The organism is Streptococcus sp. SGI.013 (assembly GCF_050315295.1).
Taxonomy (GTDB): Bacteria; Bacillota; Bacilli; order Lactobacillales; family Streptococcaceae; genus Streptococcus; species Streptococcus porcorum.
Genome location: NZ_JBNPOS010000008.1, coordinates 1 through 57,671 on the forward strand (window position 1 = coordinate 1; position 57,671 = coordinate 57,671).

54 protein-coding genes and 3 pseudogenes (1 of these 57 running past the window's edge) are annotated in these 57,671 nt (G+C 39.3%); 41 read left to right on the plus strand and 16 right to left on the minus strand.

Annotated elements, in window-relative coordinates; all coding sequences use genetic code 11:
* Nucleotides 1-37: 37 nt before the first annotated feature.
* Nucleotides 38-250, plus strand: a pseudogene (locus ACQRDX_RS03320) (FanG protein).
* 39 nt (nucleotides 251-289) lie between these two features.
* Here the strand turns inward: ACQRDX_RS03320 and rpmG are convergent.
* Both rpmG and rpmF read right to left on the minus strand, forming a co-directional pair.
* Entirely contained in the window at nucleotides 290-439 is a 150-nt protein-coding gene (rpmG, locus tag ACQRDX_RS03325) for a 50S ribosomal protein L33 (RefSeq protein WP_001265622.1), read from the minus strand.
* 16 nt (nucleotides 440-455) lie between these two features.
* Complete coding sequence (rpmF, locus tag ACQRDX_RS03330) at nucleotides 456-635, minus strand: 50S ribosomal protein L32 (protein WP_018164771.1); 180 nt, start codon at nucleotides 633-635, stop codon at nucleotides 456-458.
* Nucleotides 636-893: 258 nt separating this feature from the next.
* Between rpmF and ACQRDX_RS03335 the strand changes: the two genes are divergently transcribed.
* Both ACQRDX_RS03335 and ACQRDX_RS03340 read left to right on the plus strand, forming a co-directional pair.
* Complete coding sequence (locus ACQRDX_RS03335; protein ID WP_427894349.1) at nucleotides 894-2,009, plus strand: vitamin B12 independent methionine synthase; 1,116 nt, start codon at nucleotides 894-896, stop codon at nucleotides 2,007-2,009.
* 76 nt (nucleotides 2,010-2,085) lie between these two features.
* Nucleotides 2,086-3,441 carry a PTS transporter subunit EIIC gene (locus ACQRDX_RS03340; RefSeq protein WP_427894351.1) on the plus strand — a complete coding sequence of 452 codons (1,356 nt, stop codon included), beginning with the start codon at nucleotides 2,086-2,088 and terminating at the stop codon, nucleotides 3,439-3,441.
* A 95-nt stretch (nucleotides 3,442-3,536) separates the two neighbouring features.
* On the opposite strand, the gene ACQRDX_RS03345 is transcribed toward ACQRDX_RS03340, so the two are convergent.
* From ACQRDX_RS03345 to ACQRDX_RS03360, 4 genes are all read right to left on the minus strand, one after another.
* The gene (locus ACQRDX_RS03345; RefSeq protein ID WP_427894353.1) at nucleotides 3,537-4,298 is read right to left on the minus strand and encodes an ABC transporter permease; all 762 of its coding nucleotides are present in this window, start codon (nucleotides 4,296-4,298) and stop codon (nucleotides 3,537-3,539) included.
* Nucleotides 4,295-4,933 (minus strand): ABC transporter ATP-binding protein, encoded by a 639-nt coding sequence (locus ACQRDX_RS03350; RefSeq protein WP_427894355.1) that lies wholly within the window; start codon nucleotides 4,931-4,933, stop codon nucleotides 4,295-4,297. Before ACQRDX_RS03350 ends, ACQRDX_RS03345 begins: the two co-directional genes overlap by 4 nt.
* 1 nt (nucleotide 4,934) lies before the next feature.
* A complete protein-coding gene (locus ACQRDX_RS03355; RefSeq protein ID WP_354367254.1) occupies nucleotides 4,935-5,363 on the minus strand; it encodes a cupin domain-containing protein in 429 nt (142 codons plus the stop codon).
* A gap of 265 nt (nucleotides 5,364-5,628) precedes the next feature.
* Nucleotides 5,629-7,647: a 4-alpha-glucanotransferase gene (locus ACQRDX_RS03360; RefSeq protein ID WP_427894357.1), complete on the minus strand. Its 2,019-nt coding sequence runs from the start codon at nucleotides 7,645-7,647 to the stop codon at nucleotides 5,629-5,631.
* A gap of 308 nt (nucleotides 7,648-7,955) precedes the next feature.
* Between ACQRDX_RS03360 and hisS the strand changes: the two genes are divergently transcribed.
* From hisS to ACQRDX_RS03385, 5 genes are all read left to right on the plus strand, one after another.
* Entirely contained in the window at nucleotides 7,956-9,233 is a 1,278-nt protein-coding gene (hisS, locus tag ACQRDX_RS03365; protein ID WP_427894359.1) for a histidine--tRNA ligase, read from the plus strand.
* A gap of 166 nt (nucleotides 9,234-9,399) precedes the next feature.
* Complete coding sequence (gene aspS / locus ACQRDX_RS03370; protein ID WP_427894361.1) at nucleotides 9,400-11,148, plus strand: aspartate--tRNA ligase; 1,749 nt, start codon at nucleotides 9,400-9,402, stop codon at nucleotides 11,146-11,148.
* Nucleotides 11,141-12,085, plus strand: a complete 945-nt coding sequence (locus ACQRDX_RS03375) for a YitT family protein (RefSeq protein WP_427894362.1) — start codon at nucleotides 11,141-11,143, stop codon at nucleotides 12,083-12,085. The genes aspS and ACQRDX_RS03375 overlap by 8 nt, the downstream gene beginning before the upstream one ends.
* Nucleotides 12,086-12,103: 18 nt before the next feature.
* A complete protein-coding gene (locus ACQRDX_RS03380; protein ID WP_427894363.1) occupies nucleotides 12,104-12,982 on the plus strand; it encodes a YitT family protein in 879 nt (292 codons plus the stop codon).
* Between the two features lie 64 nt (nucleotides 12,983-13,046).
* Nucleotides 13,047-13,916 (plus strand): YitT family protein, encoded by an 870-nt coding sequence (locus tag ACQRDX_RS03385; protein WP_427894365.1) that lies wholly within the window; start codon nucleotides 13,047-13,049, stop codon nucleotides 13,914-13,916.
* A gap of 37 nt (nucleotides 13,917-13,953) precedes the next feature.
* Here the strand turns inward: ACQRDX_RS03385 and argS are convergent, their stop codons facing one another.
* A complete protein-coding gene (argS, locus tag ACQRDX_RS03390; RefSeq protein ID WP_427894367.1) occupies nucleotides 13,954-15,645 on the minus strand; it encodes an arginine--tRNA ligase in 1,692 nt (563 codons plus the stop codon).
* A gap of 162 nt (nucleotides 15,646-15,807) precedes the next feature.
* Here argS and argR point away from each other — a divergent pair, with 162 nt between their 5' ends.
* The 17 genes from argR to ACQRDX_RS03475 all read left to right on the plus strand — a co-directional run bounded on the left by argR (nucleotide 15,808) and on the right by ACQRDX_RS03475 (nucleotide 33,258).
* On the plus strand, nucleotides 15,808-16,245 hold the full coding sequence (argR, locus tag ACQRDX_RS03395; RefSeq protein WP_354367270.1) for an arginine repressor: 438 nt from the start codon (nucleotides 15,808-15,810) through the stop codon (nucleotides 16,243-16,245).
* Complete coding sequence (locus tag ACQRDX_RS03400) at nucleotides 16,242-16,586, plus strand: YlbF family regulator (protein WP_427894369.1); 345 nt, start codon at nucleotides 16,242-16,244, stop codon at nucleotides 16,584-16,586. Before argR ends, ACQRDX_RS03400 begins: the two co-directional genes overlap by 4 nt.
* Nucleotides 16,583-19,126: a DNA mismatch repair protein MutS gene (mutS, locus tag ACQRDX_RS03405; protein WP_427894371.1), complete on the plus strand. Its 2,544-nt coding sequence runs from the start codon at nucleotides 16,583-16,585 to the stop codon at nucleotides 19,124-19,126. Before ACQRDX_RS03400 ends, mutS begins: the two co-directional genes overlap by 4 nt.
* 11 nt (nucleotides 19,127-19,137) lie before the next feature.
* Nucleotides 19,138-21,111, plus strand: a complete 1,974-nt coding sequence (gene mutL, locus ACQRDX_RS03410) for a DNA mismatch repair endonuclease MutL (RefSeq protein ID WP_427894373.1) — start codon at nucleotides 19,138-19,140, stop codon at nucleotides 21,109-21,111.
* A gap of 11 nt (nucleotides 21,112-21,122) precedes the next feature.
* A complete protein-coding gene (gene ruvA / locus ACQRDX_RS03415) occupies nucleotides 21,123-21,710 on the plus strand; it encodes a Holliday junction branch migration protein RuvA (protein ID WP_427894375.1) in 588 nt (195 codons plus the stop codon).
* Between the two features lie 119 nt (nucleotides 21,711-21,829).
* A complete protein-coding gene (locus ACQRDX_RS03420; RefSeq protein WP_427894377.1) occupies nucleotides 21,830-23,071 on the plus strand; it encodes a competence/damage-inducible protein A in 1,242 nt (413 codons plus the stop codon).
* Between the two features lie 52 nt (nucleotides 23,072-23,123).
* A complete protein-coding gene (recA, locus tag ACQRDX_RS03425) occupies nucleotides 23,124-24,281 on the plus strand; it encodes a recombinase RecA (RefSeq protein ID WP_427894379.1) in 1,158 nt (385 codons plus the stop codon).
* Between the two features lie 80 nt (nucleotides 24,282-24,361).
* On the plus strand, nucleotides 24,362-24,760 hold the full coding sequence (gene spx / locus ACQRDX_RS03430; RefSeq protein ID WP_354367284.1) for a transcriptional regulator Spx: 399 nt from the start codon (nucleotides 24,362-24,364) through the stop codon (nucleotides 24,758-24,760).
* Nucleotides 24,761-24,923: 163 nt separating this feature from the next.
* Nucleotides 24,924-25,190, plus strand: a complete 267-nt coding sequence (locus tag ACQRDX_RS03435; protein ID WP_354368372.1) for an IreB family regulatory phosphoprotein — start codon at nucleotides 24,924-24,926, stop codon at nucleotides 25,188-25,190.
* Entirely contained in the window at nucleotides 25,190-25,609 is a 420-nt protein-coding gene (gene ruvX / locus ACQRDX_RS03440) for a Holliday junction resolvase RuvX (RefSeq protein ID WP_354368374.1), read from the plus strand. The genes ACQRDX_RS03435 and ruvX overlap by 1 nt, the downstream gene beginning before the upstream one ends.
* Nucleotides 25,610-25,620: 11 nt before the next feature.
* Entirely contained in the window at nucleotides 25,621-25,920 is a 300-nt protein-coding gene (locus ACQRDX_RS03445; RefSeq protein ID WP_354368376.1) for a DUF1292 domain-containing protein, read from the plus strand.
* A gap of 216 nt (nucleotides 25,921-26,136) precedes the next feature.
* Nucleotides 26,137-27,747 (plus strand): DUF2079 domain-containing protein, encoded by a 1,611-nt coding sequence (locus ACQRDX_RS03450; RefSeq protein ID WP_427894382.1) that lies wholly within the window; start codon nucleotides 26,137-26,139, stop codon nucleotides 27,745-27,747.
* A 96-nt stretch (nucleotides 27,748-27,843) separates the two neighbouring features.
* On the plus strand, nucleotides 27,844-30,027 hold the full coding sequence (gene nrdD, locus ACQRDX_RS03455) for an anaerobic ribonucleoside-triphosphate reductase (protein WP_427894384.1): 2,184 nt from the start codon (nucleotides 27,844-27,846) through the stop codon (nucleotides 30,025-30,027).
* 188 nt (nucleotides 30,028-30,215) lie between these two features.
* Nucleotides 30,216-30,365, plus strand: coding sequence for a hypothetical protein (locus ACQRDX_RS03460; RefSeq protein ID WP_354368382.1), 150 nt, complete (start codon nucleotides 30,216-30,218; stop codon nucleotides 30,363-30,365).
* 38 nt (nucleotides 30,366-30,403) lie between these two features.
* Nucleotides 30,404-30,850, plus strand: coding sequence for a GNAT family N-acetyltransferase (locus tag ACQRDX_RS03465; RefSeq protein ID WP_427894448.1), 447 nt, complete (start codon nucleotides 30,404-30,406; stop codon nucleotides 30,848-30,850).
* Between the two features lie 125 nt (nucleotides 30,851-30,975).
* Nucleotides 30,976-31,569 carry an anaerobic ribonucleoside-triphosphate reductase activating protein gene (gene nrdG / locus ACQRDX_RS03470; protein ID WP_427894386.1) on the plus strand — a complete coding sequence of 198 codons (594 nt, stop codon included), beginning with the start codon at nucleotides 30,976-30,978 and terminating at the stop codon, nucleotides 31,567-31,569.
* 339 nt (nucleotides 31,570-31,908) lie between these two features.
* On the plus strand, nucleotides 31,909-33,258 hold the full coding sequence (locus tag ACQRDX_RS03475; RefSeq protein WP_427894388.1) for an MATE family efflux transporter: 1,350 nt from the start codon (nucleotides 31,909-31,911) through the stop codon (nucleotides 33,256-33,258).
* A 104-nt stretch (nucleotides 33,259-33,362) separates the two neighbouring features.
* On the opposite strand, the gene yaaA is transcribed toward ACQRDX_RS03475, so the two are convergent.
* From yaaA to tgt, 4 genes are all read right to left on the minus strand, one after another.
* Nucleotides 33,363-34,088, minus strand: a complete 726-nt coding sequence (gene yaaA / locus ACQRDX_RS03480) for a peroxide stress protein YaaA (RefSeq protein WP_427894390.1) — start codon at nucleotides 34,086-34,088, stop codon at nucleotides 33,363-33,365.
* An 18-nt stretch (nucleotides 34,089-34,106) separates the two neighbouring features.
* Complete coding sequence (gene zupT / locus ACQRDX_RS03485; RefSeq protein ID WP_427894392.1) at nucleotides 34,107-34,934, minus strand: zinc transporter ZupT; 828 nt, start codon at nucleotides 34,932-34,934, stop codon at nucleotides 34,107-34,109.
* Between the two features lie 156 nt (nucleotides 34,935-35,090).
* A complete protein-coding gene (locus tag ACQRDX_RS03490; protein ID WP_427894394.1) occupies nucleotides 35,091-35,432 on the minus strand; it encodes a hypothetical protein in 342 nt (113 codons plus the stop codon).
* Nucleotides 35,433-35,595: 163 nt separating this feature from the next.
* Entirely contained in the window at nucleotides 35,596-36,741 is a 1,146-nt protein-coding gene (tgt, locus tag ACQRDX_RS03495; protein WP_354368394.1) for a tRNA guanosine(34) transglycosylase Tgt, read from the minus strand.
* A 129-nt stretch (nucleotides 36,742-36,870) separates the two neighbouring features.
* On the opposite strand from tgt, the gene ACQRDX_RS03500 reads away from it, so the two are divergent.
* Complete coding sequence (locus ACQRDX_RS03500) at nucleotides 36,871-37,653, plus strand: DUF975 family protein (protein ID WP_427894396.1); 783 nt, start codon at nucleotides 36,871-36,873, stop codon at nucleotides 37,651-37,653.
* Nucleotides 37,654-37,795: 142 nt separating this feature from the next.
* Here the strand turns inward: ACQRDX_RS03500 and ACQRDX_RS03505 are convergent, their stop codons facing one another.
* The gene (locus ACQRDX_RS03505) at nucleotides 37,796-38,239 is read right to left on the minus strand and encodes a CoA-binding protein (protein WP_427894398.1); all 444 of its coding nucleotides are present in this window, start codon (nucleotides 38,237-38,239) and stop codon (nucleotides 37,796-37,798) included.
* 136 nt (nucleotides 38,240-38,375) lie between these two features.
* Between ACQRDX_RS03505 and ACQRDX_RS03510 the strand changes: the two genes are divergently transcribed.
* The gene (locus ACQRDX_RS03510) at nucleotides 38,376-39,434 is read left to right on the plus strand and encodes an LLM class flavin-dependent oxidoreductase (RefSeq protein ID WP_427894400.1); all 1,059 of its coding nucleotides are present in this window, start codon (nucleotides 38,376-38,378) and stop codon (nucleotides 39,432-39,434) included.
* Nucleotides 39,435-39,523: 89 nt separating this feature from the next.
* On the opposite strand, the gene polA is transcribed toward ACQRDX_RS03510, so the two are convergent.
* Nucleotides 39,524-42,160, minus strand: a complete 2,637-nt coding sequence (polA, locus tag ACQRDX_RS03515) for a DNA polymerase I (RefSeq protein WP_427894402.1) — start codon at nucleotides 42,158-42,160, stop codon at nucleotides 39,524-39,526.
* A gap of 388 nt (nucleotides 42,161-42,548) precedes the next feature.
* On the minus strand, nucleotides 42,549-43,814 hold the full coding sequence (locus ACQRDX_RS03520; protein WP_427894404.1) for a replication-associated recombination protein A: 1,266 nt from the start codon (nucleotides 43,812-43,814) through the stop codon (nucleotides 42,549-42,551).
* A 163-nt stretch (nucleotides 43,815-43,977) separates the two neighbouring features.
* Between ACQRDX_RS03520 and ACQRDX_RS03525 the strand changes: the two genes are divergently transcribed.
* From ACQRDX_RS03525 to tnpA, 10 genes and pseudogenes are all read left to right on the plus strand, one after another.
* Nucleotides 43,978-44,448, plus strand: a complete 471-nt coding sequence (locus ACQRDX_RS03525) for a DUF3013 family protein (protein ID WP_427894406.1) — start codon at nucleotides 43,978-43,980, stop codon at nucleotides 44,446-44,448.
* A gap of 64 nt (nucleotides 44,449-44,512) precedes the next feature.
* On the plus strand, nucleotides 44,513-45,589 hold the full coding sequence (locus tag ACQRDX_RS03530; RefSeq protein ID WP_427894408.1) for a hypothetical protein: 1,077 nt from the start codon (nucleotides 44,513-44,515) through the stop codon (nucleotides 45,587-45,589).
* Between the two features lie 13 nt (nucleotides 45,590-45,602).
* The gene (prmA, locus tag ACQRDX_RS03535) at nucleotides 45,603-46,556 is read left to right on the plus strand and encodes a 50S ribosomal protein L11 methyltransferase (protein WP_354368463.1); all 954 of its coding nucleotides are present in this window, start codon (nucleotides 45,603-45,605) and stop codon (nucleotides 46,554-46,556) included.
* Between the two features lies 1 nt (nucleotide 46,557).
* The gene (locus tag ACQRDX_RS03540; protein WP_427894450.1) at nucleotides 46,558-47,304 is read left to right on the plus strand and encodes a 16S rRNA (uracil(1498)-N(3))-methyltransferase; all 747 of its coding nucleotides are present in this window, start codon (nucleotides 46,558-46,560) and stop codon (nucleotides 47,302-47,304) included.
* Nucleotides 47,305-47,307: 3 nt separating this feature from the next.
* Nucleotides 47,308-48,024, plus strand: coding sequence for a DUF554 domain-containing protein (locus ACQRDX_RS03545; protein WP_427894410.1), 717 nt, complete (start codon nucleotides 47,308-47,310; stop codon nucleotides 48,022-48,024).
* Between the two features lie 108 nt (nucleotides 48,025-48,132).
* Nucleotides 48,133-48,975 carry an aldo/keto reductase gene (locus tag ACQRDX_RS03550; protein ID WP_427894452.1) on the plus strand — a complete coding sequence of 281 codons (843 nt, stop codon included), beginning with the start codon at nucleotides 48,133-48,135 and terminating at the stop codon, nucleotides 48,973-48,975.
* 335 nt (nucleotides 48,976-49,310) lie between these two features.
* Nucleotides 49,311-49,559, plus strand: a pseudogene (locus ACQRDX_RS03555) (helix-turn-helix transcriptional regulator); the annotation flags it as partial.
* Nucleotides 49,560-49,886, plus strand: a complete 327-nt coding sequence (locus ACQRDX_RS03560) for a hypothetical protein (protein WP_427894412.1) — start codon at nucleotides 49,560-49,562, stop codon at nucleotides 49,884-49,886.
* Between the two features lie 34 nt (nucleotides 49,887-49,920).
* Entirely contained in the window at nucleotides 49,921-50,322 is a 402-nt protein-coding gene (locus tag ACQRDX_RS03565; RefSeq protein WP_427894414.1) for a hypothetical protein, read from the plus strand.
* A 186-nt stretch (nucleotides 50,323-50,508) separates the two neighbouring features.
* Nucleotides 50,509-50,988, plus strand: a pseudogene (gene tnpA, locus ACQRDX_RS03570) (IS200/IS605 family transposase).
* Nucleotides 50,989-51,119: 131 nt separating this feature from the next.
* On the opposite strand, the gene ACQRDX_RS03575 reads toward tnpA, so the two are convergent.
* Nucleotides 51,120-52,160: a M42 family metallopeptidase gene (locus ACQRDX_RS03575; RefSeq protein ID WP_427894416.1), complete on the minus strand. Its 1,041-nt coding sequence runs from the start codon at nucleotides 52,158-52,160 to the stop codon at nucleotides 51,120-51,122.
* Between the two features lie 187 nt (nucleotides 52,161-52,347).
* Between ACQRDX_RS03575 and ACQRDX_RS03580 the strand changes: the two genes are divergently transcribed.
* From ACQRDX_RS03580 to ACQRDX_RS03590, 3 genes are all read left to right on the plus strand, one after another.
* On the plus strand, nucleotides 52,348-54,564 hold the full coding sequence (locus ACQRDX_RS03580; RefSeq protein WP_354368419.1) for a RelA/SpoT family protein: 2,217 nt from the start codon (nucleotides 52,348-52,350) through the stop codon (nucleotides 54,562-54,564).
* A 7-nt stretch (nucleotides 54,565-54,571) separates the two neighbouring features.
* The gene (dtd, locus tag ACQRDX_RS03585) at nucleotides 54,572-55,015 is read left to right on the plus strand and encodes a D-aminoacyl-tRNA deacylase (RefSeq protein ID WP_427894418.1); all 444 of its coding nucleotides are present in this window, start codon (nucleotides 54,572-54,574) and stop codon (nucleotides 55,013-55,015) included.
* Nucleotides 55,016-55,105: 90 nt separating this feature from the next.
* On the plus strand, nucleotides 55,106-55,303 hold the full coding sequence (locus ACQRDX_RS03590) for a hypothetical protein (protein ID WP_427894420.1): 198 nt from the start codon (nucleotides 55,106-55,108) through the stop codon (nucleotides 55,301-55,303).
* A 177-nt stretch (nucleotides 55,304-55,480) separates the two neighbouring features.
* On the opposite strand, the gene treR is transcribed toward ACQRDX_RS03590, so the two are convergent.
* Entirely contained in the window at nucleotides 55,481-56,194 is a 714-nt protein-coding gene (gene treR, locus ACQRDX_RS03595; protein ID WP_427894422.1) for a trehalose operon repressor, read from the minus strand.
* Nucleotides 56,195-56,385: 191 nt separating this feature from the next.
* Here treR and treP point away from each other — a divergent pair, with 191 nt between their 5' ends.
* Nucleotides 56,386-57,671 carry the 5' portion of a PTS system trehalose-specific EIIBC component gene (gene treP / locus ACQRDX_RS03600; RefSeq protein WP_427894424.1) on the plus strand. The gene runs 676 nt beyond the window's last position, so only the first 1,286 of its 1,962 coding nucleotides appear in the window; the start codon lies at nucleotides 56,386-56,388; its stop codon lies off the right edge, out of view.

Sequence of the window (57,671 nt, forward strand, 5' to 3'; positions counted from 1 at the left end):
CTGAATCATAAAACACCTCATTCAAATATATTTTTGAATGAATTTTAACATTAAACTTTGTAGATGTCAACTTCAGCTCCACCAAAATATAGATAAGAAGTTAGTGTACCAAATATAAAAAAGCCCTGCCATCCAAATGATAGCAGGGCTTAACTTCAATATCCAAATGATATATTCATCTAAAAAAGGTAGAGTTCTTATTGATTTATATTGCAATGTAATGAACTTCAAAAATTCAAAAATCGCTTAAAATCAATGTTTTGATGTCTAATGACGTGTAGTGAACCCCTTACTTAACCTCAGTAAACACAACGTGCTTACGCAATTTTGGTGAGTATTTTTTCAATTGAAGACGGTCTGGAGTGTTACGTTTGTTTTTTGAAGTAAGGTACAAGCGTTCACCAGATTCTTTGTGTTCAAGTGTAATATTTACGCGCATGGTATCTCCCTTCTAATTATTTAGCTTCAGCTTTAGCGATTTTACGTCCTTTGTAGTATCCTTTAAGTGATACACGGTGTGAACGTGAGTAATCTCCAGTAGTTTCGTCAAATTGTACTGATGGAGCAGTCAATTTGTAGTGTGTACGACGTTTGTTTTTCTTCGCTTTTGAAGTGTGACGTGCAGGTACTGCCATTTTCTTTATTTCCTTTCAAATGTATGTTTCGGCTTTTGCCAACTTTAACAGTATAACAAATCTTTTTTGTAAAGTAAAGTTACTTGACAAATTTTTTCTTTTTTTTAGGAAAAGGCAGAGCTCACTATTTGTTTTATCAAAACAAAGCGTTTTCATAGTCTAAAACTATAACAAACCATAGCAAATATATATTTTACAGCCATATCTTTTCGCGTTACAATAGGGGCAATTGATTTCGCAATATAAGGAGTAAGACAGATGACAAAAACGCAATTTCATTTTGACCATGTTGGTAGCTATCTTCGCCCACAAGCTTTAAAAGAGGCGCGTGAGCAGTTTGCTAAAGGAGATATCTCAAAAGAGGAACTTCTAGCCGTTCAAGACCAATTGGTAAAAGAGTTGGTGCATCATGAGGTTGAAAATGGCCTTGAGGTTGTTTCTGATGGCGAGTTTGGACGCTCATGGTGGCACCTAGACTTCTTATGGGAGTTAACAGGTTTTGAAGCTTACCTTCAAGAAGACTCTTATAAGTTCCACGGCGCTAAGACACGTACGACCAATGTCCGCCTCAATGGTAAGGTTGCAGAGAATCCAAACCACCCATTTTACCGTGACTTTGAGTACCTCAAGTCAATCACACCTGAAGAGGTAACTCCTAAGGTAACCATTCCAAGTCCATCTTTGGTCATTAACCGCGATCACCGTAGTGATTTGTATGCTGATTATTATGATAGTTGGACAGATTTTCTTGATGGTCTAGCACAAGCTTATCAAGACACCATCAAGCATTTTTATGACTTAGGAGCGCGTTATGTGCAACTAGATGATACAACTTGGGCTTATTTGATTCAACAACTAGAAGACCACAAAGATCAGCCAGAAGAGCGTCGTGTCTTTGAAAAAATTGCAGAAGATGACGTTTATGTGATCAACAAGGTGTTAGATGGGCTACCAGAAGATCTAACAGTCGCAACACATGTTTGTCGTGGGAACTTTAAGTCAACTTATCTTTTTGAGGGTGGCTATCATACCATTTCAAAATATCTTGGTCAACTCAACTATGACATTTTCTTCCTTGAGTATGACGATGAGCGTTCAGGAGACTTTGCTCCGCTAGTAGATATCTGGAATGGTCGTGAGAATGTTGAGCTGGTTCTTGGCGTTATCACCTCAAAAGATCCTCAACTAGAGGATGTTGATGCGATTGTGGCACGTATTCAAGAAGCAGCACAGCTTGTTCCTCTAAAAAATCTTGGTATCTCAACACAGTGTGGCTTTGCCTCAACTGAGGAAGGCAATATCTTGACAGAAGAAGATGAGTGGAAAAAATTACGTTTAATCAAGACTATTACAGATAAAGTCTGGACATCATAAGAAAGGGGCAGGACAGGCTCGGCTTGTTAAGGTTGAACCTGCTCTGCTTTTTGACTAGGAAGGAAAAAAGTAGGATATGGATTATAAAGGGTTAGCACAGGAGATTTTAAAGCAAGTAGGAGGAGAGGAAAATGTTTCTGATCTTACCCACTGTGCGACACGGTTACGTTTTCGTCTAGTTGACGACAAAAAAGCTAATGACACGGCAGTAGAAGCGTTAGAGGGTGTGCTTGGCTTAACAAAAAGCGGTGGGCAGTATCAAGTGGTGATTGGTAATGATGTTCCCCATGTTTATGCAGCCTTAGTTGACAATCTTTCTGACCAGTCTGTGCGTTCGACAGAGGTGAAACAGGGACCTCTACAAACGCTTCTGGCTGTGATTTCAGGCATTTTCACCCCAATCTTACCTGTCATTACAGCAGCTGGGATGATTAAGGCGGTCCTATCCCTGTTAACGGTCTTTGGTGTGATGACGGCAGATGATGTCAACTATCAGATTTTAAATTTTATCGGTGATGCTGGTTTTTATTTTCTGCCCATCTTTCTAGGGGCTTCGGCTGCTCGCCAATTTAAAACTAACCCTCAGTTAGGGATGTTGATGGGGGCTATCTTACTCCATCCGACCTTTACCCTGATGGTGACGACAGCTAAGGAAGCTGGAAAGAGCTTGAGTTTCTTCTCACTACCTTTGACTCTAGCTTCTTACTCTTCTACGGTCATTCCAGTAATTTTAGCCGTCTGGTTTATGAGCTATGTGGAGCGTTTTGCGGATAAGGTATCGCCTAAGGCAGTCAAGTTTTTCTTGGTACCGATGGTAACAACCTTAATCACTGCGCTTGTGACCCTCTTGGTTCTTGGTCCGATTGGGGCAATTGTCGGAAACTGGCTAGGTGATTTCTTTAAATGGTTAGAAAACTTTGGTCCTTGGGTAGTTCCAACGATTGTCGGTATCTTCTCTCCTTTCCTTGTCATGACAGGGACCCACTATGGTTTGGTGTCCATTGGTATCAATAACCGAATGACTATTGGTTATGACACCATTGCCCAGCCTGGGATGTTAGCTTCCAACGTGGCACAAGGAGGTGCTGCGCTAGCGATTGCTGTTAAAACAAAAGACACCAATAAAAAAGCCTTGGCTTCTTCGGCAGGTCTTACGGCTATCTTTGGAATCACAGAGCCTGCTTTATATGGTGTAACCTTGCAAAATAAAGCAGCGTTAATAGGCTCTATGGTAGCTGGAGGCGTAGGTGGATTTTTCCTAGGAATTTTAGGGGCTAGAAACTTCTCAGGTGGCTCGCCAGGGCTTCTAACTATTGCAGCTTACATCGGAGAGGACACGCTAAAATACTTTTACACAGCTATTGCAGGCTTGATTATTTCAGTCGTCGTTTCCTTTGTTGTGACCTTTATTCTCTATCGGGAAGAAGATTAGTGAGACCATTAAACATGAGCAGGACAACAACTAAAAACACAGATAACTTTAACTAAGGTTATCTGTGTTTTTCTTTTATCTCTAGTCATAAACGATTAGTCAAATTCCAACTGGGCTCTATCCGTAAAGTAGGTCTGATAGGCTGTATAGGAGGCGATAACGGAAGCTAAGCTAGTCGCAGACAGCAACATGAACATGACCATAATCTGATAGCGAATGGCATGGACTGGATCAACTCCTGCAAATATTAGCCCTGACATCATCCCAGGCAGGCTGACAAGACCGACTGTTTTGGCTGAGTCGATGGTCGGCTGCATACCTGTTTTGATAGCCTCTCGCAAAATCTCCTGTGAAGCCAATTTAACACTGGCACCTAGACTGAGTTTTTCCAAAACTTGTTGGCGGTTATCTGTGAAAGACTTGTACATAGCCCGATAGGACAGGCCGATTGCCGTCATGGCATTGCTAGCCAACATTCCTGATATAGGAATGACCTGTGAAGGAGTAAACTTGATTGCACCAGATAGTACCAAGATTGTCAAGGTCAGACTAGTTGAAGTTAAAAGGGCTAGAAAGGGATGGAGCAAGGATTTCTTGCTATTGGGATTGCGTTTGTTAGCTTGGACACTGGCATTAAAAAGAATAATCAAAATCATCATCAAGCTAAGAAAAACATTTGAAGCTTGGAAGATAAACTTAAGAACGTAGCCAACAAAGATTAGCTGGAGGACAGTTCTGACAACGGCCATGACAATATCCTTAGTCAAGCCCAGCTTTTCCTTCTGACTGATGCCCAAGGCTACTAAGACCAGCCCGAAAACAAGGGCTAGGGAGAGGTTGTCTACTGAAACGTTCATCCTTGGATACGACCTCCTTCTATTCTCAAAATCTTTTGGGCTGCCTCAATCTCTGACTGGTCATGAGTGACTTCAATCAGAGTATTTCTAGTAGCTTGGTAGTCTGCTAAGAGCTTGTTGACAATAGCCTTGGTTTCGGCATCTAAGCCTGCAGAGATTTCGTCCAAGAGTAAAACCTTTGGCTCAAAGAGTAGATTACGGATGAGGGCAACGCGTTGCTTTTCTCCTCCAGATAGTTCTGTGATTTTCTTGCTTAAAAATTCTGGCGCTAGATTCACAGTTTCTAAAGCCTTGAGGGCTTTGGTCTGGTCAAAGGCTAACTGACGAATGGTAAATGGAAACTGGAGATTATCTTGGACGGTCTGCCCAAAGAGAACTGGCTGTTGAAAACAATAAGAAACTTCTCTCCTGTAAGTCGGCATGTCCAGCTCTGCTAGGTCTTTTCCTTGAAAGAAAATAGTCCCACTGGTCGCAGATGTTAAGCCTGCCAAGAGTTTTAGGATAGAGCTTTTTCCACTGCCCGAAGGTCCAACCAAGGTTAGTCGCTCGCCTTCTGCAACGGTAAAACTAATGTCAGTTAAAATCGACTTATCATTATCTGATAAGCTGACAGATTGAAGTTGAAAAATGTTCATCTTAATGACCGTGCTCTTCTGCTTCTTCAGCAGCGATAGCAATGGCTTGGGTTTCATGAACTGTCCCATGAGCGTGGTGGGCTGGTCCATAGATAGAGTAGATTTTAAGGTCTTCTTGACCGATGTTGATGACATTATGGTAGGTTCCATTTGGAATGAAAATGGCATCTTCTGGTCCAACTTCAGTATCAAGCGTAATCTTATCAGCAGATTCACCCATAATAACACGGCCGTGGCCTTGCTCAATACGGAGGAACTGGTCGTTTTCATTGTGAACTTCTGCACCGATGTCACTACCAACTGGGATAGACATCAGGGTAACTTGTAAGAGTTCTCCTGTCCAGAGAGCTGTGCGGTAGTTAGTATTTTCAAGTGTAGCTGTCTCAATATTGGTTACAAATGGCGCTTTACCATAGTCTTTAGTTGTCATAATTGTTTACCTCTAATTTAGAATTATTATAAATATTATTTAGAACTATTCTAATTATACTATTTTTAGAATAGATGTCAAGCTTTTGAAACGATCATTATTTTCAGATGTTACTAGATAAATGAAAAAAGTCTCCTTTACGTCCTAGCCTACAAGTTAGGGAGTAAAGAAAACTCATTTGTATCAGTTACATAGCGGATCAATAGGACTTTCTAAGATTTTTCTTCAAACACTGGTTTAAGAAAGGGTGCTAGAACAGCATTTTTTAGCCTTTGCTGCTTCGACGAGAGTTGGTAACCATGTGATGAAGCTGTTGAATAAAGTCCGTTTTTTCAGACAACTGCTCAAGAGAGAGATGTATGCGATAATCCCAACTATTTTTGGGATTAGAAGGGTCATTAATGCGTTCTATTACTTGATTTGGATTGCTTACCTCGGTGTTAAGAGCAAATAGGTCTTGTAGTGGGAAAATGACAATCATGGCATTAGAATTTAGGTGGCGATAAATGATATTCTCAATCACCTCTGGACCAGCCTCTTGAGGAGCCTCTCCAAAGAAGTGCATCATTTGGTTATAATATTGTTGCGTAAATGCAAAATCTTCTTGCCACCACTGTCTTAGGGTTGAAGTATCATGACTAGAGGGAGTTGCCACACAGAGATAATCTAGGTGATCCAAGTGGTGAACAAATTGAGAAGGGTCATCAGGCATGCGTTCAACAGCTAATTTTAAAATCTGCGTTTCTGCCATTACTTCTGGAACAGTGGCAGGTACCATCCCTAAATCTTCTCCACAAGCAAGCATATCTGTTGCATTTTTGAGGACAGGTAACTTTTCTAGAGCTTTTTCCTTCCAAAAATGATTATTACGATAATAGAAGTAGTCATTATGAAGCCAATCAAATTTTTCTTGGAATTCATAGCCTAATTCTTGATAAGAGATAGTTTGTGTTAGAGAGACACGGGGATGATAGTACCCATCTGTTTCATGGTCCTTAATGAGTAGGACATTTTCTGTCAACTGGTAGAGTCCATCCTTGATGTATTCTTCAATATCGAGAGCTTCGATCGTCTTTTGGTCTTTAAAAGGCTCTTTTAATTCATAATTTTCATAGCCTACATAATTGAGGTAATTTTGAATAATTCTATCTCTTTGATCACGTCCAAAAATACGGTCGATAACCCAATCCTTGATAAAAGGTTCAACAAACCGTTTTTCCCCTCCCCAAGCTCGGAAAGGAATACCAATTTGTTCCAATTCTTCAACGGAATAACCGCGGGCAGGTGTGAAGTGTCCGAGTAAACCGCGAACAGAGTAGGTTGGAATTTCCCAGATACGGAAAAAACCAAGGATATGGTCTAGGCGGTAGGCATCAAAATAGGTTGCCATACTGTTAAGACGGGTCTTCCACCAAGCGTACCCATCTTCTGCCATACGTGTCCAATTGTAAGTCGGTAAAGCCCAGTTTTGTCCTGTTGTGGAAAAAGCATCTGGTGGAGCTCCCGCTTGCATATCCAGATTAAAGAGATCAGGATTTTGCCAAGCATCTGCTGAGAAAAGTCCGACTCCGATGGCAATATCTCCTTTAATGGCGACTCCGATGCTATGACAATATTGAGTAGCCTCAAGGAGCTGTTGGTGAAGGACGAATTGTAAGAAAGCTTGGAAGTCTAAGAAATCTTTAGCTTCAGCATTTTTTTGCAGTTCCTTATAGAAATGATCTTGATAGACGGCATGATCTTTCCAATCTGTAAAATCAGTACTGTCATACTGATTGAGATAATAGTTAAAGCAAGCATAAGCTTCTAGCCAGCTTTTTTTCTCTTCTTTAAAAGCTTTGAAGTTTTTGTCATGAGCTAGATTTTTTTTGAGTTTGTCAAAGACTTTTCGAGCATAAAAGAGTTTTCTTTTGATAACATTTGGATAATCCACTGCCTCTAGCTGATTGAATGCTGCCTTCTCTTTTTGATAAGCTGTGAGACTGTCTGAATCAAGCTCTTTTTCAAATGGTGTTAAGTCTAGATAAAGGGGATGGAGGGCAAAAACAGAAGTGGCGGTATAAGGAGAAGAATCCTTAAAGGTTTGAGTGGCATTGGTGTCGTTAATTGGTAAAATCTGAATAATATCAAGCCCACTTGCTTTGGTGATATCTGCCAAGGCCTTTAAATCGCTAAATTGCCCAACACCGAAATCGTTTTCGCTACGTAAAGAAAAAACAGGAATAGCTAAACCAGTGTGATAAGGGGTATCCCCGTAGGGGACTAATCGAAATTCTTTTTTCATAAGCAACCTTTCTATGCAAACGTTTTCTTAGAAAATTATATCGCAGATCCCTGATAAAGACAATGGTTTTCATGTATTTTCATAAAAAGTGAGACATTCTTTTGTGATGAAGGAGTAAGAAAAATTTCTTTCTTGACCAGTCTTTTCCTTTTCTAGTGATAGTTTTTGAGGGTAGAATGTGGTAAAATAGGTAGGAAATTAAGGGAAAGGTGAAGAGGCTGTAGCGGTGTCGCATCACTAATAGACGCTAGCTAGTTTTTGAAGGATGATGCTTTATTTTTCAAAGATAGGGCCTTGTATCAATACAGATGAAATTGCAAAAACCTAAGGGAACACAAGATATTCTGCCACAAGAGTCTGCTAAATGGCAGTATGTGGAGGAAGTTGCACGTGAAACATTTAAGAAATACCATTATGCTGAAATTCGAACGCCTATGTTTGAACATTATGAAGTGATTAGTCGCTCTGTTGGCGATACAACAGACATTGTCACTAAGGAGATGTATGATTTTTATGATAAGGGTGAGCGCCACATCACTCTACGCCCAGAAGGAACAGCTCCGGTGGTCCGTTCTTATGTTGAAAACAAACTTTTTGCTCCAGAGGTTCAAAAACCTGTTAAACTTTATTACATTGGTTCAATGTTTCGTTATGAGCGCCCACAAGCAGGTCGCTTGCGTGAGTTTCACCAAATTGGTGTTGAGTGCTTTGGCTCTCCCAACCCTGCCACAGATGTTGAAACAATCGCTATGGCTTATCAATTATTTACGACTTTAGGGATTAAAGATGTGACCCTTCACCTTAATACTCTGGGTAGCCCAGAGAGTCGTGCGGCCTACCGTCAAGCTTTGATTGACTATCTAACCCCTCTTCGAGAGACGCTTTCAAAAGATAGTCAGCGTCGTCTAGAAGAAAATCCTTTGCGTGTTCTAGATTCTAAGGAAAAAGAAGACAAGCTAGCAGTGGAAAATGCTCCGTCTATTTTAGATTATCTAGATGAAGAGAGTCAGGAACACTTTGATCAAGTGCGTAACATGCTTGAGAGTTTGGGGATTCCTTATGTGATTGATACCAATATGGTTCGTGGATTGGATTATTATAATCACACGATTTTTGAGTTCATCACAACTGTTGATCGTTCTGACTTGACCATCTGTGCAGGTGGTCGCTATGATGGTTTGGTTGAGTATTTCGGTGGTCCAGAAACCGCTGGTTTTGGTTTTGGACTAGGACTTGAGCGCTTGCTTTTAATTCTTGAAAAACAAGGGATCAGCCTACCAGTTGAAGAAAGTTTGGATGTTTATTTAGCGGTTTTAGGAGCTGGTGCTAATGGGAAGGCTTTAGAGTTGGTACAAGCTATTCGTCATCAAGGTTTTAAAGCAGAACGAGACTATCTTAACCGTAAAATTAAGGCGCAGTTCAAGTCAGCAGATACTTTTGGTGCGAAGTTAGTGATAACGCTTGGCGAAAGTGAAGTAGAAAGTGGCCAAGTCACTATTAAAAATAATCAGACGCGTGAAGAGTACACCGCAAGCTTTACTGAAATCACAGAAAACTTTGCGACTATTGTAGAAAAGTTAGCCTAACAAAAACCTCAGTAAGTTGAACTTACTGAGGTTTTTGTCTGATAAGATAATCTTATCTAGATTTTAGGATAAGCAACGAAAAACTCTTTTGAAATGGGTGGGGTTTTTAAGCGCTTTTTGTTATAATATGAAGGAATGAATATTTTAGATGGAGAAGAGAAATAATATGAAACGTTCAATGTATGCAGGACGTGTTCGCACAGAACATGTTGGACAAATCCTAACTCTTAAAGGTTGGGTTGCTAGACGTCGCGACTTAGGAGGTTTGATTTTTATTGATTTGCGTGATCGTGAAGGCATCATGCAATTGGTGATCAACCCAGAAAATGCTTCAGCAGAAGTTGTGGCTACAGCCGAAAAATTACGTAGTGAGTATGTTATTGAAGTGACAGGTCAAGTTGAAAAACGTGGTCAAGCTAATGATAAATTGCCTACAGGTGAGGTGGAATTACATGTTGAGCAGTTGCGTATTCTAAATGTAGCCAAAACGACTCCTTTTGAAATTAAAGATGGTGCAGAAATCAGTGATGAGACACGTTTGCGTTACCGTTACCTAGATCTTCGTCGCCCTGAGATGCTCGAAAACTTTAAACTGCGTGCAGCGGTGACACATTCTATTCGCAATTATTTGGATGCTCTTGAATTTATTGATGTCGAAACACCGATGTTAACAAAGTCCACTCCAGAAGGAGCGAGGGATTACCTTGTACCAAGTCGAGTGAGTCAAGGTCATTTTTATGCTCTTCCACAAAGCCCTCAAATTACAAAACAATTGTTGATGAATGCTGGATTTGATCGCTATTATCAAATTGTTAAGTGTTTCCGTGATGAAGATCTTCGTGGTGACCGTCAACCTGAGTTTACACAGGTTGATTTAGAAACATCATTTTTAACAGATCTTGAGATTCAAGACTTGACAGAAGGTTTACTCGCAAAAGTGATGAAGGATACAAAAGGGATTGAAGTCACTTTGCCATTCCCACGTATGTCTTATGACGAAGCTATGAACAAGTATGGTTCAGATAAGCCAGATACTCGTTTTGAAATGCTTCTAGAAGACTTGACAGAAACTGTAAAGGGAGTTGATTTCAAAGTCTTTTCAGAAGCTGAGACAGTAAAAGCAATCGTTGTCAAAGGTAAGGCGGATGCTTATTCTCGTAAAGATATTGACAAGTTGACAGAGTTTGCCAAACAATTTGGTGCTAAAGGTCTAGCTTGGGTGAAGTATAATGATGCTAACTTAGCAGGTCCAGTTGCTAAGTTTTTAACAGATATTGAGTCAGCTCTTGTTGAGCGCTTAGCGCTTTCTGAAAATGATTTGGTCCTTTTTGTAGCAGATAGCTTAGATGTTGCGAATAATACTTTAGGCGCTCTTCGTAATCGTATTGCTAAGGAGCAAGATTTGATTGATGAGTCACAATTTAATTTCTTGTGGATTGTTGATTGGCCAATGTTTGAATGGTCAGAAGAAGAAGGTCGCTACATGTCAGCTCACCATCCTTTCACCCTGCCGCAAGCAGATACAGCACATGAACTTGAGGGTGATCTTAGTAAGGTAAAAGCTATTGCTTATGATATTGTCTTAAATGGTTATGAGCTTGGTGGTGGTAGCTTGAGGATTAATCAAAAAGACTTACAAGAGCGGATGTTAAAAGCTCTAGGATTCTCTCTTGAGGAAGCTAATGAACAGTTTGGTTTCTTGTTAGAAGCTATGGACTATGGTTTCCCACCACACGGTGGTTTAGCCTTGGGTCTAGACCGATTGGTGATGTTATTGGCTGGTAAAGATAATATCCGTGAAGTAATTGCCTTTCCTAAAAATAATAAGGCTAGTGATCCTATGACACAAGCACCTAGCCTTGTTTCTCCAAAACAACTTGAAGAGCTTGCTTTGCAAGTAGAGGACAATGATTAAAAAAGCTAGTTTTAAAAAGAAAACAAAGTATGCAGTTGATCAGGCTGCTAAAAAAGTAGGATTGTTTCAAACCCTACAAAGTATTTCAAGGGAAAAATATGCAGAGAAGGTATCCGCTTCCCTGCTTTATGCCCTTTTATCCAGTATTGCAGTTAACTTTTTCTTTCAGCCAGGGCATGTCTATTCCAGTGGTGTCACTGGTTTAGCACAGGTTCTGTCAGCTCTAAGCCACCGCCTACTAGGTTTTGCAATTCCTGTAGCTCTTACCTTTTATGCTATTAATATTCCTTTGATTGTATTGGCTTGGTATAAGATTGGGCATAAATTTACAGTCTTTACTTTTATTACAGTTACTTTAAGTACCTTATTTATTCAGTTTATGCCTGAAATAACCTTAACCGAAGATCCCTTGATTAACGCCATTTTTGGTGGTTTGGTGATGGGAGTTGGCATAGGTTATGCTTTGAAGTCTAATATTTCAAGTGGTGGGACAGATATTGTTAGTTTAACGATCCGTAAGAAAACAGGTCGTGATGTTGGCAATATTTCCTTAGCAGTGAATGCTGTCATTATGTTGTTTGCGGGACTTTTGTTTGGTTGGCAGTATGCCCTATACTCCATGGTGACAATCTTTGTCTCTAGTCGTGTGACGGATGCTGTCTTTACCAAGCAAAAGAAAATGCAGGCTATGATTATCACCAGTAATCCTGATAAAGTCACCCGCATGATTCACAAAAAATTAAATCGTGGTGTGACCTGTATCAATGATGCAGAAGGAACTTATAATCACGAGAAAAAATGTGTCTTGATTACTATTATCACCCGTTCAGAGTATGCTGAGTTTAAGTATTTGATGAAAAAATATGATCCGACAGCCTTTGTTTCAGTAGCGGAGAATGTTCATATCATTGGAAGATTTGTGGAAGAGGATCAGTAGGAGTTAAGGAGATTTTGTATGATAGTGGATTATCAGTTTCGTCTGAAAAATATGATTCTGATTGCCTTTGGGGCAGCTATTTATGCTTTTGGATTTGTTTACTTTAATATGGCTAATCAAATTGCAGCCAATGGTTTATCTGGTCTAACACTAGTCTTACATGCCCTTTTTGGAATTAACCCTACCTATTCAGGCTATCTGATTAATCTACCTTTGATCCTTTTAGGAGCTTACTTATTTGGTCGTAAATCAATGATTTATACGATTGAGGGAATTTTCTGTCTCTATTTTTTTATTTGGATCTTCCAGAAAGTTCCTATTGTCATTGATTTAGAAAATGATGACTTGGTAGTATCCTTGCTCGCTGGCATCACTGCTGGTTTAGGTGGTGGATTGGTCTTTAGAAATAGGGGGACTATTGGAGGATCTGACATTGTAGCGCGTGTTATTGAGGACAAGTTTGGAATCCAATTAAATCAAGCTCTTCTTGCATTTGATATTTTTGTGATGATTTTATCGCTGACCTATATCACTATTCCCAAGATGATGTATGCTTTAATTGCTAGCTTTATGTACAGCCAGATGGTTAATCTAGTTCAAAATGGTGGATATGCTGTTCGGGGCATGATTATTATTTCTAATCACTCCCAAGAGATTTCAAAGGTTATTATGGAAGATTTGGGGAGAGGGGTAACTTTTTTAAAAGGAGAAGGAGCCTACTCTGGTCAAGAAAAAGATGTGATGTATGTTGCTTTGAGCCCTACTGATGTTCGTGATGTTAAGATATTAGTGAGAGAACTTGATTCGCAAGCTTTTGTTTCTGTCTTTAATGTTGATGAAGTCATGAGTCCAGAATTTGTGGCATCAAAAAGTAAATATCGAAAAATGAAAAAATAGAAAGGAGGAAATTGGGAGATGATGATTGATCCCGATTTCCTTTTTGTGGTAAGGGGGATACGTGATGAAAGAAGATAAACGATTAACCTTTAAGAATCTGCTAATGATTACTTTTGGGGTTGCAATATACACTTTTGGTTTTGTCAAGTTTAATATGGCTTATCATTTAGCTGAAGGGGGCATCGCAGGAGTTACTCTTATCATCAATTTTTTAACAGGTCTTAATCCTGCCTATTCTTCCTTACTCTTAAACTTACCGTTATTTGTCTTAGGGGCACGTGTCTTTGGAAAAAAATCATTAGTTTTAACCATTTACGGCACTCTCACCATGTCTATTTTTATCTGGCTATGGCAACGTGTTCCAATTGAAATTCCCTTAAAGAATGATATGATGTTGGTGGCTGTGGTCGCTGGGCTTTTTGCAGGTGTAGGAAGTGGTCTTGTTTTTCGATATGGTGCCACAACAGGCGGAACAGATATTATCGGGCGTGTCTTAGAGGAAAAATTCGGCTTCAAATTGGGACAGACACTTTTAACTATAGATCTGCTGGTTTTATTAGCTTCTCTAACTTATATTGATTTACAACATATGCTTTATACCTTAATTGCCAGTTTTGTCTTTAGTCAAGTAGTAACTGTTGTTCAAAATGGTGGTTATCGTGTTCGAGGAATGATTATTATTACGAAACAATCAGATTTGGTAGCAAAACGAATTTTAAATGAGATCAATAGAGGAGTAACCTTTTTACAGGGACAAGGTGCTTACTCAGGAACTTCTTATCAGGTACTCTATGTGGTGTTAAACCCTAGCGAAGTAAGAGATGTTAAGGCGATTTTATTAGATATGGATCCAGATGCCTTTATCTCTATTTTAGATGTAGATGAGGTCGTTAGTTCCGATTTTACGATTCGAAGGAAAAAGAATCTGAATTAAGAAAATCCCATTTGGTATTTACCAAATGGGATTTTGTTTACATTTCGTTTGGTGCTTCTACTCCAAGAAGAGCAAGGGCTTCTTTTAAGACTGTTGCTGTGGCATAAGAAAGTGCTAAGCGACTATCACGTTCTGGACTGTCATCTAGAATACGAGTGTGCGCATAGTACTTGTTAAAGCTTTGTGCAAGGTTAATCGCAAATTTAGCGATGATAGATGGCTCAAAGTTATCGGCACTGCGGACAATAATACGTGGGAAGTCTTGGATCAATTTGATAATTTCCCAGCTTTCTGTATCAGACAAGCTATAAGGTGTTGTTTCATCTGGTGTGAAGTCAGCCTTACGCAAGATGGATTGGATGCGTGCGTGAGCATATTGCACATAAGGTCCAGTTTCTCCTTCAAAGGAAACCATAGCTTCTAGGTCAAAGTCATAACCATTGGTGCGGTCTGTTTTTAGGTCGTAGAACTTGATGGCACCAACTCCCACAGCATGAGCTACGGCATCTTTGTTTGGCAAGTCAGGGTTTTTGCTCTCAATTTGAGCTTTAGCACGACTAACTGCTTCGGCAATAGTTGGTTCAAGTAGGATAACGTTCCCTTTACGTGTAGAAAGTTTTTTACCTTCTTTAGTGACTAGACCAAAGGCAACGTGAGTAATATCCTCACTCCAGTCATAGTCCATTTCCTTAAGGACAGCTTTAAGTTGTTTGAAATGGGCTGACTGTTCTTGCCCTACCACATAAATGGCCTTAGCAAAGTCATATTGGCGTTTGCGATAAAGGGCAGCAGCGAGATCGCGTGTGATATAAAGAGTGGCACCGTCAGATTTTTTGATAAGAGCGGGGTGTTCAATACCGTATTTTTCAAGGTTGACAACTTGAGCACCTTCTGATTCTTCAAGAAGACCTTTTTCTTCAAGCAGTTCAACGATTTCATCCATCTTGTCATTATAAAAGGCTTCACCGTTGTAGCTATCAAATTCAACATCAAGCTCTTTATAAAGGCGGTTAAACTCTACTAGACTTTCATCGCGGAACCATTGCCACAAGTTAAGTGCTTCTTCATCACCATTTTCTAACTTACGGAACCAGTCACGTGCTTCGTCATCTAATTCAGGATGTTCTTTAGCTTCCTCATTGATACGAACATAGAGTTTTAAGAGTTCACTGATAGGGTTTTCCTCAACAGATTTTTGATCTCCCCATTTTTTGTAAGCAACAATTAGCATACCAAACTGTTTACCCCAGTCACCAAGGTGGTTAATGCGGACCGTATGATAGCCTAATTTTTTAAAGATATTGGATAAGCTGTCTCCGATAACAGTTGAGCGAAGATGTCCAATAGAAAAAGGTTTGGCAATGTTTGGGCTGGACATGTCAATGGCAACATTTTTTCCTTGCCCGATACTTTGATCAGCGTAATGCTCTTTATTGCGGATGACTTCTTTCAACACTTTTGCAGAAATAGCCTTTTTATCGAGGAAAAAATTGATGTAAGGTCCAACTGCCTCTACTTTTTCAAAGGCTGAAGCATCGATTTTTTCTGCAATCTCTGATGCAATCATTTGAGGGGCTTTTCTAAGAATTTTAGCGAGGCTAAAGGCAGGAAAGGCCACATCTCCCATGTCAGAATTTTTAGGTGTTTCAAGTAAGTTGGAAATTGTTTCTTTGTCCAAGTCAGGGACAACTTTATTGATTTCTAAAGCAATCAATTCTTTGTTATTCATAAAGGTACTCCTTTGTTAATCAGTCATTCTATTTTAACATAAAATCACTCAATTGATGACTAAAAATAGAAGATTTCTAGGAAGTCTCCTGCTTTAAGTGTCGAAAAAATAAGGAATTTTTGATATAATCAGTTAGCATATTTATACAAGATTGAGGATATCATGAACAAACAAGAACGTCAAAATAGAATCAAACGGATTATCCAGAAAGGCCGTGTGGGAACACAAGAAGAGATTAAGGCTCTTTTAGAGGAAGAGGGCATTTCTGTAACACAAGCTACTTTGTCTCGTGACTTGAGAGAAATTGGGTTATTAAAATTACGGGACGGTGAAGGTCGATTGTATTATAGTCTATCAAATCTAACAGATAGCAGTTTTTTAGAGGCTATATCACCGTTTATCTTAAAGGTTGCGCGTGCAAGTTTTATGTTGGTCATCCATACTAATTTAGGAGAAGCTGACGTTTTAGCTAATATTATTGATGCTGAGAACGAGGAGGGGATCTTAGGGACAATTGCTGGCGCGGATACATTGATTGTGATCTGTCGAGATGAAGCGATGGCAAAAAATTTAGAAAGTGATATTGAGTTATCACTATGATGCCTTTTCAAAAACAGTTAGATCATCTAGCTAGTCTTCTAGCTCAGCATCCTAATGTGATTTCTTATCAAGCCCTAGAAAAAGAAGTCAAATCATTACCACAATTACAAGAACAAACTGTAAAGATGAAAGCTTATCAGCAAGAAGCAGTTTTATACCAAAAGTTAGAGAAATCTCAAGCTTATGAAAGCAGTAGTGAGGCTGCTATTCTTTTGGAGGCTGAGCTTAATCAAAATCCCCTTGTTCAAGCTTATCGTGTAAAGTTACAAGACACTAGTGATCTTTTACAGTATGTGACAAAATCTATTGAAGATAAAATAAATGAGGAGTTGACATCATGACAAAAGAAAAACTCTCCCCAGGCATGCAGCAGTATCTGGATATTAAAAAAGAATATCCAGATGCTTTTTTGCTATTTCGTATGGGGGACTTTTATGAGTTGTTTTATGAGGACGCGACAAAAGCTGCTCAAATTTTAGAGCTGACCTTGACGAGTCGTAATAAAAATGCAGATCATCCTATTCCAATGGCAGGCATGCCTTTTCATGCAGCGCAACAATATATTGACATCTTAGTCGAGTTGGGATATAAGGTGGCGATTGCCGAGCAGATGGAGGATCCCAAAAAAGCTATTGGTGTAGTCAAAAGAGAAGTTGTTCAGGTCATTACCCCAGGGACAGCTATTGATTCCAGTGGTCAGGATGCTAGTAATAATTTTTTAGTCTCTCTTGATACAGATGGTCTTTCTTATGGCCTTGCTTATATGGATGTATCAACAGGGGAGTTTCATACAACTACTTTATCAGATTTTGATACAGCCACATCAGAAATTTTAAACCTTAAGGCAAAAGAAGTTGTTTTGGGGTATCAGCCACCTGAACAAGAAAAGCACCTTTTAACCAAACAACTAAACTTGTTATTATCTGAGAGTTTGGAGGCTATAGAAGATTTACACCTTATTGACAACTCCTTGACACCTCTTGAAAAAAGTAGCGCAGGTAAGTTACTTGCTTATGTTAAAACCACGCAACTAAGAGAACTTAGCCATCTCCAAAAAGCTTTACATTACGAAATTAAGGACTTTTTGCAGATGACTTATGCCACGAAAAAAAGTTTAGACTTATTAGAAAATGCTCGGACAGGAAAGAAACATGGTAGTTTGTACTGGCTACTAGATGAGACCAAGACGGCTATGGGGACTCGTTTATTGCGTAGCTGGATTGATCGTCCCTTGGTGAATCAAACTAAAATTTTAAATCGTCAAGAGGTGATTCAAGCTTTCTTGGATCATTTCTTTGAGCGCCATGATTTAACAGAAAGCTTAAAAGGAATCTACGATATTGAGCGTTTGGCTAGTCGAGTTTCTTTTGGAAAAGCTAATCCTAAGGATCTCCTTCAACTTGGAAAAACCTTGTCCAATGTTCCTATGATTAAGTCTATCTTAGAAACGTTTGATAGTCCTGCTTTAGAACAGTTGGTTACACAACTAGATCCCTTACCAGAGTTGGAACACTTGATTAGCTCAGCTATTAATCCAGAAGCTCCTATGACGATTTTAGAAGGTGATATTATCAAAACAGGGTTTGATGAAAAACTAGATGGCTATCGCCGTGTGATGAAAGAAGGGACGGGATGGATAGCTGAGATAGAAGCTAAAGAGCGTGAAGCTAGTGGTATTTCTAATCTAAAAATTGACTACAATAAAAAAGATGGCTACTATTTCCATGTAACCAACTCTAATCTTGATTTGGTCCCAGAGCATTTCTTTCGAAAAGCAACCCTAAAAAACTCAGAGCGTTATGGTACAGTTGAATTGGCAAAGATTGAAGGGGATATGTTAGAAGCACGTGAAGAGTCGGCTAATCTTGAGTATGATATCTTTATGTCTATTCGGACTCAGGTTGAAAAATACATTCAGCGTCTTCAAAAATTAGCCCGCCTACTGGCAACTATTGATGTCTTGCAATCATTAGCAGTTGTGGCTGAAAATAATCACTATATTCGACCGCTATTTAATACTGACCAAATGATTTCGATTGAAAATGGTCGTCATGCTGTTGTCGAAAAAGTGATGGGAGTACAAGAGTATATTCCAAACACCATTACTTTTGATACTGATACTATGATTCAGTTAATTACAGGACCTAATATGAGTGGGAAATCGACTTATATGCGTCAACTTGCCTTGACAGTGATTATGGCTCAAATGGGAGCATTTGTTGCAGCAGATTATGTCAATTTTCCAATTTTTGATGCTATTTTCACACGTATTGGGGCAGCAGATGATTTGATTTCTGGACAATCGACTTTTATGGTTGAGATGATGGAGGCTAATCAAGCGATTCAATTAGCTAGTCCACACTCCTTGATTTTATTTGATGAGTTGGGTCGTGGAACGGCTACTTATGATGGTATGGCACTTGCTCAGTCCATTATTGAGTATATTCATGAGCATGTTGGGGCAAAGACCATGTTTGCTACCCATTACCATGAGTTGACAACCTTGTCAAAAACATTGACACAATTAGTCAATGTTCATGTCTCTATTTTAGAAAAAGATGGAGAAGTGACGTTCTTGCACAAAATTGCTGAAGGTCCTGCTGATAAATCTTACGGTATTCATGTGGCTAAGATTGCAGGTTTACCGAGAAATTTACTGAATCGTGCAGATACCATTTTAAAAGATTTAGAAGAACACTCGGCTCAGATAGTTGCTCAGGTGAATCCATCTATTGTTACTACGGAATCCGTTAGTACGCAGCTCAGCCTTTTTCAAGAAGCTTCACATCCTGTATTAGATCAATTACAGAAGGTTGATGTCTTAAACCTTACCCCTATGGAAGCTATGTCAACCTTATACGAATTGAAAAAACTGCTTTAGAAAGGGAAGCCATGTCAAAAATTATCGAATTGCCAGAGATTTTAGCCAACCAAATTGCAGCAGGTGAGGTGATTGAACGTCCTGCTAGTGTGGTCAAGGAACTGGTAGAAAATGCTATTGATGCAGGCAGCCGTCAAATCACAATAGAGATAGAGGAAGCAGGACTCAAGTCGATTCAAATCACAGACAATGGAGAAGGAATGCGTCAGTCTGACGTTGCTCTTAGTTTAAGAAGGCATGCAACGAGTAAGATTAAAAATCAAGCAGATCTGTTTCGGATTAGAACCTTAGGATTTCGTGGTGAAGCCCTACCATCTATTGCGTCTATTAGTAAATTAACGATTAAAACGGCTAGTCAGGCAGACCCAAGTGGTACCTTACTTGTGGCCAATGGAGGCAAAGTTGAAAAACAAGAGCCTGTCACAACACCCATTGGAACAAAAATAAAGGTCGAAAATCTCTTTTTTAACACGCCAGCACGCTTGAAGTACATGAAGAGTTTACAAGCAGAGCAAGCTCATATTATTGATGTGGTCAACCGCTTAAGTTTAGGACACCCAGAAATTGCTTTTACATTGATTAATGATGGTCGTGAATTGCTAAAGACAACCGGAACAGGTGATTTACGTCAAGCTATTTCAGGAATTTATGGCTTGAACACTGCTCGTAAGATGGTGGAAATTAGTACCAGTGATTTGGATTTTGAAATTTCAGGCTATATCAGTTTGCCAGAGCTGACTAGAGCAAACCGCAACTATATAACGTTGCTGATCAATGGGCGTTATATTAAAAATTTTTTGATCAACCGAGCGATTTTAGAAGGATATGGTTCCAAACTAATGGTTGGACGTTTTCCTATTGCTGTCATTGATATTCAGGTTGATCCTTATCTTGCTGATGTTAATGTTCATCCAACTAAACAAGAAGTTCGTATTTCAAAAGAAGCCGAGCTGATGCATTTAATTAAAACAGCTATCATGGAAAGTTTGCGTCAACAAGATTTGATTCCAGATGCTCTTGAAAACTTAGCAAAATCAAGTACACGTTCTCTCTCAAAACCGGTTCAAACGACTCTCAATTTAAAAAGTAGTCCATTGAGATATGATGCTGTTAAGCAAGATTTTTTCCTTGATGAAGCTCAAGTAGCAGAAAATACTGTCAAGGGATTTGACAATGTTGACAAGGATGTTGACAAAGAAGTTGACAGAACAGATGCTGTTAGTTCTTCTGTTAAGATGGCTAACAGAAGAGAATTTGGAGAAGATAGCACATTTTCAGAACATCCAGATTTTGATTGGTCAGTGAAATCGAGTAAAAATCAGATTGACAAGGCTGTAGAAAGACTTGAAAATGAGGTCAGCTCCACATTTCCTGAACTAGATTACTTTGGTCAAATGCACGGTACTTATTTGTTTGCGCAAGGTAAAGAAGGTCTATACATTATCGATCAACATGCTGCCCAGGAACGAGTGAAATATGAATATTATCGGGAAAAAATTGGTCAGGTTGACAATTCTTCGCAACAACTGTTAGTCCCTTATTTATTTGAGTTCCCTAAGGATGATTTTTTGCGTCTAAAGGATAAGATGTCTCTCTTAAATCAAGTAGGGGTTTACTTAGAAGATTATGGTCCAAATACTTTTATTTTGCGTGAGCATCCTATTTGGTTTAAAGAAGAAGAGATTGAGTCAGGGGTTTATGAGATGTGTGACATGTTGCTATTAACCAATCAGGTCTCCATTAAGGATTACAGGTCAGAGTTGGCCATTATGATGTCTTGTAAGCGTAGTATTAAAGCTAATCATAAGCTAGATGACTACTCTGCAAGAGATTTACTGACTCAATTATCTGAGTGCCAAAATCCTTATAATTGTCCTCATGGACGACCAGTTCTAGTTCATTTTACGACATCAGATATGGAAAAAATGTTTAGACGTATTCAAGAAAACCACCAAAGTTTACGTGAAATGGGAAAATATGAATAGAAGGAAAAGAGATGTACGATTATATTACAGGGGTAGTGACACGAATTACTGCTAAGTATATTGTGGTAGAAACAGCGGGTTTGGGCTATATCATACATGTTGCCAATCCTTATAGTTTTTCTGATTTAGTTAATCAAGAAGTTCGCATTTTTTTACATCATGTGGTGCGTGAGGATGCCCAGTTGTTATATGGTTTTCATGATGAGCATGAAAAATCAGTTTTTTTAAATTTAATTTCTGTTACAGGAATTGGTCCAACATCAGCTTTGGCCATTATTGCAGCTGATGATAACGAAGGCTTGGTTGCTGCGATTGATAGTGGCGATATTAAATACTTAACAAAGTTTCCAAAAATTGGAAAAAAAACAGCTCAACAGATGGTTTTAGATTTAGCAGGAAAATTTGTCGAAACAGCTCCTGAGCAGAAAAAATCTCATCAAAAGGCTACTGGTAATCCAGAATTAGAAGAAGCAATGGAAGCCCTTTTGGTTCTGGGATATAAAGCTAGTGAATTGAAAAAAATACGTGCCTTTTTTGAAGGGACAACTGACACCGCTGAAAACTATATTAAATCTGGCTTGAAAATGTTAGTCAAGTAGATGAAAAGATAAGACACCAGAGTACTCAGTTTTGACGCTACTCTGGTTTCTTTGTTAACAAATTAAAAAAAGTATGACAGTAAGACCATCATTATCGAATAAATAGTTAGGAGGCAAAGATGAAGGCAGAATTGATAGCGGTAGGGACAGAGATTTTAACAGGGCAGATTGTTAATACCAATGCTCAATTTTTATCTGAGCAGATGGCGCAGATTGGTATCGATGTTTATTTTCAAACAGTAGTTGGGGATAATGCGGAGCGTCTTTTATCGATTTTAGACATTGCAAAAAAACGGAGTGATTTGATCATTCTATGTGGTGGTTTAGGGCCAACAGAAGACGATTTGACCAAACAAACCCTAGCGCAATTTTTAGATCGTGAATTGGTTACTGATTTATCTGCTAAACAGCGCCTAGATGAGTTTTTCTCACATCGGCCATCTAGCAGTCGAACACCAAATAATGAACGTCAAGCTCAGATTATTGAAGGATCAACTGCTTTACAAAATCGCACAGGACTTGCAGTAGGTGGACTCATTACAGTTGATGGTACGACTTATGTTGTCCTCCCTGGGCCTCCAGGGGAGTTAAAACCGATGGTGAGAGAGGAGCTATTGCCACTTTTGGACAGTGGTAAAAAACTTTATTCGCGTGTTTTACGCTTTTTTGGGATGGGTGAGAGTCAGTTGGTCACTTTATTAGATGATTTGATTCAAACACAGACTGATCCTACTTTAGCGCCTTATGCAAAAACTGGTGAGGTGACTTTGCGCTTATCCACTAAGGCAAAAAGTCAAAGAGAGGCTACTCTTAAACTAGATCAGTTTGAATCAAAAATCTTAGAACGAGAACCACTTTCTCAACTATTTTATGCTTATGGTGATGATACAAGTCTATCAGAAGTGGTGGTTAATCTTTTGAAAGCTAACAATAAGACCATTACGGCAGCTGAAAGTCTAACCGCTGGCTTATTTCAAGCCAGTCTTGCCGATATTTCAGGGGCATCTCAGATTTTTTCGGGTGGTTTTGTTACCTACAGTATGGAGGAAAAATCAAAAATGTTAGGGATTAATATGGAAGACCTAGCAGAGCATGGAGTGGTGAGTTCCTTTACAGCACAAGCAATGGCTGAAGGAGCAAGAGAAAAGATAGGTGCAGATTTTGCGATTTCCTTAACAGGTGTTGCTGGTCCAGAGGAATTAGAAGGTCAAGCAGTAGGAACTGTCTTTATTGCTTTGGCGAGCGTAAATGGGACAGAGATTTTACAGCTATCTTTAGGAGGAAGAAGTCGTTCTACGATTCGAAGAGTAGCAGTGCTACATGCTTTAAATTTAGTCCGTCAGACTTTATTAAAAAGCTAAAGTTTAGTATAATAAAAAAGATGTGTCTCTAGATTTAAATAAAGGAGAAAAAATGGCTAAAAAATCTGGTAAAAAATTAGATGAAATTACAAAAAAATTTGGTGATGAGCGTAAAAAGGCCTTAGATGATGCCCTAAAAACCATTGAAAAGGATTTTGGTAAGGGGGCAGTGATGCGACTAGGCGAGCGTGCGGAGCAAAAAGTTCAAGTCATGAGCTCAGGTAGTCTAGCGTTAGATATTGCTCTTGGTGCAGGTGGTTATCCTAAAGGTCGTATTATTGAGATTTACGGTCCGGAGAGTTCAGGTAAAACAACGGTTGCTCTTCACGCTGTAGCTCAAGCTCAAAAAGAAGGTGGTATTGCAGCCTTTATTGATGCAGAACATGCTTTAGATCCTTTGTATGCTCAAGCTTTAGGAGTCAATATCGATGAATTACTCCTATCACAACCAGACTCTGGTGAGCAGGGGCTTGAAATTGCAGGGAAGTTAATTGATTCAGGTGCGGTTGATTTGGTAGTTATTGACTCGGTGGCAGCTCTTGTTCCTCGTGCGGAGATTGATGGGGATATCGGCGATAGTCATGTGGGACTTCAAGCGCGTATGATGAGCCAAGCGATGCGTAAGTTATCTGCTTCCATTAACAAAACCAAAACAATTGCCATCTTTATTAACCAGTTGCGTGAAAAAGTTGGTGTTATGTTTGGAAACCCTGAAACAACTCCTGGTGGGCGTGCTCTTAAGTTTTATGCTTCTGTGCGTTTAGATGTTCGTAGTACTTCAAATAAAGTTGAGGGGACAGGCGATCAAAAAGGTAGTGTCATTGGGCGTGAGACAAAAATTAAGGTAGTCAAAAACAAGGTAGCACCTCCTTTTAAGGAAGCTTTAGTTGAAATCATGTATGGTGAGGGTATCTCAGCAGCAGGAGAGTTGGTGAAGATTGCCAGTGACTTAGGAATTATTAAAAAAGCTGGTGCATGGTATTCTTATAACGATGCTAAGATTGGTCAAGGTTCTGAAAATGCTAAGAAGTACTTGTTGGATCATCCTGAAATTCTAGAAGAAATTGATCGTAAAGTGCGCGTGCATTTTGGCTTGATTGAGGCATCAGATGAGCCAGTAGTGTCTGTTAAAGAAGAAGTTACAGAAGAAGTTCTTGAGCAGGAAGATGTCGTTCTAGAGTTGGATGATGCTATTGAAATCGAGGAATAAAAATAGGTCCTAAGACGGATTTTATTCAAGGAGGGCCTGTGGTATGATAATAGTATCATGTAAGGAAAGAGAGAATTGACATGATTAAGATTTATACAATTTCAAGTTGTACGAGCTGCAAAAAAGCTAAAACATGGCTTAATGCTCACCAATTACCTTATAAAGAACAAAATTTAGCAAAAGACCCTCTAACAAAAGAAGAATTATTTAACATTTTATCAAAAACAGAAAATGGTGTAGAAAGTATCGTATCTTCAAAAAATCGCTATGCTAAAGCTTTAAAATTTGACATTGAGGAGCTTAGTGTGAGTGAGGTGATTGATGTGATCATTCAGAACCCTCGTATTTTAAAAACGCCGATCTTGATTGATGAAAAGCGCTTGCAAGTTGGCTATAAAGAGGATGATATTCGCGCCTTCTTACCACGCTCTGTGCGTAATGTTGAAAATTCAGAAGCACTATTGCGTGCCGCACTATAATGGAATCAAATAAAAGGGCTAGTGGCCCTTTTATTTTTGATGAGATTAGGTTTGTTTAAGTTTTTTGAGTTATTCTAATCTTACCTTCTGTATCTGGTTCTTGTTTATTCCTTAAAAATAAGATATAATGAATTGGACTATATATTGGAAAGAGGGTGTAGAGATGGGCTTTACAGATGAAACCGTCCGCTTCAATCTAGATGATGTGAATAAAAAAGAAATTAGTGAGACTTTGACGCACGTCTATCGTTCCTTGGATGAAAAAGGATATAACCCAATTAATCAAATTGTAGGCTATGTTTTGAGCGGAGATCCAGCTTATGTCCCTCGTTACAATGATGCCAGAAATCAAATCAGAAAACATGAACGCGATGAGATTGTTGAAGAGCTTGTTCGTTATTATTTAAAAGGAAATGGAATCGATTTATAATGCGAGTAATGGGATTAGATGTTGGTTCTAAAACAGTTGGGGTAGCGATTAGTGATCCCTTGGGATTTACAGCACAGGGTCTTGAAATCATCAAAATTAATGAAGAAACGGAAGAATTTGGTTTTGAACGGTTATCAGAGCTGGTAAAAGAGTATCGTGTTGATAAGTTTGTGATTGGCTTACCCAAAAATATGAATAACACCAGCGGTCCTCGTGTTGAAGCGAGCCAAGCCTATGGTGAGAAAATTAAGGAACTTTTTCAACTTCCTGTAGATTACCAAGATGAGCGCCTAACAACTGTGCAAGCAGAGCGTATGTTGGTAGAGCAGGCGGATGTTAGCCGTGGAAAGCGTAAAAAAGTTATTGATAAGCTTGCTGCCCAACTGATTCTACAAAATTATCTAGATCGTATGTTTTAAAGGAGAAAATAATGTCACATAATCATGATCATGAACATGAAGTTATTACGTTAGTGGATGAGCAAGGAAATGAAACCTTGTTTGAAATTTTATTGACAATTGATGGTCGAGAAGAATTTGGTAAAAACTATGTTCTTTTAGTACCAGCAGGTGCAGAAGAAGATGCTAATGGTGAAATTGAGATCCAAGCTTACTCTTATACAGAAAATGAAGATGGTACAGAAGGAGATCTTCAACCTATTCCTGAAGATTCAGATGCGGAGTGGGATATGATTGAGGAAGTCTTCAATAGTTTTGTAGACGAGGATTAGTAAAAAGACTGGGCAACCAGTCTTTTTTGTCAAATAACATATCTTTTTTCGAATAAATTAGTATGAAGAAAAAATTTTTAACATTAAACGAGAAAGAACGAATATTTTTAAAAAATTATTCACGACAGTATTTGCATCGTTTTAAAGATATTTTGTATTATCTTTATCTTTGTGAGAAATTGACTAAACACTAATTTCTGATATACTGGAAGAGATATGAAAGATAAGGAGAGGTCTGTTGTGGATCAAGAAAAACAGCAAATTCCAACAACAAGTTCAGAATATAGTCGTACGCAACGTAGTGGGAGACAGGAGAAAGTAGCTCTTTCTATGGAAGAGGCTCCCAAAACTAAAATCAAAGTCCCGTCTCAGCATAAGTTTTATATTGCTTTGATGAGCTTATTGGTAAGTGTTATTAGTATTGCTCTTCCCATTTTTAGCGGTTTGGCAAGTACTCAGCAATCAGAAAATCTTTATATTGGTTTTATGATGAGTCAGGGTACCTATCCCTACAGTGAGATTTATGCAAGCTCAGGGATTATTTATTATGCTTTATTGGCTCTATCTTACTTAGGAGGAACACTTCTTTTAACAATTCCTATATATTTTCTGGCACATTATATTTCGGGAATTTACATTTATAAGCTAATGTCTTATTTGACACTTAGAGATAGTGCAACGATAGCCTTAACCAGTTTTTTCTATGTGCTTTTAGCGACTTTTGGCTTCGGGGGGCTTTATGCCAGTCAGTTAGCTCTTCCTTTCATTTTGATTTCTACTTGGTTTTTGTTGCGTTATTTTAAACAAGAAATCCCAGATGAAACCTTTATTATTTATGGCTTGACGGGGGCTATTGCTATTTTAATTGAGCCAAGATCCTTAATTTTTTGGCTGTTGTCGGTTATCTTTATTGGTATTTATAATTTAAGAAACAAACATATGGCGAGAGGGTTTTATCAATTGTTATGTGTTTTATTTGGAAACTTATTTGTCTTTTATATTGCAGGCTACTTTGTATTGAATATGCAGTCTGTCTCAGCTTATTTAGCGCAAACAGGGTGGAATAATTTTATTCAACCAGCCTTATCTGATGGTAATTGGCTGATCACCATTGCTTTGCAAGTGTTGATTGTATTTTCTTCAGGCTTGATTTTTGGGGGACTTAAATCCTTAATTTCTTTAAAGTCTTTCAAGGAAGACAAGTGGTTCTGCTACATTATATTATGTAGTGCTGTATTTTATCTAATTTATGCTATTTTTTCTCGAACTTATGACTTATCTCAGTTAATTTTATTTTTACCTTTTGGTCTTGTTCTATCAGCCCCTTATCTTAATGAGGCTTATGAGGTGGTTAATAAGAAACAAAGACGTAGTCATCGTGTGACTAAAACGTCAAGAAGCTTTTTTACTTTTATTTTTAAATCTTTTTATTATTTGCCAGTTGTTATGGTGATTTATGCTATGGCTGCTCCTGTTGTGTCTTATGCTTCATCTTATCGGATGTCAACAGAGCGTGATCTTATCGCAACTTATCTAAAAAAAGAGGTCGGTAAAAATGATACAATATATGTATGGGACTCGCAAGCAACGGTTTATATAAAGAGTCAAACTAGCTCAAGTAGTCTTTACCCCCTACCTTTTTTGGCAGCACGTCAGTCATCCTATCAAAAGGAATTAGAAGACAATCTGTTATCTGACAAAGCCACTTATGTGATTCAAAATAAAAAAATGGCATTATCAGATGCTGTTAAACAAAATTTAGAAAAAAATTATGAAAAAATTTCTCTTGATCAGGTTGAGGGATTTGTTGTCTATAAACTCAAGTAAATCAATATCTTGTGGGTATTTATTCGAAAAACCACAAGATATTGATTTTTTTCTTTGTTATGATATAATAAAAACGTTGTTAAAGGAGGAGAAATAATGCCAGTACTTAGTGAACATGATGTTATAAATCGTTTTGATATGGTGGTCATCAAACGTGATGGGCGTAAGGTGGGACTGGATGGAGATAAAATCTATCAAGCCCTTCTTAAGGCAGCTCAAAAGCTTGCTCCCATAACGCCAATCATGGAAGCTAAGTTAGAGAGTATCACGAATGCTGTCTTGGCTGAGATTTTTGACCGCTTTACAGTAGATGTAAATATCTATGAGATTCAAAATATTGTGGAGCATGAACTACTACAAGCTAATGAATATGATCTTGCAGAGGAATATATTCGTTACCGTACACAACGTGACTTTGACCGAGCTCAAGCAACGGATATTAATTTTAGCATCGGTAAGTTAATCAATAAAGAGAGTGCGGTGGTTAATGAAAACGCGAATAAGGACAGTGATGTTTTTAATACACAGCGTGATTTGACCGCAGGTATTGTTGGTAAATCTATAGGTCTTAAGATGTTGCCTGCTCATGTGGCCAATGCACATCAAAAAGGTGAGATTCACTATCATGATTTGGACTATAGCCCTTATACTCCTATGACAAATTGTTGCTTAATTGATTTTAAGGGAATGCTAGCCAATGGGTTTAAAATTGGTAACGCAGAGGTAGAGAGTCCGAAATCTATTCAGACGGCAACCGCTCAAATCTCACAGATTATTGCGAATGTAGCCTCTAGCCAGTATGGTGGCTGTTCAGCAGATCGTATTGATGAAGTGTTGGCTCCTTATGCGGAGTTGAACTACCATAAGCACCTAAATGACGCTAAAGAATGGGTGATGCCAGAAAAGCATGAGACCTATGCGCGTGAAAAGACTAAAAAAGACATTTATGATGCCATGCAGAGTTTGGAGTATGAAATTAATACTCTGTTCACCTCAAATGGACAAACGCCATTTACCTCTTTAGGATTTGGCTTGGGGACATCTTGGTTTGAACGTGAAATTCAAAAGGCCATTTTAACCATTCGTATTAAGGGCTTAGGAAGTGAAAATCGGACGGCTATTTTTCCTAAGTTGATTTTTACCGTAAAGCGTGGCTTGAACTTAGAGGTTGGCTCTCCTAATTATGATATTAAGCAGTTAGCAGTAGAATGTGCCACTAAGCGTATGTATCCTGATATGCTGTCTTATGATAAGATTGTTGAATTAACAGGTTCTTTTAAGGTGCCTATGGGCTGTCGGTCTTTCTTACAAGGTTGGAAGGATGAAACAGGACAGGATGTCACATCTGGTCGGATGAATCTTGGTGTGGTAACGGTTAATCTGCCACGGATAGCACTTGAATCTGCAGGAAACAAGGAAAAATTTTGGGAGATTTTTTCAGAACGTATGGGTATAGCAAAAGATGCCCTAGTGTATCGTGTAGAGCGTGTCAAAGAAGCGACACCAAGCAATGCGCCTATCCTCTACCAATATGGTGCTTTTGGTAAGCGTTTGAGAAAAGAAGATCAAGTGGATCAGGTTTTTAAAAATCGTCGTGCTACGGTGTCATTAGGCTACATTGGTCTTTATGAAGTTGCGACCGTCTTTTATGGTGGGCAGTGGGAGGACAAGCCAGAAGCCAAGGCATTTACTCTTGACATTATTAAAAAAATGAAGGCATTGACAGAGGATTGGTCTGACCAATATGGCTATCATTTCTCTGTTTATTCAACCCCCTCAGAGAGCTTAACAGATCGTTTTTGCCGGATAGATACTGAGAAATTTGGAATGGTTGAAGATATTACAGACAAGGAATACTACACTAATAGTTTCCATTACGATGTGAGAAAAAATCCAACACCTTTTGAAAAGTTAGACTTTGAGAAGGATTATCCAGAAGCGGGAGCAAGCGGTGGTTTTATTCATTACTGTGAGTATCCTGTGCTACAACAAAATCCAAAAGCTCTAGAAGCGGTATGGGATTATGCTTATGATAGGGTAGGATACTTGGGAACAAATACGCCTATTGATCACTGTTATGCTTGTGATTTTGAAGGGGATTTTGAACCAACAGAGCGTGGATTTAAGTGTCCTAATTGTGGTAACAGCGATCCTAAGACAGTTGATGTGGTGAAGCGGACTTGTGGTTATCTAGGAAATCCGCAAGCGCGTCCAATGGTGAATGGCCGTCATAAAGAAATCACCGCGCGTGTGAAACATATGAACGGCTCTAGTTTGTAAGAATGAGGAGTGGACCCATTTTATCTCAAACCTTTTTACCTCATAGGCTTAGGGGAAAACAGTTCCCCAAACTGTTTCACTCCACGACCCAACTGCCGCAATAAGATGTTAATACGAACGTTGAGAAGTAGTGCTGGACTTTTTATCCAGCCTCCTTTTATAAATAAAAATAGAAAAGAGAAATCATAATGGGAAAATATCAATTAGATGATAAAGGAAAAGCACAGGTAGCTCGCTATCATGAAAAGTACTCGAAGGGAGGAAATAATAAAAAAGATCGCGTAGCTAGTTTACGTGAACAATTTTTGAAAAAAACTGTAAAAAAGTCATCAGTTTAAGACGGCCAGCTTTGGAGGATAAAAAGGCCATCCTTGAGATGATTGCAGAGTTCAACCAAGATGGCTCTGCTATGGATGGTGGCCATTATCCGAAGGATTTGGCCTATGAAGAATGGTTAGAACAGAATCTCTCAAATGAGATGGGATTAGATTTACCTGACGGTTATGTCCCTGCGATTCAGTACGTTTCTTTTGATCAGACGGGTAAGCCGCTTGGGTTTTTACATTTACGATTACGGTTAAATGATTTTTTATTGCAAAAAGGTGGACATATCGGATATTCTATTCGTCCGAGTGAGCGAAAAAAAGGATATGCCAAAAAGCAATTACAACTGGGTTTAATAGAGGCAACCAATAATAATATTAAGCGTGTGTTAGTGACCTGCCATGAGCAAAATGAGGCCAGTCGTCGTACGATTTTGGCTTGTGGGGGTGAGCTAGAGGATTGCCGTGAGCAAACAGAACGTTATTGGATTGAGCTCTAGCCTGATAACACTAACCATGAAAGGAAGCAAAGAGAGTTTAGGTTAAGGCTTAGAGATGGATAGAAATCTTCATAACTAGGCAAGTAATGGGACTTAATCTAGCTCTGATGACTCTAGGAGTTGATATGAATAATCCAAAACCACAAGAGTGGAAAAGTGAGGAGCTGAGCCAAGGGCGTATCATTGATTACAAGGCTTTTAATTTTGTTGATGGTGAAGGGGTGCGGAACTCTCTTTATGTGAGTGGTTGTTTATTTCACTGTGAGGGCTGTTATAATGTTGCAACGTGGTCCTTTAAAGCAGGGCAACCTTATACAATGGAGTTGGAGGAGAAGATTATGACCGATCTTGCTCAACCTTATGTTCAAGGCTTAACCCTTTTAGGAGGAGAACCTTTTTTAAATACAGGAATTTTATTGCCCTTGGTGAAGCGCATCAAGACAGAATTACCCAATAAGGATATTTGGTCTTGGACAGGCTATACTTGGGAAGAGATGTTGCTAGAAACAGACGATAAGCTAGAGTTATTATCTTATATTGATATTTTAGTAGATGGACGTTATGATCGTACGAAGCGCAATTTAATGCTCCAGTTTAGAGGCTCATCTAATCAGCGAATTATTGATGTTAAACGTTCTTTAGCGACAGGACAGGTTGTTATCTGGGACAAGCTTAATGATGGGAAAGAGAGCTTTGAGCTTGCTAGACGCGAGCAATAACACTTTTCTTTCTCTGATAAGATAATAATCGAAAAAAAAATATCATCTTATCAGAGTGAGAAGGAGAAAGCACTCAGCCCATCAAAAACAAGTTCATCAATCAGTTCTAGTTTTAAGTGGTTAGGTGAAAGCAGAACGATCTTGCTGATTTCAGCTGTCTGGGAGATAGTTGCAGAGATCAAGTTTGAAGTGAAAAATATAAATTGAGAAATCTTATCTCCAATCTTTAATAAGTCCACTGGACTATTAAACCCAATCCACCACTGCCACTGAGATGTTGACACAACGTCTGATCATGAGTATCAGTAGTTGTGTCCAATTTTATTTTTAGGGAGAATGATGTACACGACAGAAAGTATTAGGCAAAAACTTGTTTTATTTTTTAAGATTTTTTTACCGATTTTAGTCTATCAGTTGGCTAATTATTCAACAGCTTTTATTGATACGATGATGACAGGGCGTTATGCGACGTCGCACTTAGCAGGTGTTTCTATTGGTGGCTCTATTTGGACACCGATTTTAACGCTATTGACAGGTATTGCTTCAGCACTTGTTCCAATTGTGGGACAAGACTTTGGAAGTGGAAAAAAAGAAAAGATTAAGAAAGATTTCTATCAGTTTATCTATCTTGCCTTAGGATTATCGCTTGTCACACTTGTTTTAGGAGGACTTTTCTTAAAACCTCTTTTATCCTTGCTAGGTCTAGAATCTTTAGTAGAAGAAGTGGCTTTTACTTATCTTACTTACCTTGCTTTAGGGATTCTTCCTTTTTTATTATTTACCGTTTGTCGCTCCTTTATGGATGCTCTTGGGCTGACGCGTCTTTCCATGTATTTGATGCTATTAATTGTCCCTTTTAATGCTGGATTGAATTATTTATTTATCTATGGTCAGTTTGGTTTTCCAAAGTTAGGAGGAGCAGGAGCAGGTTTAGGGACAGCTCTAGCTTATTGGTTTTTATTGGGTGTAACGGTCTTGGTATTAAGGTACCATCCTGACTTAAGAGGCTATGATCTGCAGGAAAAAGAGTCTTTTGACTGGCAAGCTTGTCGTTCAGCCTTACGTTTAGGGCTTCCAATTGGAGGGATGAGTTTTGCAGAGGTTGGTTTTTTTGCGATTGTCGCAATTTTTATGTCGAAATTTTCAACAGAAGTGATAGCGGCTCACCAAGCTGCTATCAATTTTGCCAGTTTGATGTATGCTTTTCCCCTATCTAATTCAATGGCTTTGGCTATTATGGTTTCCTTTGAGGTCGGAGCTAAGCGGTATGACCATGCTCGTACTTATACGCGATTAGGTCTTTTGGCTGGATTGGCTTTTGTTGTGTGCACCTTAACTTTTTTATATTTTAATCGTGCAGGTATTGCAGCTCTTTATGGAAAAGATCCTGACTTTATCCATTTGGTAACGCGATTTTTGACGTATAGTTTATTATTTCAGCTATCAGATGCCCTATCAGCACCTATACAAGGCATTTTACGAGGTTATAAGGATACGCGTATTCCTTTTGTGATTTGTGTTGTTAGCTATTGGGCACTTTGCATTCCTTTTGGTTTGCTACTGGATAGATGGACGGACCTTGGGCCTTATGCGTACTGGATTGGGTTAATTCTAGGTTTATTGACATGCGGGCTTGGTCTAGGTTTGCGCCTTTTATATGTTGAAAAACAAGAGATTGACTCTGCTTAGTGATAGAAGAGGCTAAGCAAAAATACTACTTATAACAATCAAAAATAGCTTAGAATCAACATTTCTCATGATGTGATTCTAAGCTATTTCTATTTTTCAGTCTTTTATGTGATTGATTTGATGTAAACAAGGTGTTGTGCATCCGATTGATCTTCTTGATAGGTAAAACCAGAAAAGGTTAAGGTTTTTAATTGCTCGGGCTCTGTAATCTTATTTTGAATGATCTGAGTAATCAGTTGTCCTCTTGCTTTTTTTGAAATGGTAGAGTGTTTTTTGAGTTGACCATTTTTTTCTTCAAAAAAGCTGACGCGAATCAATTTTTTTCGGATAGGACTAGAGAAAACCTCTTCAAACTCACTAGAAAGAAGGGATAAGATAGGTTCCGTATCTGAAACAAAGGCATCGAAGCTCCCTCGCCAAAATTGTTTTAAAGTTTTTCCATCTACCTTAAGAGGATTAAGGAAGTCTAGTCGGTGTTCTGCGATAGGCTCAAGAGCATTGATGATGCCGTAAAAGGAAGAGGTGATAAAAATAGATCTGTGGATAAATGCTAGATTTTCAGGAGTCGGCTCAAAAGCAATTTGCCGATACATTAGGCCATTAAAAAGCTCCAATGCGGGATAAGTCAAGGCAGCTCCCTTGACTATGGCTTGCCAACGTTCCAGCTCTTTTTGAGCAGCAGTTTCTTTTAAATGATATAGTTGTTGCAAATCAGAAACGTCATAATCCTGTAGTGCCTTTAAGACAGCTTGACTGGCTTTGGAAAGAGGCTGGGCGGAAACAGGAGTTCCTGTCTTCATTTCTTTTGCAGTTGGAATTAGAATTTTCATAAAGCACCTGTGGATAAGTTAAATAAAGAGAAGAAGGCTAATAGCCATGATGATCATACCTGCAATCAGTCCATAAATGGATAAATGATGCTCACCGTACTCATGGGCGGCAGGAAGGAGTTCGTCTAGAGAGATGAAAACCATGATCCCAGCTACGCTTGAGAAAATCATGCCATAAACGACATCGTTCATAATAGGCATGAGGAGAAACCATCCGACAAGAGCCCCAATTGGCTCTGCTAAGCCAGACAAAAAAGAATAGGTAAAGGCAACTTTTTTTGAACCAGTTGCTTGATAGATAGGAACAGAAACAGCTATTCCCTCTGGGATATTATGAATGGCGATAGCGACGACAATAGGAATGGCAATGCTTGGATCTTGCATGGCAGAAATAAAGGTAGCTAGTCCTTCAGGAAAATTATGGATTCCAATTGCTAGAGCGGTCATTAAGCCCATACGCATTAGTTTTTTAGGGCGTTGTATGTGTTCTTTAGCTTCTGTGAGGCTATCTTTTTTTTCTTCCTTGAGATGTTTGATTTCATGAGGATTTTCATCTGATGGGATAAGTTTATCGATGAGAGCGATGAGAAAGATGCCTAGGAAAAACGCTGTGGCGTTTAACCAAGCTCCGCCTTTTTCGCCCAATTCTTTAACGAGAATGTCTTGAGCTGTTGGAAAAATCTCAATAAGAGAGACATAGATCATGACTCCTGCGGAGAAACCAAGGCTAACAGATAGAAATTTTTTATTGGTATCCTTGGCTAAAAAGGCAATAAGACTACCAATACCAGTACTTAAACCTGCAATAGCTGTCAATGCAAAGGCAATAAAAAAGTTAGTATTCATAGGAAATTCCTACGCTTTCTAAATATAGAATGGTATGAATTTTATTATAGTATGTTTGAAGTAAATAGACAATAAAAACCATCAAGATTCTGCCTCTTATCCTAAAAGCTTGATGGATAATCTTACTTTTGAGAGATGGTAGAAGATCTTAATGGTTTAAAATTTCCAAATAGAATGATTGAGGAAACCTTGAATGAACTGCTGTGTTTGTTCAATTTGCTGAATTTCCTGTGTTTTGAGCTGTACTTGTTTTCCTGTTAAGGCAGCTACTGTTGTTTGGTAGCCCACTGTATAAAAAATAGTACCGTCAACAATTTCAAAGATATAAATTTTGTCTGGGAAAGGTTTTAAGGCCAAAAAATGACTGCGGTAGGTTGTTGGAACAATTTCTAAACGAATAGATGGACTATGCCAAATCATTTCGAGTTGTTGACGGTTGTGAACCTTATCAATTAAGGTTGATTTTAGCCACCTAGTGGCATAGTCTTTTTCTGGCATGCTCTTTCTCCTTTTATTTCCATTATATCATTTCTTAAAAAAATAGAGGGAAAGAAAAGACTCACCAGGCTAAAAGAATCTTTTCTACTCCCTCTTTTTTTGGGTATTTATCGAATATATAATATCATAAGTGGATGAGCTTAAAAAAATCTTAAGAGCAAGGTTAGAAATTGCGATTTGAGCGATTATAGCCATATTTTTCAAGGAAATCTTGTCGGAATTCCAACAGATTGTCATCCATGATGGCTTGACGGACTTTTTTCATCAGATTAACTAAGAAATAAAGGTTATGATAGCTAGTTAGGCGAATACCGAAGGTCTCATCTGCCTTGAGCAAGTGGCGGATATAAGCTCTAGTGTAGTTTTGACAAGTGTAGCAGTCACACTCTGGATCTAGTGGTGTAAAGTCTTCTGCAAACTGGGCATTTTTAACAACGAGTCGTCCTTGGCTGGTCATACACGTTCCGTTACGAGCGATACGAGTTGGTAAGACGCAGTCAAACATGTCAACGCCACGAATAACCGCATCAATTAAGCTGTCTGGCGCTCCAACCCCCATAAGATAACGGGGTTTGTTTTCAGGTAAAAGTGGGGTTGTAAAGTCAAGAACAGCATTCATCTCATCATGCGTTTCTCCCACAGCTAATCCTCCGATAGAGTAACCTGGAAAGTCCATGCTAACCAGATCTTGCGCAGATTGACGACGAAGGTCTTCAAAACCAGCCCCTTGAACAATTCCAAAAAGTCCTTGATCATGTGGGCGACGGTGAGCTTTTAGCCCACGCTCTGCCCAACGACTCGTCCGTTCGATAGAGTTTTTGACATAGTCATAAGGTTGGTAAAACTGTGGACACTCATCAAAGCTCATCATGATATCAGACCCTAGATTGTTTTGGATAGAGATCGCTTTTTCTGGTGATAAGAACATCTTAGAACCGTTGAGGTGGTTTTTAAAGGTTACCCCTTCTTCACTGATGTTGCGTGTATCAGCTAAAGAATAAACCTGAAAACCACCAGAATCCGTTAGAATAGGCTGATCCCAGTTCATAAATTTATGGAGTCCACCAGCACGGGCAATCAACTCATCTCCAGGGCGTAACCATAGGTGGTAGGTATTTGCCAAGATAATCCCTGAGCCCATTTCTTTAAGCTCTTCAGGGCTTTGGGTTTTAACGGTAGCTTGCGTTCCAACAGGCATAAACATAGGGGTTGGGAAAGTGCCATGTGGGGTGATAATCTCACCCAAACGTGCACCAGTGTGTTTTTCTTTTTTGATTAAACGATATTTAATCGGCGAATCAGTTGTCATTTTTTCTCCTTTGCTGTCAGAAAATACAGTTCTGAGCGTTTTAGCCCTACAATTTTATCAAAAAAAAAGCTCTTTGTCATTAAGTTGACTTATCATCTCCTATGTTATAATAGACATTAGGAGGTTTTTATGTCCTTAAAACAAATGCGTCAAGTCGCTAGGATCCATCTAGCACAATTGAGAGGAAGATACTCATTTTTTCTACTACCAATTTTACTCATCTTTGTTAGCTCTAGTATTAGCTATCGTCAAGAGATCCAGACACAGCTAGACTGGGATTGGTCAGACACGGTATTTCCTATCTTGGTTAATCTTTTAAACATGGGAATAACGCTTTCTGTTATCATGAGTTTGGTCTATAGTCTAAGAGGAAAAAAAGAGCGTCTTACTTTAGCAGATGCTGTGATGATTTTTGATAACCATATCATTTTTAAGGTTATCTGGTTGGCTATTGTTCGCCTTATTTTCTTACTACCTTGGTTGTTTTTGACCATAATGGGAATGATGATCAATACTGTTGGGATTCCTGCCCTGAGTGAAATTGTCATCTATTCTCAGGACATTTGGTCACAACTTCAAACTTGGGTAGCTCTCGCTTTGGTGCTAGTTGGTCTGGGTTTACAACTATTTGGAATAGTGATGTTCGTGATAAAATGTTTTGCCTACTCTCAAGCAGAATACGTCTTATTAGATGCTTTATCAGATGGCAGCTATGAGAATGCCTCAAAGATCTTATCTGAGAGTCAAGATTTGATGAGAAAGCAGAAGTTTAAATTTTTCCAACTTCATTTGAGTTTTTTAGGCTGGTATCTATTGGTTTTGATTACTTTTGGATTTGCTATCATTTATGTTTTACCTTATTACCTTACCACACAGGCTGTTTTTTATCATGAATTAAGAAAGGCTGGGTAAAAATCCCAGCACTACTTGATCAAGGTTAGCCTAACTATTTCAGAGAGGTGATTGATTGGTAGATTTGTTCGTGTTTTATACTTCAAATCTAACCGACAACTGCACGGGGGCTGGGAGATAAACTCTTCTTTGAATGGTTGAGTTAATTCCCATCCCTTTTTGCTAGATTGGCATGTTCAATTTTCAGGCACTTATTCATGACAATAGCAGTACGGTTGGCTTTCGTTAAGATGTTTTCGGCTTCTTGGCTTTCTAAGCCTAGCTGTGCCCAAAAGATATCTGCATCGGTTTCTAAAAAATCTTGTGCGACATCAGCTAAAAACTCACTACGCCTAAAAACATCAACGATGTCAATATGGACAGGAATATCTTGTAGTTTAGCGTAAGCTTTTTCTTCTAAAATCTCAGATCCAGCTAACTTAGGATTGATGGGAATAATGGTGTAACCAACTTCTTTTAAATAAGCAGCCACACGATAAGCAGCGGTGTCTGTACGATCAGATAGGCCGACAATAGCAATGGTTTGAGCATTTTTCAGATAATGATCAATGATGGGTTGACTAGGGTTGATAAAATGATATGTCATAGGAGACCTCCTTTTCTCATATTTTAGCATATTTTGAAAGGGATTTCATTTTCTGTAATCAAATGGGCTAATTTTTTGACGGCTAGTCTTTTTTAGGGTATATTATCACTAATTAGTGATTTATAAGAGGTAGAAAATGGAATCATTTCGTATTCAACAGGATAAAACTGGCTTGGAGTTTGGTTTATATTCTTTAGGGGATCATATGCCAGATAGTGTTAGTGGGAAAGGCATTTCAGCCCAAGAGCGCTTAGATCAGATTATCTCGGCAGCCCAGTTGGCTGAAGAGGCAGGGTTTGATTTTTTCAGTATTGGGGAGAGTCATCAGAAGTATTTTGTGGGGCAAGCCCATGCAGTTATTTTAGGGGCTATTGCCCAAGCTACTAAAACCATTAAAATTGGCTCTGCTGCAACTATCTTATCAACTTCAGATCCTGTTCGTGTTTATGAAAATTTTGCTACCATAGATCTTCTTTCGCATGGACGAGCTGAAATCATAGCTGGACGAGCTTCTCGTACAGGTTTGTTTGATTTGTTAGGCTATGATACAAAGGATTATGAAGCTTTATTTGAAGAAAAATTTGATCTTCTTTTGCAGATTAATGCAACAGAACGTCTCACTTGGCAAGGAGAGTATCGTGCTTCTTTAGACAATGCCTTAATTCTTCCCCGTCCCGCTCAAGGAAAGCTTCCTATTTGGCGTGCTGTTGGAGGACAAAAACCAAGTGCCATCAAGGCAGGTCAACAGGGAGTTCCAATGGCTTTGGCCATGCTGGGTGGTCATATCAAGCATTATCAATATGTTATTGAAGCTTATAGAGAAGCTCTTGTAGAAGAAGGTTATCAGCCAGAGCAAATCCCTTTAGCGACGACAGGATTATGTTATGTTGCAGAGACGACGCAGCAAGTAATGAAGGAGTTTTATCCTTATGTTGATGAAGGGATGCGTAAGGCCAATGGGACAGGTTGGGCGAAAGAGGCTTTTGCACAAAGCTCTGATTTAACTAATGTCATGGTCTTAGGAAGTCCACAAGAAGTCATTGAAAAACTACTTTATCAAGCAGAGACTTTTGGTCATCAACGTTATATGGCTCAGATTGATTTTGGAGGAATGCCTTTTAAACAGGTGATGAAAACGATTGATAAACTGGGTTCCATTGTCATGCCTGCTGTTAAAAAATATACTAAAAAATAAAAGAGTTAGTAGCCCTTATCATTTGTTTTAAGGGATACTAACTCAAGGTTAAGAAGTTGGATGCTATGCCAGCTTTTTTTATGATGATTTTATTTGGCTTCGTACCAGTTGGCCCCACTATTGCTGTCAACAATAAGAGGAACAGATAGTGAGATGGCAGATTCCATCGTGTCTTTGACTAATTTTTGGACAGCTTCTAACTCCTGTTTTGGGACTTCAAGAACGATTTCATCGTGTACTTGTAGGAGCATGCGTGCTTGATAACCAGCTTTTTCTAATTCTTGATCTAATTGAATCATCGCAATTTTTAAGATATCTGCAGCAGACCCTTGGATGGGGGAGTTGATAGCAGTTCTCTCTGCAAAGCTACGCACGTTAAAGTTGCGGGAGTTGATATCTGGCAATTCTCGGCGTCGGTTAAAGATCGTCTCAACATAACCTTTGTCTTTGGCTTCGCGTACGACAGTTTCCATGTAATTTTTGATACCAGGATAACGTTCAAAATAAGTTTCGATGTAGTCCTTAGCTGCTTTTCTGGTGATACCTAGGTTATTAGCTAAGCCAAAGTCAGAAATACCATACACTACACCAAAGTTAACGGCTTTGGCATTCCGACGGTCATTTGAGGTGACCTCTTCTGGCTTATCAATACCAAAGACACGCATGGCAGTTGAGGTATGAATATCTGCCCCATGCTTGAAGGCTTCGATGAGGTGTTCATCTTGAGAGATGTGAGCTAACACCCGTAACTCAATTTGTGAATAGTCTGAACTTAATAAAACACTGTCTTCCATACTTGGTAGAAAGGCTTTACGAATCATGCGTCCTTGTTCTAGGCGAACAGGAATATTTTGTAAGTTAGGATCAATGGAAGATAATCTTCCTGTTTGGGTTAAATCCTGCACATATCGGGTATGGATTTTACCATCTTCTAAGATGTAATCTTGTAAGCCAATAATATAGGTTGACTGGAGTTTGGTAATCTGGCGATAGTCTAAAATTTTAGCAACAATAGGCGCTTCAGGGGCTAGACGTTCTAAGACGTCAACGGCTGTTGAGTAGCCTGTTTTAGTTTTTTTAGTGGCTGATAAAGGGAGAGCCATTTTTTCAAAAAGAATGGTGCCTAGTTGTTTTGGTGAATTGATGTTAAACTCTTCTCCAGCCAAGTCATAGATTTCTTGAGTGAGGTTGTCAATGACAACTTGGTTTTCCACCTGCATGGCTTGCAAGGTTTCACGTTGAACCTTGATTCCTGCGATTTCCATTTTTGCTAAGACATTAGCGAGTGGCAATTCCATGTCAAAGAGGAGCTCTAGCTGATGGTTTTGTTCCAGTTCTTGTCGCATAGGTTCTTCTGTTTCAATCAAGACTTGTAATTTTTTGGCAAGATGGCTCAAAAGCTCAGCTTTTTCAGGAATAGCACGTTTAACGCCTTTACCATAAATTTCAATGTCATCAGCCAGAGGGGTTTGTCCGTAAAGCTTAGAAATAGTAGAGATGGCATTGTCTTCAACGGTTGAGAGAAGATACTTAGCAAGACGGCTATCAAAAAGGCTGGTTGGCATGGTGATGCCATAGTGGCTGAGAAGAACCTTGCTACGTTTAAAGTCATAAGTTTTAACAGGTTTTTCTAAGGCAGCCTTAAAAAGAGGGTGCGTCAGTAGTTGGCGATTGGTGGAAACATAAATATTTTCTTGATTTCCCCAAGCAAATCCAATAATATCTTCTAGGTGGTAATTATCGTTAAAAATCTCAAAATGGAAAAATTGATTTTCGCTAAAGTGTTCAGGCTGTAATTCGGTCACTTCTGTATAGGAGACCTCGACTTCTTTTTGCCCAGCGCCTCCTAATCCAGCTTTTAATTGCTTGAAGTCCATCTCATCATAAAAAGCAGAGAGCACTTCAAGGTTTGGTCCTTGGTAGATGATGTCATCAAGTCCGATGGTGATAGGAGCTTTGGTGTCAATAGTTGCAAGAGTTTTTGAGAGAAAGGCTTGTTCTTTATCATTGATCAAATTTTCCTTCATTTTAGAAGCCTTCATATGCTCAATATTTTCATAGATGCCTTCTAGACTGCCATGTTCTAGAAGCAATTTTAACCCTGTTTTTTCTCCAATCTTGGTGACACCAGGGATATTATCTGACTTATCTCCCATGAGAGCTTTTAAATCAATAAATTGGCTAGGGGTAATACCCATTTTTTCCATTAGATAAGCAGGTGTAAACTCCTCAAACTCTGCCACTCCTTTTTTAGAAATTTCAACAACAGTATTTTGATCAGTCAGCTGGATTAAATCTTTATCCCCACTGACAATGGTCACTTCAAATGGTGTTGTTGTGCGTTCAGCCATTTTGTCTAGCGTCCCAATGATATCGTCAGCTTCGTAATTTTCAAGGTCATAATATTTGATACCTAAAGCTGTCAGCATTTCTCGAATGTAGGGAAATTGCTCACGAAATTCATTAGGTGTTTTGGCACGTCCAGCCTTATAGTCTGCAAACATTTCTGTCCTGAAGGTTGTTTTTCCTGCATCAAATGCGACAAGGACATGTGTCGGCTCAATGCGTTTCATCATGTGATCCAACATGAGATGGAAGCCGTAAATAGCGTTGGTGTGAAGCCCACTCTTGTTTTTAAAACGATCAATTTGATTGTAAAGGGCAAAAAAGGCACGAAAGGCTACAGATGAGCCATCAATTAAAAGTAATTTATTCTTGTTAGTCATGTTTCTATTATAGCATAGAATGGATAGACAGGCTTTGAGAAGCTTTACTTGCTTAAAAACGTTACGATGTAAAAAGAGGTTGGGAGAGTTTCCCAACCTCAGAGTCTTATTTTGAAATAAAAAAAAGCTGTATTGGTACCGATGATTCACGTTTTGTATTGAACCCGCGACGTACATAGCAGGTGGGCAACTCGCTCCAACTGAAGCTGCTTCCGTGTGAGACGGCTTGCGAGCTGTTGGATGTCTTCGTTTCCCGAAAAATACAAAAAATAGTCGGTCAACACATAGATGTGAATTCGTATACCACAGCAGTTCTTTTCTGTACTTTTATGATACCATATTCAAAAAATTTTTCAAGTCAAAAACATGATTTTTTTGCAATCGTTTTCTATTTTGAGAGTTTATCAATTCGCTCTTTGTTGAGCCCAAGGGCACGTTCGTATTTTCCTGTTGCGTTAGCGGTAAAATAATTGGCTTGTTTGAGTTTGTCAGGAAGGTAGTCTTGTTTAACCCATTTTTCAGGATAGTGATGTGGGTAAAGGTAGTCTTTGGCATTGCCGAGTTCCTCACTACCTGAATAGTGTCCGTCCCTAAGATGTCGTGGGATAGCAAGATAACCTGACTTTCTGAGGTCAGCCAGTGCGGCATCTATGGCAAGATAGGCTGAGTTTGATTTGGGAGAGAGAGCGAGGTCAATCACGACATTAGCAATCAAGATTCGTGCTTCAGGAAAGCCAATTTTTTGTGCCGCCTCCATAGCAGTGACGGTGTGGATCTGAGCTTCGGGGTTAGCTAAACCAATGTCTTCATAGGCGATGACAATTAGTCGGCGTGCTAAACTGGGTAAATCCCCAGCCTCAATCAATCGTGCGGCATAGTGCAGACTAGCATTGACATCGCTACCTCGTATGGATTTTTGCAAGGCAGATAGGGTATCGTAGTGACTATCTCCTGACTTATCCATACTGATGAAAGAGCGTTGTAAGCTATTTTGAACAGCATCCAAATCAATGTAGCGACGGCCCTCACTTTCCTTGGTGGAAAGAACAGCTAATTCTAGTGAATTGTAGGCAGCACGTAGGTCACCATTAGTGGCGGTAGCGATAAAATCGAGCGCTTTTGGAGCAAAATCAATAGTGCCTTTAAGTCCATTTTCTTTGTCTGAGATAGCACGGTTTAAGGCCTCTGTAATATCTTGGTTGCTTAAGGGCTCTAGTTCAAAGATTTGTACTCGGCTACGGATAGCTGGTGTGACAGAGAAAAATGGATTTTCCGTTGTAGCCCCAATCATTGTTAGAGTACCGTTTTCAAGTAAGGGTAATAAAAAGTCCTGTTTGGTTTTATCTAGCCGATGGATTTCATCTAGTAATAGAACAAGCCCACCTGAAAATTTTGCCTCTTCAGCAATCTCTTGTAGGCGTTTTTTACTGTCAATGGTTGCATTAAAAGTGCGAAAAGCATACTTGGTCGTGCCAGCAATAGCTGAGGCAATCGAGGTCTTTCCAATACCTGGTGGTCCAAATAAAATCATAGAGGTTAATCGATTAGCTTCCACCATACGACGGATGATTTTTCCCTCGCCAACCAAGTGTTTTTGCCCAATCACATCCTCAATGGTTTTGGGGCGCATCCGCATAGCAAGATTCGTGTCCATAGTCCTCCTTTAACGGTTTCTCAAAAGTTAATGTCCTTAAAGAAGCTGGTATTAGAAGGGGATTTACCAGCTTAGTATTTGAGCAAGGGAGTTTTTATGGTCCTGTTTTTTTGCTCTTTAAATGGTATAATCATTATATCATATATAAATTAAGGAAGTTATTATGGCGAAGTTTGGTTTTTTGTCGGTTTTAGAAGAAGAAATGGACAGGTATTTTCATTATGATTATGCGATAGATTGGGATAAGAAAAATCATGCTGTTGAGGTGAGTTTTATTTTAGAGGTAGCTAATCAAGCTGAGGTTGAGATGGTAGATGACGAGGGAAATGCCTTTGAGGAGGACATTGCACTTGAGGAATTTGTCATTTTTTACAATCCTAATAAGTCTCGCTTTGAGACAGAAGATTATCTCCTTGCCTTACCTTTTGATCCTAAAAAAGGCTTTTCACGAGAGTTTTTAGCTTATTTTGCTAGCCAGCTCAACACGGTTGCTGAAAATGGTTTAGATGGTATTATGGATTTTTTAGCAGATCCAGAAGCTCAAGAGTTCACTTTGGATTGGGATCAAGTGGCTTTTGAAAAAGGTAGAAGAGAATTGGTAGAAGGCGAGTTTTATCCCTATCCGAGGTATTGAGAGAGGGGTGTACTGTCTTGATTTTAGACTATTGTGGCTGTAATAAGATATTAGTTATAAAAGTATGACAAACAGGGAAATTGCTACTGTAATATGGGGTGTATTATTCTTATTGTGGGGAATGTACATCTCTAGGAAAAATGGAATTTTTAAAAGTCTGCTAGACTTGTTCTGGAGTTTTTTGAATTTATTGAAGCTTCCAATTTCGCAATGGGTACTTTTCACAAACTGTGCGGTCATTGCAACAGTGTACGGTTGTTTGAGTAGTAAAATAGAATTGTCATACTGGTATATAAAAGAGTATATCTTCGTTTTTGCATTTACAATTTTTCCTACTATATTGTCATTAATGGAGTATTCGATTTTTGAAATTGTAAAAAATAAGTGGCGGGAATTATTTGGACTATTATCGATATTTTTGTTCATCACGAATTCTTATACTTACTCACTGTATATTGAATTAGTACTGGTATTACTTTTGATAATTCTATCGATTTTTTCTGCACTTACGGAAGTAAAGGAAGAATTTATTCCACTTGGGAAGATATGTGAGTTTCTTTTGTCGTTATTAGGGTTGATATTATTGTTTGGAGCGTTAAATAGTTTTGTTAGACATATTGAAGATGTGGGGACAGTGGATTTCTGGCTATCTTATGGCTTAGAGTTGTTAGTTTTTATCATTAACATTCCAATTTTATACATTGTAGAGAAGATGGTTGTTATTGAAAAAATGGTAGTTCATAGCGATTATCCAAATACCTTATTTACTTTTGTTAGGTACTATTGTCATTACTACATCCGAAAAATAAAATTCAGAAGACTACTGATAAAGAACATTCCTTTCAAAATCCAAATGGAAAAGTATATTTTTGGCTATCCGAAAGTTTCAGTTTATACTGAGGTTGAGAATCTAAAAGAAGAGGATATTCTAAATTTGATAGCGGAAATAATTGTGAATGGATGTCAAGCAAGTAGGAAAATAGATAGATTTCCTATTTATATTGAAATTTTTGATAAAAATAATAAGGCAGTAGCTCTTTGGACGGAGGATTTTTTATCTCAAAATAACCGTTTCTATAAGCCATTTATGAATAATAAGGTAAAGGAAATACATCCGTCGGTATTAATGTTGGGGAAATGAAAGGAAAATAAACATGAACTCATGGCAAGAATTAACGATTCACGTGCATCGTGATGCAGAAGAGGCAGTTTCAAATCTCATGATTGAAACGGGCAGTCAGGGGGTGGCTATTAGCGACTCAGCTGACTATGTGGGGCAGGAGGACCGTTTCGGCGAACTCTATCCCGAGGTGGAGCAGTCAGATATGATTGCGATTACGGCCTATTATCCTGATACTGTGGATATTGAGGAAGTTAAGGCAGATTTGGCGACTCGCTTGTCGGATTTGACAGGCTTTGGTTTAGAGACGGGTCAGGTCAGCCTAGAAAGTCAAGAATTGGCAGAGGAAGACTGGGCGGACAACTGGAAGAAATACTATGAGCCAGCCCGCATTACCCATGATTTGACCATTGTACCGTCTTGGACCGACTACGAGGCGACTGCTGGTGAGAAGATTATCCGCCTAGATCCAGGTATGGCTTTCGGTACGGGTACTCATCCAACGACCAAGATGAGCCTCTATGCTCTTTCTCAGGTCTTGCGTGGTGGCGAAACGGTTATCGATGTTGGTACAGGCTCAGGCGTTCTCTCTATTGCCAGTTCTCTCTTGGGTGCTAAGGAGATTTACGCTTATGACTTGGATGAAGTGGCGGTGCGTGTGGCACAGGAAAACATTGACCTCAATGCCAATACTAGCAATATTCATGTCGCAGCAGGCGACCTGCTTCGTGGCGTTGACATTAAAGCAGAAGTTATCGTTGCCAACATCTTGGCGGATATTCTCATCCATCTGACCGAGGATGCCTACCGTCTGGTCAAGGACGAGGGTTACCTGATTATGAGCGGTATCATCGCGGATAAGTGGGACATGGTGCGAGCATCTGCGGAAGCGGCTGGCTTCTTCCTTGAAACCCACATGATTCAAGGCGAGTGGAACTGCTGCGTCTTCAAGAAAACAGCTGACCGCTCAGGTGTGATTGGAGGCTAGAATGCAGCAGTATTTTGTCAATGGCAGAGCACCGCAGGGCGTTTTTCAGATTAAGGATAAGGACACTGCCAAGCACATGTTTTCTGTCATGCGCTTGCAGGCAGACGACCAGATTGTTCTGGTCTTTGATGACGGGATCAAACGCTTGGCGCGGGTAGTGGACAGCCAGAGCCAATCCGTTGAAGTTATCGAAGAACTGGCAGACAATGTTGAATTACCTGTTTCCGTGACCATTGCCATGGGCTTTCCCAAGGGAGACAAGCTCGAATTTGTCGCCCAAAAGGCAACGGAGTTAGGCATGGCAGCTCTTTGGGCCTTTCCTGCTGACTGGTCTGTGGTCAAATGGGATGGTAAAAAATTAGTCAAAAAAGCAGAAAAGTTAGAAAAAATCGCCCAAGGTGCAGCCGAACAAAGCAAACGCAATCGCATTCCAGCTATTCGATTATTTGAGAAAAAAGCGGATTTCCTAGCTCAGCTGGCAGGATTTGATCAGATTATTTTAGCCTACGAAGAGGCCGCCAAAGAGGGCGAACAAGCCAACCTGGTGAAAATCTTATCTGGCTTAGAAGCTGGCCAATCAGTCCTTGTCATTGTCGGTCCAGAAGGTGGCGTGTCGCCTGAGGAAGTCGCTGCTTTTGAAGGAGCAGGAGCGGTCAAGACAGGTCTTGGTCCGCGTATCTTACGAGCAGAAACGGCTCCGCTCTACGCTCTTTCTGCTATTAGCTACGCGACGGAATTGTTGAGGTAGCCCATGTTTGCCTTAGGAACAATTATCAATACCATCGCTATTGCCCTAGCAGGTTTTTTAGGCTCTTGGTTTGGACACTTGTTGAAAGACCGCCATCAGTCAGGCTTGTTTTTGGCCTGTGGTCTCGCTGTTCTTTTTCTGGGGATTTCTGGTAGTTTAGAGGGGTTACTGACAGTTGTAGATGGTCAGATCACAAGTCAGAATAGTATGCTTCTGGTCATTAGTTTGGCGTTAGGAACCTTGGCGGGGGAAGTACTCCATATCGAAGGTTGGTTTGAGCGCTTGGGTATCTGGCTCCGAGAAAAGTCAGGAAACAGCCAAGATAGTCAGTTCTTAGATGCTTTCCTGACAGCGTCATTGACCGTTTGTATCGGTGCCATGGCTGTACTAGGAGCCATCCAAGATGGACTGACAGGAGATTATCGCTTGTTGGCCGTAAAGAGTATTTTGGACTTTGTTATCATTTTGATTATGACCTCGAGTTTGGGCAAGGGAGCAGGCTTTTCAGCAGTACCAGTCTTTCTCTTTCAAGGGTCTATTACCCTCTTGGCACGTTTGATTGAGCCACTGATGACGGCCCAGGCACTTGCCAATCTCTCTTTAATCGGCTCTGTTCTTATTTTTTGTGTTGGTGTCAATATTATCTGGGATAAAAAGCTCCCTGTTGCCAATATGCTACCTGCTATTGTTATTGCGGTTTTATGGTCTTATCTTACTTAAGGCTACGGTGGGATTTTGAACAGAAAGCTCTGATAAAGTAAGGGTTTTCTTTGTTTTTGTCTCTTTATTGTTTTATAATGAAGAAAGAAAACAAAAGGAGGTCAGATGATGGATCATTATCAATTAGCTAATGGCTTGAATATCCCTAAGATTGGTTTTGGAACTTGGCAGATTCCAGATGGTGAAGAGGCTTATCGTGCGGTTTCTTATGCTCTTGAAGCGGGTTATCGTCACATTGATACGGCTCAGATTTATGGTAATGAAAAGAGTGTCGGCCAAGCGGTGGCAGATAGTTCGCTAGCACGTGAGGAGATTTTTTTAACCACTAAGGTTTGGAATGATCAATTAGATGCCAAGGGAGCGCGGGCTTCCATTGAGCAATCTATGGAAAAATTAGGGGTGACTTACCTAGACTTGGTCTTGATTCATTGGCCAAATCCTAAAGCTGTGCGAGAAAATGGCGCTTGGAGAAAGCGTAATGCAGAGGTCTGGTCGGCGATGGAGGAGCTTTATCAAGAGGGGAAAGTGCGAGCTATTGGCGTATCTAACTTTATGATTAGCCATCTAGATGAGCTCTTAAAAACTGCCAAGGTTATCCCTCATGTCAATCAAGTCTTATTAGCGCCTGGTTGTCCGCAAGAAGATTTAGTGGCTTACTGTAGAGACAAAGAGATTTTATTAGAAGCCTATAGCCCATTTGGGACAGGGACTCTTTTTCAAAATAACCTTGCTCATGAACTAGCAGAAGCGACAGGTTATTCTATTGCTCAAGTGGCGCTGGCTTGGTCCTTAGCTAAGGGCTTCCTCCCCTTACCAAAATCCAGTAGTCCTGAAAATATCAAGGCTAACCTAGATGTATCAGGGCTAAGTTTGAGTCCAGAAGCACTCCAAAAGCTAGATCAATTAGAGGGGATTAAAGCTCAGAAAAATCCTGATGAAGTTGATTTTTAAAACATAAAAAAGCTTGATAGTTTCAAGCTTTTTTATGTTCAATGGGTTACCATAGAAATTTTAACGATTGGCACGATAAGCCCAGTAAGCGAAGACACCTACTTTAACAGCAGTATAAGCCAGAGTACCTGCTAACATTTCTCCACCTCCTTTCTTTTAATTATAGGTATCAGATATTAATGAAAATACCAACTGATAACTGATATATACCATCTCATCAAATATACGGAATCGGAGAAATGACACTTTTGTCCACATTTTTTGAGAATAACCCAAAATTTGTTATAATGTCTTTATGATAACTGATGATAGCTTAAAAAAAAGAACTCGGCAATCGTATTAAAAAATTGAGAATAGAGCAGGGGCTTAGTCGAGCAGATGTTTGTCGGGATGAGGTTTATGTTAGTTCAAGACAATTAGCACGTATTGAGCAAGGAGAGCATCTGCTAAAAGTATCTATTGCCTTATATCTAGCAGAAATCTTTCAAGTTTCTGTAGAACAACTATTAAATCCAGTTCCAGAACGATACTATCAATTGAAGGCTAAGGCTATTCATTTTGCTACTCAAGGCGATAAGAAATAAATGGAGGAAAGAGAAGATATTATTAGAGATCTTTATACTTATTACAATATCCTTCCAAAGCAAGAAAAAGAAAGTATTGATTTATTAGATATCACGGCTAAACTGCTACATAGCGGTGAAACACAGACTGCCAGAGGGTACTTTTTTCAATTTTTAAAACGTCCTCTCTCTTCTGTAACAGATATAAAAGAATTAGATTTACTATGGATTGATTTTTACCTTATTTATATCTCAATTGATGAAAGTTGTTATAATGAAAAAATTTTTAATTGTACTGAGTTTGTTCTTGATTATCATTGGATCTATCTATATTTATATTCAGTATAATCTAGCTCGCTATTCTGTCTATTACGCAAGTCATATGCCTAGAAAAGATGGAGCTAGACCCGAATTGGTTATGGCATTAGAGAACTCATACTTCATTGATAAACCAAATACTGAAAATGTTCAATTTTATGAGGATGATAGTCAAACCATATATCTTAATAAAGATGCATATTTTACCAAAGACTATAAAGGATATTACATAAGAGTAGAAAAACAAAAGGAACTCTATTTTTACAATACTGATTTAACTGGAAAACTAATATCATACTTCTCCCCAGATGATAAACAAAAGCCAAAATCCCTGAATAGGAAGACTTTACAGGAAATTGAAGACATATTAAATTCTGCAACTGAAGATCTTATTAAAGTTCAAAAAACACCCTCTATTAACCTTCAGAAACTATTCAACCAAAAATATGAATCAACATTTAACTAACAAAAACCTAGAGAATGACCAATTTTCCATTCTCTAGGTTTTTCTATTATGGCTTCGAGCCAGTTTTTCTCGTAGAGAAAAACAAGAAAACCACCAGCTATGCTGGTGGCTGACAAGGCTTTGAGCTTCCATTTCTTTTTCCTGTTATAATCTAATTGTTCAGGTTAGATAAAGGAGGAAAAAGAAATGGCTAAAACCAGTTACAGTTTATCACATACCAAATGGATGTGCAAATATCACATAGTTTTCACACCTAAGTACCGGAGAAAATCCATTTACTACAAAATTAGACAGGATTTAATTGATATTTTCCGTCATCTATGTCAATACAAAGGCGTGGAAATCATTGAGGGACACATGATGCCAGACCATGTTCATATGCTTGTCTTGATACCTCCGAAACTTTCGATTTCTGATTTTATGGGATATTTGAAAAGTAAAAGTACTCTAATGATATTTGATAAACATGCCAATTTAAAATATAAGTATGGAAATCGAAAGTTTTGGGCCAGAGGCTACTATGTTGGTACCTAGTACCGTTGGTCTGAACGAAAAGACAGTTGCGAAATACATTCGCGAGCAGGAGAAAAATGACATTGCACTTGATTCTTGAGTGTCAAAGAGTATGAAGATCCATTTTCAGATGGCAGTTTTAGAACAAGATAAAAGCCCGTTGTTACGGGCATTAGTCAAGTAATTATAGCACTAACCTGAACGAAGTTCAGCGAACGTCTTTAGACATCGCTGGAGAGAAACGGCTTATATCCGGTGTACAAGCCACCCGTTTTCACGGGTGGTTATGACTCCAACATCTGACTCATTAGGTAAGCGTGGATGAGTTTTTCGGTAGCTTCGATGGAGTCTGTATGGGTGCGTTCATAGGCATGGCTAGCTTCAATGCCTGCACCTAAAAGGGCGTGGCGTACCTCTGCTCCAGCTCGCATAGCAGCCGAGGCATCTGAACCATAGTAGGGGTAGATGTCTAATTTGTAGGGAATTTGGTGTGCTTCTGCTAGTTGGACGATGTGTTGGCGGAGGCCATAGTGGTAAGGTCCAGAAGCATCTTTGACACAGATAGAGACGGTGTATTCGTCTGTTTGTTGGTCATCTCCTATAGCTCCCATATCGACAGCTAAATACTCTAGAGTTTTTTCAGGGATACTAGAGTTGGCACCGTGTCCTAATTCTTCAAAAGCGCTAAAGTAGAAGTGGGTTGTATAGGGGAGTTTCACTTGATTATGCTGGTATTGTCTTAGGAGGTTTAAAAGGATGGCTGCCGAAACTTTGTCATCTAGGTGACGTGATTTGATAAAACCAGTTGGGGTAATCTGGGTTCTTGGATCAAAGGAAATAAAGTCTCCGACCTGGATGCCAAGTGCGCGTGTTTCTTCAGCTGTGGTGACTTTTTCATCTAGTCGGACCTCCATGTTGGTCTGATTGCGTTCAGCAGTCCCAGCATCCTTATAGACATGAACAGAAGTTTGGTGCATGAGGATCGTCCCTGATATGGTTTTGCCATTTTGAGAAACATGGACGGTACAGTTTTCACCTTCTATGGCATTGTAGGTGAAACCACCGATCAAATCAAGTTTGAGCCGTCCATCTGGCTTGATGGCACGTACCATAGCCCCCAAGGTGTCTAAATGGGCGGTTAGTAGTCGATGCTGATCATCATTTTTTCCCATTATGGTAACAAGCAGACCATCTTTTGGGGTGCGTTTGGCTTTGTAACCTAAGGAAGTGACCTCAGCTTCAACGTAGTCCATGATAGCCTTGGTAAATCCTGTTGGAGAAGGGATTTGAGTGAGTTTGGTAAGATAAGTTAGGGTTTCTGACATAAACGTTCCTTTTCTATTGAGATATGATAAGTCCATTATAGGATTTTTAACAGTGGCTTTCAAGAAGAAGTGAGGTATTAAAGCTTAATCTGCTGTCTGATTTTGGTAAAGTTTTTTTATTTTTAGGCTAAAAAATGGTAAAATGGGAACAATATAATTTAAGTTGATGATTGTAAAGAGGAAAGAGATGCCTAAAGAAAAAAATTTGACAGGAGAAGAGGTTCTGACACTTGCAGCCTCTTATCTGAATGAGGAAGATGTCGCCTTTGTTAAGAAAGCTTTAGAATACGGAGAAAAGGCCCATGAGGGACAATTTAGAAAATCTGGTGAGCCTTACTATATCCATCCTATCCAAGTTGCTGGTATTTTAGCTCAGCTACACTTAGATGCTGTTACGGTGGCTTGTGGCTTCTTACATGACGTGGTTGAGGATACGCCTTATACTTTAGATGACATTGAGGAGGCTTTTGGTCCAGATGTTAGGATGATTGTTAATGGGGTCACCAAGCTTGGAAAAGTGGAGTATAAATCTCATGAGGAGCAGTTGGCAGAAAATCATCGCAAGATGTTGATGGCCATGTCTCAAGATATTCGTGTGATTTTGGTGAAGTTAGCAGACCGCCTTCATAATATGCGCACACTCAAACATTTACGCCCAGACAAGCAAAAACGTATTTCACGTGAAACGCTAGAAATTTACGCACCACTAGCTCATCGTCTAGGGATTAGCCGTGTAAAATGGGAACTTGAAGACCTGTCTTTTCGCTATCTTAATGAACAGGAATTTTATCGTATTTCCCACATGATGACGGAAAAACGTCGTGAGCGTGAAGCTTTAGTGGATGAAATTGTCAATAAAATTAAAACCTATACCGAAGAACAAGGTCTTCATGGAGATGTTTATGGTCGTCCAAAGCATATTTACTCCATTTACCGTAAAATGCATGATAAGAAAAAACGGTTTGATCAAATCTTTGATCTGACGGCCATTCGTTGTATCATGGAGACTCAAAGTGATGTTTATGCCATGTTGGGCTACATCCATGAGTTGTGGCGTCCTATGCCTGGTCGTTTTAAGGACTATATTGCCAATCCTAAAGCTAATGGTTACCAGTCTATCCATACAACTGTCTATGGTCCAAAAGGTCCTATTGAGATTCAGATTCGTACCCGTGAGATGCATGAAGTGGCGGAGTATGGGGTAGCTGCACACTGGGCTTACAAAAAAGGCATGAAAGGCAAAGTTGACGGACGTGAACAAGCCCTTGGCATGAACTGGATTAAGGAATTAGTGGAGCTTCAAGATGCCTCGAGTGATGCGCAAGATTTTGTTGACTCGGTTAAAGAAGATATCTTTGCTGAACGCATCTATGTTTTTACCCCAACAGGTGCTGTACAGGAGTTACCGAAAGATTCAGGTCCAATTGATTTTGCTTATGCTATTCATACCCAAGTTGGAGAAAAAGCAACAGGTGCCAAAGTAAATGGTCGCATGGTGCCATTAACGGCAAAATTAAAAACAGGTGATGTTGTTGAAATTGTCACCAACAGTAATTCTTTTGGTCCAAGCCGTGATTGGATTAACATTGTTAAGACTAATAAGGCTAGAAATAAAATTCGCCAGTTCTTTAAACATCAAGATAAAGAGCTCTCGGTACATAAAGGCCGTGAGATGCTGATTGATTACTTCCAAGAACAGGGATATGTTGCCAATCGCTACCTTGATCGTAAGCATATTGAAGATATTTTACCTAAGGTCAGCTACCGTAATGAAGAGGCACTTTACGCGGCTATCGGTTTTGGCGAAATTAGCCCTATTAGTGTTTTCAACAAATTAACTGAAAAAGAACGTCGCGAAGAAGAGCGAGCTAAAGCTAAAGCAGAAGCAGATGAGTTACTAAATGGTGGCGAAATCAAGCATGAGAAAAAAGATGTTTTAAAAGTTAGAAGTGAAAACGGTGTGATTATTCAAGGGGCGTCAGGACTTCTTATGCGTATCGCCAAATGTTGTAACCCTGTCCCTGGTGATGCTATTGAAGGCTATATCACAAAAGGCCGTGGGGTTGCCATTCACCGATCTGACTGTCACAATATTAAGAGTCAGGAGGGCTACGAGCAACGCTTGATCGAAGTCGAATGGGATGATCAGCATTCAAGTAAGGATTACATGGCAGAAATTGACATCTATGGCTTGAACCGTTCTGGTCTTTTAAACGATGTCTTGCAAGTCTTGTCAAATATGACCAAGAGCGTATCTTCTGTCAATGCTCAACCGACAAAAGATATGAAGTTTGCTAATATTCATATTGCTTTTGGGATTCCGAACTTAGATAGTCTCACAACAGTGGTTGATAAGATAAAAGTGATTCCAGATGTTTATTCTGTTAAGCGAACAAATGGGTAGGTGCTAGATGAAGATTATCATTCAACGTGTTAAAGAAGCCTCTGTTGCTATTGAAGGAAAAAATCATGCCAGTATCAAACAAGGTTTTCTTCTTCTAGTTGGTGTTGCTCCAGATGATCAGCAAGACGATATGGATTATGCCATTCGAAAAATCGTTCAGATGCGGATCTTTTCTGATGAAAATGATAAGATGAACTTGTCTTTGCAAGATATTAATGGTGAAATCTTATCTATCTCCCAATTTACCCTTTTTGCAGATACTAAAAAAGGCAATCGCCCAGCCTTTACAGGTGCCGCTAAGCCTGATTGGGCTAGCCGATTTTATGACCAATTTAATCAAAAATTGGCACAGTTAGTACCCGTTAAAACTGGTATTTTTGGAGCTGACATGCAGGTATCTTTAATTAACGATGGTCCAGTGACCATCATTCTAGATACAAAGCACAGATAGAGGTTAGAAGGACCTGTGTAGTTTTTCTTTGATCAAATCCCTTGCCGTTAGGTAAGGGATTTGATGCTTTTAGATGGCGGAGGCTTGTTTTTGAAAAGGTTTTCGCTTGATGGTATAATAGAGTTGAAAAAGAGATACGGGGTGATTATGATGTTGGTTTTAAGCTTTAATAGTGACCGTATCTGGTCTGTGGGAATTTGGTTACTACTTTTTGTGGTCCTTCGTTATCTTGGTCGGCAAGATGCAAGTGACAAGGATCAAAAAGGTTCTTTCGGGACCTTACTTTGAGATATTTTCTAATGTTTGGAGGTGATGATGATGTTAAAGGACCTTCTTGAAATTTTATTCATTATTACGCTAACTGGGGTGGGAGTCTGGTCCTGTGTCCAATTGATTAGGATTTTTGAACATCATATGGAAGACGTTTAAAGAGGCGGACGAAAGTCCACCTCTTTTTAACTTTAATCATCTACTTTTTCTTCTAGCAAAGTCCACAAATTTGAATTTTTCAAGTTTATGTCGGCTATCGGTATATTGAAATTGTGTCGTATCAGATAGGTAAACCTTAGAGTTGACTGAAACCACATGAATATCAGAGCCTAGGTCTAGATAACGTCTATCTTTATCAGTGACATGGTCAATGATAATTTCTTTTTCAGCATAAGCAATATCAAGTTTGAGGTCTGTTTCAAGATAGTGATAGATGGAGCTTTGAGCGGTTTCTACTGTCATTTGGGGAACTATCTTTTTTAAGAGGTAATCTGTATCTAAGACAGAAGCCACACCATCGACAATTCTAAGGCGGACAACGCGCCAAAGTAAGTCATTGATTTTAAAACCTGTTTTTTTGGCCAAGTGTTCATCTGTGATGATTTTGTCAATACTAATCACCTTTGTTTGTGATTTGAGTCCGATAGATTCGACTAACTCTTGATAACTGGTCAGTTCAGATACAGGAAAATTGATTTGTTCTCGTTTGATGATTTGTGATCCTCTTCCTTGCATTTTTTGAATAAGTCCTGCATCATTCAGTAAGCGAAGGGCTTTTCTTATCGTATCACGACTAGCGTGATATTCTTTAGTTAGGGCTAACTCAGTAGGGAGGTAGTCTCCTGCTTGATAAAATTGAGTGTGAATCTTATGTTCTAAATCATGGAAGATTTGGATATATTTTTTCATTAAAAGGCCTCCTTATTTTAATTTGTCTTTGAAAAGGCATACAAGATGACTTTATTTTATCAAAATTCTATTTTTTTTTGAAGAAAGGCTTGCGCTTGAATTTGCAATCGGTTACAATAAAACATGTAAAGGTTGTACGTACAAATTTATCAAAATAAGGAGGAAGCTAGGACTTACCTAGTAAGTAAAAAATGGGAAAATTTGAAAACCAAGCCCGCGAGATGCTTGAGGCGATTGGCGGCAAAGAAAATATCAGCGCAGTAACCCACTGTGCCACTCGTATGCGTTTTGTGCTTGTTGATGAGAAAAAAGCAGATGTGAAACGTATTGAAAACATCTCTCCAGTTAAAGGAACGTTCACAAACGCTGGTCAGTTCCAAGTAATCATTGGTAATGACGTGCCAATCTTCTACGGCGATTTCACAGCTGTATCAGGTATCGAAGGGGTTTCTAAAGAAGCAGCCAAGTCAGCTGCCAAAAGTAATCAAAACCCAGTTCAACGTGTCATGACCATGTTGGCTGAAATCTTTACCCCAATCATTCCAGCTCTTATCGTTGGTGGTTTGATTCTTGGTTTCCGTAACGTGCTTGAAGGCGTGCAGTTTTCAGCTCTTGATGGGAAAACTATTGTTGAAGTGTCTCCATTTTGGAGTGGGGTAAACCATTTCTTATGGTTGCCAGGTGAAGCGATTTTCCACTACTTACCAGTAGGGATTACTTGGTCTGTGACTCGTAAGATGGGAACTTCACAAATCCTTGGTATCGTTCTTGGGATCTGTTTGGTGTCGCCTCAATTGCTTAATGCCTATGCTGTGCCAAGCACATCAGCAGCAGAAATTGCTAAAGATTGGGTTTGGGACTTTGGCTTCTTCACTGTTAACCGTATCGGTTACCAAGCACAGGTTATTCCAGCTCTTCTAGCAGGTTTGTCACTAGCTTACCTTGAAAAATTCTGGCGCAAGGTTATTCCAGAAGTGGTTTCAATGATTTTTGTGCCATTCTTATCACTTGTTCCAGCTCTTATCCTAGCTCATACTGTTCTTGGTCCAATCGGATGGACTATCGGACAATGGCTATCAACAATTGTGCTTGCTGGTTTGACAGGACCGCTTAAATGGTTCTTTGGTGCAGTCTTTGGTGCCCTTTATGCACCATTTGTTATCACTGGTCTTCACCACATGACAAACGCCATCGATACCCAATTGATTGCAGATACAGGTGGAACTGGTCTATGGCCAATGATCGCTCTTTCAAACATTGCACAGGGATCAGCAGTATTTGCTTACTTCCTTATTAACCGTCACAACGAACGTGAGGCACAAATCTCACTTCCAGCAACTATCTCAGCTTATCTCGGAATTACTGAACCAGCTCTCTTTGGGGTTAACGTAAAATATGTTTACCCATTTGTAGCAGGTATGATTGGTTCAGGAATCGCAGGTTTACTTTCTGTAACCTTTAACATTCAAGCAGCTTC

Coding starts and splice junctions, on each gene's coding strand:
- ACQRDX_RS03360 (WP_427894357.1), bottom strand. CDS start 7,647: ATGAAAAAAGAATTTCGATTAGTCCCCTACGGGGATACCCCTTATCAC.
- ACQRDX_RS03340 (WP_427894351.1), top strand. CDS start 2,086: ATGGATTATAAAGGGTTAGCACAGGAGATTTTAAAGCAAGTAGGAGGA.
- hisS (WP_427894359.1), top strand. CDS start 7,956: ATGAAATTGCAAAAACCTAAGGGAACACAAGATATTCTGCCACAAGAG.
- treR (WP_427894422.1), bottom strand. CDS start 56,194: ATGAAAAAATATATCCAAATCTTCCATGATTTAGAACATAAGATTCAC.
- ACQRDX_RS03560 (WP_427894412.1), top strand. CDS start 49,560: ATGGAGGAAAGAGAAGATATTATTAGAGATCTTTATACTTATTACAAT.
- ACQRDX_RS03450 (WP_427894382.1), top strand. CDS start 26,137: ATGAAAGATAAGGAGAGGTCTGTTGTGGATCAAGAAAAACAGCAAATT.
- dtd (WP_427894418.1), top strand. CDS start 54,572: ATGAAGATTATCATTCAACGTGTTAAAGAAGCCTCTGTTGCTATTGAA.
- mutS (WP_427894371.1), top strand. CDS start 16,583: ATGACAAAAGAAAAACTCTCCCCAGGCATGCAGCAGTATCTGGATATT.
- ACQRDX_RS03525 (WP_427894406.1), top strand. CDS start 43,978: ATGGCGAAGTTTGGTTTTTTGTCGGTTTTAGAAGAAGAAATGGACAGG.
- recA (WP_427894379.1), top strand. CDS start 23,124: ATGGCTAAAAAATCTGGTAAAAAATTAGATGAAATTACAAAAAAATTT.
- ACQRDX_RS03505 (WP_427894398.1), bottom strand. CDS start 38,239: ATGACATATCATTTTATCAACCCTAGTCAACCCATCATTGATCATTAT.
- ACQRDX_RS03375 (WP_427894362.1), top strand. CDS start 11,141: ATGATTAAAAAAGCTAGTTTTAAAAAGAAAACAAAGTATGCAGTTGAT.
- ACQRDX_RS03435 (WP_354368372.1), top strand. CDS start 24,924: ATGGGCTTTACAGATGAAACCGTCCGCTTCAATCTAGATGATGTGAAT.
- ACQRDX_RS03350 (WP_427894355.1), bottom strand. CDS start 4,933: ATGAACATTTTTCAACTTCAATCTGTCAGCTTATCAGATAATGATAAG.
- ruvX (WP_354368374.1), top strand. CDS start 25,190: ATGCGAGTAATGGGATTAGATGTTGGTTCTAAAACAGTTGGGGTAGCG.
- ACQRDX_RS03540 (WP_427894450.1), top strand. CDS start 46,558: ATGCAGCAGTATTTTGTCAATGGCAGAGCACCGCAGGGCGTTTTTCAG.
- ACQRDX_RS03400 (WP_427894369.1), top strand. CDS start 16,242: ATGATGCCTTTTCAAAAACAGTTAGATCATCTAGCTAGTCTTCTAGCT.
- ACQRDX_RS03420 (WP_427894377.1), top strand. CDS start 21,830: ATGAAGGCAGAATTGATAGCGGTAGGGACAGAGATTTTAACAGGGCAG.
- ACQRDX_RS03335 (WP_427894349.1), top strand. CDS start 894: ATGACAAAAACGCAATTTCATTTTGACCATGTTGGTAGCTATCTTCGC.
- ACQRDX_RS03520 (WP_427894404.1), bottom strand. CDS start 43,814: ATGGACACGAATCTTGCTATGCGGATGCGCCCCAAAACCATTGAGGAT.
- ACQRDX_RS03500 (WP_427894396.1), top strand. CDS start 36,871: ATGTCCTTAAAACAAATGCGTCAAGTCGCTAGGATCCATCTAGCACAA.
- argR (WP_354367270.1), top strand. CDS start 15,808: ATGAACAAACAAGAACGTCAAAATAGAATCAAACGGATTATCCAGAAA.
- ACQRDX_RS03445 (WP_354368376.1), top strand. CDS start 25,621: ATGTCACATAATCATGATCATGAACATGAAGTTATTACGTTAGTGGAT.
- ACQRDX_RS03580 (WP_354368419.1), top strand. CDS start 52,348: ATGCCTAAAGAAAAAAATTTGACAGGAGAAGAGGTTCTGACACTTGCA.
- polA (WP_427894402.1), bottom strand. CDS start 42,160: ATGACTAACAAGAATAAATTACTTTTAATTGATGGCTCATCTGTAGCC.
- ACQRDX_RS03490 (WP_427894394.1), bottom strand. CDS start 35,432: ATGCCAGAAAAAGACTATGCCACTAGGTGGCTAAAATCAACCTTAATT.
- ACQRDX_RS03460 (WP_354368382.1), top strand. CDS start 30,216: ATGGGAAAATATCAATTAGATGATAAAGGAAAAGCACAGGTAGCTCGC.
- ACQRDX_RS03530 (WP_427894408.1), top strand. CDS start 44,513: ATGACAAACAGGGAAATTGCTACTGTAATATGGGGTGTATTATTCTTA.
- prmA (WP_354368463.1), top strand. CDS start 45,603: ATGAACTCATGGCAAGAATTAACGATTCACGTGCATCGTGATGCAGAA.
- ACQRDX_RS03545 (WP_427894410.1), top strand. CDS start 47,308: ATGTTTGCCTTAGGAACAATTATCAATACCATCGCTATTGCCCTAGCA.
- ACQRDX_RS03355 (WP_354367254.1), bottom strand. CDS start 5,363: ATGACAACTAAAGACTATGGTAAAGCGCCATTTGTAACCAATATTGAG.
- ACQRDX_RS03385 (WP_427894365.1), top strand. CDS start 13,047: ATGAAAGAAGATAAACGATTAACCTTTAAGAATCTGCTAATGATTACT.
- ruvA (WP_427894375.1), top strand. CDS start 21,123: ATGTACGATTATATTACAGGGGTAGTGACACGAATTACTGCTAAGTAT.
- ACQRDX_RS03465 (WP_427894448.1), top strand. CDS start 30,404: ATGATTGCAGAGTTCAACCAAGATGGCTCTGCTATGGATGGTGGCCAT.
- ACQRDX_RS03510 (WP_427894400.1), top strand. CDS start 38,376: ATGGAATCATTTCGTATTCAACAGGATAAAACTGGCTTGGAGTTTGGT.
- ACQRDX_RS03565 (WP_427894414.1), top strand. CDS start 49,921: ATGCCTAGAAAAGATGGAGCTAGACCCGAATTGGTTATGGCATTAGAG.
- ACQRDX_RS03345 (WP_427894353.1), bottom strand. CDS start 4,298: ATGAACGTTTCAGTAGACAACCTCTCCCTAGCCCTTGTTTTCGGGCTG.
- rpmG (WP_001265622.1), bottom strand. CDS start 439: ATGCGCGTAAATATTACACTTGAACACAAAGAATCTGGTGAACGCTTG.
- zupT (WP_427894392.1), bottom strand. CDS start 34,934: ATGAATACTAACTTTTTTATTGCCTTTGCATTGACAGCTATTGCAGGT.
- spx (WP_354367284.1), top strand. CDS start 24,362: ATGATTAAGATTTATACAATTTCAAGTTGTACGAGCTGCAAAAAAGCT.
- rpmF (WP_018164771.1), bottom strand. CDS start 635: ATGGCAGTACCTGCACGTCACACTTCAAAAGCGAAGAAAAACAAACGT.
- ACQRDX_RS03575 (WP_427894416.1), bottom strand. CDS start 52,160: ATGTCAGAAACCCTAACTTATCTTACCAAACTCACTCAAATCCCTTCT.
- ACQRDX_RS03550 (WP_427894452.1), top strand. CDS start 48,133: ATGGATCATTATCAATTAGCTAATGGCTTGAATATCCCTAAGATTGGT.
- nrdG (WP_427894386.1), top strand. CDS start 30,976: ATGAATAATCCAAAACCACAAGAGTGGAAAAGTGAGGAGCTGAGCCAA.
- ACQRDX_RS03475 (WP_427894388.1), top strand. CDS start 31,909: ATGTACACGACAGAAAGTATTAGGCAAAAACTTGTTTTATTTTTTAAG.
- ACQRDX_RS03380 (WP_427894363.1), top strand. CDS start 12,104: ATGATAGTGGATTATCAGTTTCGTCTGAAAAATATGATTCTGATTGCC.
- argS (WP_427894367.1), bottom strand. CDS start 15,645: ATGAATAACAAAGAATTGATTGCTTTAGAAATCAATAAAGTTGTCCCT.
- yaaA (WP_427894390.1), bottom strand. CDS start 34,088: ATGAAAATTCTAATTCCAACTGCAAAAGAAATGAAGACAGGAACTCCT.
- aspS (WP_427894361.1), top strand. CDS start 9,400: ATGAAACGTTCAATGTATGCAGGACGTGTTCGCACAGAACATGTTGGA.
- nrdD (WP_427894384.1), top strand. CDS start 27,844: ATGCCAGTACTTAGTGAACATGATGTTATAAATCGTTTTGATATGGTG.
- tgt (WP_354368394.1), bottom strand. CDS start 36,741: ATGACAACTGATTCGCCGATTAAATATCGTTTAATCAAAAAAGAAAAA.
- mutL (WP_427894373.1), top strand. CDS start 19,138: ATGTCAAAAATTATCGAATTGCCAGAGATTTTAGCCAACCAAATTGCA.